Source organism: Fulvimarina fulva, assembly GCF_039652615.1.
Taxonomy (GTDB): domain Bacteria; phylum Pseudomonadota; class Alphaproteobacteria; order Rhizobiales; family Rhizobiaceae; genus Fulvimarina.
Genome location: NZ_JBDJAC010000004.1, coordinates 285,682 through 332,258 on the forward strand (window position 1 = coordinate 285,682; position 46,577 = coordinate 332,258).

Genomic DNA, 46,577 nt, shown 5'->3' on the forward strand with positions numbered 1-46,577 from the left:
CCCCTTCTCGTTCTTTGGCGCAAACGCGAATCGTTCGCGAAAACGTGTTCGCGTCAAATCTGGCGGCTGTTTAGCAAAACCCCGACATTATCGATAGCGGGCGCGAAACCGTTTGCAAAGGAACAGCGACGGAACCGTTCGACAGCAAGACGGTTTTGTGACACGCTTTAACTGTTCTGCCCGGATGGGTTCTGGCCTGCCGGGCTCCCAACGGAAGGAGATTCTGATGTCCTTGGAAAACCATATCGCGAAGCTTGAACAGCGCCACTCGGTGCTCGACAACGAGTTGGTCGCCGCGATGACGACCCAACCCTCGAAAAGCGATGCGGAAATCAAGGAAATGAAGCTCAGGAAACTTCAGTTGAAGGATCAGATCGAGCGGCTGCGCGGCGGGTTGCAGTAAGACCGCGCAAGGTCCGGGAGGAGCCGGATTACTTGAATTGAAACGAGGAAAGGCCGCGGCATCGTCCGCGGCCTTTTCCTTTGACGTCCTTTGGGCCGAAAACCGGGTTAGCTATTTCGGGACAAGAACCGTATCGACGACCTGGATGACCCCATTCGACTGATTGACGTCGGCAATCGTCACTTTCCCGGCCGTACCGGACTCATCGAAGATCCAGACATCGCCGTTCTTGATCATGGCAGTCAGCGCGTCGCCGCTCGCCGTCTCCATGTTGTACTTGCCGCCATTGCTCTCGATGTTCTGCCGAAGGTCCGCTTCGGACATCTTGCCGGGCACCACATGGGCCGTCAGAACCTTCGTCAGCTGATCCTTGTTTTCCGGCTTCAGAAGCGTATCGACCGTGCCGGCGGGCAACTTGTCGAAGGCCGCATTGACCGGCGCGAACACCGTAAACGGGCCTTCGCCGGATAGCGTCTCGACGAGACCGGCTGCTTTCACCGCGGCCACCAGCGTCGTGTGATCCTTCGAATTGACCGCATTCTCGACGAGGTTCTTATCGGCATACATGGGCGCGCCGCCGACCATCGGATTATCACCGCCTTTCATGTTCGAGGACATGGCGCCGTCTGCATTCGAGCCGCTCGACATGGCGCTGTCGCTCGAGTTTGCCATCTGGTCTCCGCCTTCGGAAGCGGAGGAAGACGAGCTATCCGAGGCCTGTTTGCCGCTGTCGTCTGCTGGCAGAAGCACGGTGTCGATGACGTGGATGACGCCGTTGGACTGCTTCACGTCGGGTATCGTCACCGTCGCGACATTCCCCTGACCGTCCTCGATCTTGACCTCGCCGTTTTCGACCTTGGCCGTGAACGTGCAACCGCCGACGGTTTTCACCGGATGGGCGCCGCCGTCGTCGCTCACCATGCCCTGAATGTCGCTCGCCATCGCGTTTGCTGCGACGACGTGGCAGGTGAGGATCTTGGCGAGTTGATCCTTGTTTTCCGGCTTCAGGAGGTTCTCGACCGTGCCGTCGGGAAGTTTGTCGAAAGCGGCATTGGTGGGGGCGAAGACGGTGAACGGGCCTTCGCTGGACAGGGTATCGACGAGACCTGCTGCCTTCACTGCGGCGACAAGGGTCGTATGGTCGGCCGAGTTGACCGCGTTTTCGATGATATTGCGGCTCGCGGGCATTTCCGCTCCGCCGACCATCGGATTGGCCTGGGCATATGCGATCGGCGCGGCGCTCAGGCTGAGCGCGGCGGCCAGAATGGCTGTCGTCATCATGAGTTTCATTATTGCCTCCCGTAAACCTCTGGGCACTCGCTTTTCGATGCCCGGTAGCGAATTTACGAAGGCGTGGTCCTCGCGGATGTGTGAAAGTCTTGTGACACCTATAACGAAACGGTGAACCGGACGATCGTCGGACAACAACGCAAGCCGATCAGACAGAAAAGCCGGTCCGTTACGTCAGAACGGCGCTGACCCCGTCATAGACAAGCTTCAGCCCGACCGGCACCAGAAGGCCATAGACGATCCGGTAGAACAGCTCCGGCTCGATCCGCTTGACCAGCCAGACGCCGAAAAGCGTCGCGACCGGGGCTAGGGGAAGAAGGACCAGCGAGGTCAGGACGTTTTCGTGGGAGAACTGGCCGAGCGCATAATAGGGGATCAGTTTCACCGCATTGGCGACGGCAAAGAAGACGACGGCCGTTCCCGCATAAACCGTCGGTGCCAGACGTAGCGGGACGACATAGACCTGAAACAGCGGGCCGCCGGCGTGGGCGACGAAGCTGCCATAGCCCGCGCCCATGCCCCAAAACCAGGCGCGGCCCCGGCTCTCCCGTGCGCGTTCGATCATATGGCGGGTGCGGAACCACCAGTTGGCGACGAACCACAGCGACAAAAGCCCGATCACGATGCGGATCGCACCGGGCGGCGCATAGGCCGAGGTGAGGTAGCCGATGGCGATTCCGATGATCGAGGCGGGCAGCAGGTGAACGAGCACGGATTTGGAGACATTGCCGCGCCAGGCATAGAGCGCGATCACGTCCATCAAGAGCAGGATGGGCAGAAGGATGCCGGCGGCAGCTGCGGGCGCGATGGCGAGCGCCATCAAAGGCACGCCGATCAGCGCCAGCGTGCCGCCGAACCCGCCTTTCGACAGTCCGATGAGAAAGACCGCTGGAATAGCGGCACAGTAGAACCAGGGATCTGTGATCATGAGGGCCGGCGGAACGAGATGGATCGATCGCCGCGCTATCACCGATCCGGCTGAAGGGCGAGGCGAGAAGAAGATGGTTCTCGCGTCAGAAGACACGAAAAATATTCAATCGGCTGCCGTAGTGCCGGGTATCTCGACACGTGCTTGCGATCCAGAGCTGAACGTAAGTGCAGAGTGAAGGGTGATGCCCGCTTTTCTTCCGGCCAAGCTTGCCATACACGGATATTTTCATGCACCGTTCCGATGTCGAAAACTGCGTAAAGTGGGTTGACGCTGATGTCTGACGAGATCGATGCGATAAGGGAACGCTATTCTACCGCTCAGACCTTTAAGTTCGGCGACAGTCGCAGCCTGTGCATGCATCTTCTGTCGTTGGTACGTTCCGGGAGGAAGACGGCAACCTGTAGCGCGCTTCGAGATATTCAAATCGGGGAACCAATGCCTGCCATTGGGCGACGGGACATTGCTTTGGATTGGGACGGGGCTCCTGCCTTGGTGATCGAGACAACTGAATTGATCCAGTGCCGATTCTCCGAGGTGACGGAGCCTATGGCTCTTGCCGAAGGCGAGAATGAAAGCCTTGACGAATGGCGCACGGGGCATCGTCGCTACCTCGAGCGCAATGGCGGGTTTTCTCCAGATATGCAAATCCTGTGGGAGCGGTTCATTCTTATTGAAAATCTGAGCTGAACAAACGCTCCCTTAGAGATGAGCAATTGCTCGCGATATTTTGAAGAATTAACGGTCCCGTTCTCCATGCGCGAGAGTGATGAAGCTCGACGCCTTTCTACACCGTCAGAAAATCGAAGATCAGCCGGGGCAGGCCAGCCGTTTCGAGGAAAGGAGGATGGCCCTGGCCCTCGACAAGATGAAGCCGGCAATCGGGATGCCGTGCGACCATTTCGTCGGCCGTCGTTCCTGTCAGAATGTCCGAATTCTCGCCCCGCAACACGAGAAGCGGTTTGTCCTTCAGGAGGTCGAACAGCTCCCAGAATTCCGGGAGCGGTTTGCCCGCTTCCAGCGCATCGAGCGTTCTCAACAGCTTCGGATCATAGTCGGAGACGAAGACACCGTCCCGCTCCACGACTGTCGCGCGCGCCTGACGCTCGAAATCGGGCCGTCCCAGCGCCGGAAAGGTCGGGCCGAACAGCGCCTCGATCGCGTCGGCGGCTTGGTCGAGGCTCTCATAGGCCTTTGCGGCCTGAAGATAGTCGCGGATGGTGATGAGGCCGTCCACCTCGATGCGCGGTCCGGCATCGTTAAAGACGACCCGGCCGATTCTGTCCGGCGCCGTCGCCGCGATCAGATGCGTTACGATGACACCACGCGACGTGCCGATGAAATCGGCCGATTTCACGCCGAGATGATCAAGACCTGCGAGGACATCCTTGGCTTCCTCTGCGGCGTTGTAAGCCTCGGCTTGGGCTGCGGCGTCGGACAGTCCGCGCCCGCGATAATCGAAAGCGATCACCGTTCTCTCCGGATCGAGATCGCGGATTGCATGGGCGAACGCGGTGAAGTCGCGGCTGTTGCGGGTCAGGCCCGGCAGACAGGCGATCGGCCGAACAGCGGTCTCCGCTCCTTCGAACACCCGCATTGCGAGGGTCAGCCTGTCCCGTTCGTAGGTGACGATCCGCCCATCGTCTGGTTTTGCGTCTTCACCGGTCATCGAATGGTCTCCCGACATTTTCAGCCTTTTCCATCGCTTTGAAAGCGATAGCTGCTTGTTTCCGGTTGTGGGTCAGCTAGGCTGCGCAAAAACACAAGAGGAAACATCATGAACGCGCCTTGGCTCCAGCATTATCAAGAGGGTGTGCCTCGCGAACTGCCGCCGCACAGCTACGAGTCCCTCGCCGATCTTCTGGACGAGGCTTTCAAGAAGCATGGCGATGTCACCGCCTACAGCCTGATGGGGTCGGAGATGAACTTCTCCGAACTCGACGAGAAGTCCCGCCATTTCGCGGCTTATCTCCAGTCGATCGGCCTGAAGAAGGGGGATCGAATCGCGTTGATGATGCCGAACGTGTTCGCCTATCCTGTCGCTGTCGCCGGCGCGCTCCGGGCGGGGCTGACCGTCGTGAACACGAACCCGCTTTATACCCCGAAGGAGTTGACGCATCAGCTGAAGGACGCCGGTGCGAGAGCGATCGTCGTTCTTGAAAATATGGCGAAGACCGTTGAGACCTGTAAGGCGCAGACGCCGCTGGAGCATGTCATCGTGACCACGATCGGCGATCTGCAATCGACCGTGAAGCGCTTCGTCACCAATCTCGTCGTCCGGAAGATCAAGAAGATGGTGCCGGACTACGATCTACCGGATGCGATTTCCTTCATAGATGCGCTGAAAAAGGGCGGGGCGGCGACATTCAAGCCGATGCCCGGAAAGATCGATGACGTCGCGGTTCTTCAGTATACCGGAGGCACGACCGGCGTTTCCAAGGGCGCGGCGCTGACCCACGGCAACATCATCTCGAACGTGCTTCAGGTCGAACTCTGGTTCAAGCCGGCGCTCACCCAGATCAAGCCCGGCGATACGGTGACCATGGTCTGTGCGCTGCCGCTCTACCACATCTTCGGATTTACCGTGAACATGATGCTGTGCATGCGCATGGGCGGCAGCAATATCTTGATACCCAACCCGCGCGATCTGCCGGCCTTGTTGAAGGCGTTGAAGGGCAAGACCTTCCATACCTTCCCGGGTGTCAATACGCTTTTCGGCGCGATCGCCCGGCACAAGGATGCCAAGTCCGTCGACTGGTCGCCGCTCCTTCTGTCCGTCGGCGGCGGCATGGCGGTTCAGAAGAAGACCGCCGAAATGTGGGAAGAGTTGACCGGCAACTCGATCTGCGAAGGCTACGGCCTGTCCGAAACCTCGCCGGTCGCATCCGCGAACCATACGTTCGGCACGAAGTATACCGGTACGGTCGGTCTTCCGTTGCCGGGAACGGAGATGGCGATCCTCTCCGAGGATGGCGAGAAGCTGCCTCAGGGCGATGAGGGCGAGATCGCGGTCAAGGGACCGCAGGTCATGGCGGGCTACTGGGAACGTCCCGACGAGACGGCGAAGGTGATGACGGCGGACGGCTTCTTCCGCACCGGCGATATCGGCGTGATGGACGAGAACGGCTGGTTCCGCATCGTCGATCGCAAGAAGGACATGATCAACGTCTCCGGTTTTAACGTCTATCCAAACGAGATCGAGGATGTCGTAGCGTCGATGCCCGGTATCGTGGAGGCTGCGGCGGTTGCAATTCCCGACGAAAACTCGGGTGAAGCGGTCAAGCTCGTCGTCGTGAGGGAAGATCCGACAATCGACGAGGAGGCGGTCAAGGCTTACTGCCGGGAAAACCTCACCGGCTACAAACGTCCGCGTGTCGTGGAATTCCGCGACGAACTGCCCAAGACCAATGTCGGCAAGGTGCTTCGGCGCGAATTGCGGGGCTGAGCGGCCCTCGGGTTTCTGGCGACGGACTTTTGAAAAGCATTGCTTTTGAAGTCCGTCGGTTGCCCAGGCGTCACGGCCGTCTCCATGAAAACCATCATCGCAACGCGAAACCAGTTTCGTTTCAAGGCTCCGTCGGTGTCGGCGGCGCGCCACAGTGGTGACCGACACTTCAAGATGTTGGGCCAGTCCACATCGGTTGCTGTCTGTCACTGGGTATGGCGAAAGGCGGGAATAGGCGGAAATATCCGGGATTTCGCGAAAGGCCCTGAGAATGCGGGGTTTTTCGAGGCACGGAGTGAAATGTTCACTGCAGGTCTTTGACACTCGATTTGGCGATACGGCCGGCTGCTGCGCCGAAAGTGAGATTGTCGAACATCTTCGGAAATCAGCTTTTAGCGTGAAGCACGAAGGGGCGCGCTAACCCATGCGCGACGACCCTTTGAGAGTTTAAAGGCGGCATCTAGAAAGCCGATCAACCGGCTCGGAGACCAGAGCTAAAACCAAACTCAAGTTGCGCCAATCTCGCATCTTGCGGCGATAAGCTCAGAAAGCCCGGAAATCTGGGAGTAGATGGCGTTCGAGTGGGGCTTTCGAGGGCATTGAAGTTGCGCCGCACCCGGCGCGGCTTCTGTCGCTGTTGTGCGAGCGCGTGTGAAACAGAATACAGCAATTCTGTTTGAAAACAGCTCTCAAGAAGGCTGTTTACGGAATGGCGATTGGTTTGGCCTTGCCTTAAGATTGTCAGAGACCATTCGGTTGAGGCAAAGGCGGGAGATATTCCATGCTGACAAGAATGTACGCACCGGCGAATATCGTTGCCGTTAGGCTCGTTGGGACCACGACCGCAAACGACATGGAAAGCGTTTCAAAACTTTTCGATACGGCTTTCCAGCACTACGACGTGGTCGGCGTTGTGGTTGATATTTCGCGGTTCCAAGGCGCTTCATTTCAGGCTTTGTTGATAGAGGACAGTTTGCGCCAAAAACTCGAAATGAAATCGCTGTCGATCGGACGCGTGGCTTTCATTGTCGATGAAGACGATACTCAGAAACTCGACGCATTGCGTGATTTTGCGACAGCTGAATCGTCTGTCCGCGTGTTCTTCTCAGATCAGGAGTTTTACGCAGTTGATTGGACTACGGGTCCTTCCGAGGAACATCATGCTGCAAACGATCTTACCGAACACCGATTAGTCTTCGATTTCCTTTTCAAGCCCGATCGCTTTCCGGTGGAAATTAGCTCGTTCGTCCAGGACTGACCCCGGCAGTTCTCTGTTCGGTTTTGAAGCAGAATTGATAATTCTGTTTCGGATTGAAGTGACGATCGAGATCGCCAGAAAACGGGTGGGTTGTTTGAAAACCACCGTCTATTTGGAGCGCTCCGTTGTCAGGAGTGTGGAGTGCTTCAATGCATCTTCTAGAAAACAAAGTTGCTATTATTACAGGGGCGAGTTCCGGCATAGGCCGAGCTACGGCCAAGTTATTTGCCAGCGAAGGGGCGCGTATCATCCTCAATGCGCGTCGGATTGAACTGCTCGACGAAGTCGCCGCCGAGATTCAAGCGGATGGCGGAGAAATCGCCGTTATCGCCGGCGATGTGGCGCAGGAGGAAACGCATCAAGCCTGCGTCGAAGCGGCGGAGGAAACATTCGGCGCCCTAGACATCGCCTTCAACAATGCTGGCACAGTTGGCGCAATGCGTCCTCTCGCCGAGCTGACATCCGAAGAGTGGGATACCGTCCTCAGGACCAATCTAACCGCAGCCTTTCTTGGTGCAAAGGCGCAGATACCGGCTCTATTGAGACGTGGCGGCGGTTCATTAGTGTTCACAAGCAGTTTCGTTGGCAGCAGCGTCGGCTTGCCAGGCATGGCTGCCTACGGCACCGCAAAAGCTGGGCTCACGAGCCTAGCAAAGGGTATCACTGCCGACTATGGCTCGAAGGGCATTCGTGCCAACGCCCTTATGCCAGGCGGTACGGCCACAGCAATGGCTGGCGATGCCGAGCAGCGCGAATGGGCGGCCAGCCTGCATGCCATGAAACGAATCGCCGATCCGGAAGAGATCGCTCGCGCTGCGCTTTTCTTGGCGAGCAACCTATCGAGCTTCGTCACGGGCTCGGCGCTGTGGGTCGACGGGGGGAATGCCGCAGTGAAACTGTAGCGAGCGAGCCAGACCATCGTTTCGCGATAATAGGCGCTGGTCTGCTTTGAGGCTCGACGCCTTCCGTAAATGCTCGAAACTGAAACAGAATACTGTGTTCCTGTTTCAGATACTCCGTGCACTGACCATAACAACATGCGTTATCGCGTGAATCGACTGCTCTCGCGTGGAGTCGCGATCCCACAGACAAGAGCTGGTTCGTAATGAAGGCCGCAGGCTCCAACCATGCGCCGAGACGGCAGGTTCGAGGCGGAGACGAGTTCGTAAATGTGTGTGGCGTTGAGATCGCGGAAAACATACGCGATCATGCGTGCGTTCACATAGTTTCCAAGCCGCTTGCCGCGCTGCGTGTCTGCTACTGCCACAAGACCGCCCCAGGCATATCGATGAAACGGGCTAAAGCGATTATGAGGCAAGTAGCCATGCGCTGCGGCGACCACAACGCCGTTTTCATCGCCGATCGCTACGGTCACGGCAGGTCCTGCACCTCCCGTCATCAGGGTGCCTGAAAAGGGCACGACGCCTGCATCACCCATGCGCGCTCGGATACGAGCCGTGTCCGAACCCACCGGATCAGTGGGCCTGCTGAGTTCCCGAAGACCTTCAGGCAGACCGCACGAGAGTACTGCCTCCGACGCGGCCAAGGCCGCTGCACGGTCGGCGAGGAAAACGTCCCATCGATCCAAACGGAAACCTTGGCCTTCTAGTCGAGAAGCGAGCATGTCTGCCTTCTCACTGGTGATGAGACGGAATCCGCATGCACCATCACGCCCAAGGAATTCTTCAATACGCTGCCATCCCAGCCGCTCGGGGTCGTCGCAGCCCATAGTACGGCCAGTCTGGCAGGCGCCCGGGGTCGCCTCGATAAAGCTGGCGCTCGCTTCCGCCTGCGCTTGAAGGCGTTGCTGGATCGGAGTGCCAAAATAACCGACCATGGGTCTCACTTTCGTGCGTGCACTTAGTGACTGAAGAGACTACGAAGTACCGCGATCTCATCGCATGTCGCAATGCGCGCCCGGGCAACCTGTTTTAAACTTGCATCTCAAACGGCCGTTTCTGTGTCAAGACCGCGCGTTTGAAGGGATGGCGAAGGCAATCGTTTCGCGAAATGTAAGCCCGTGCTTTAACCAAATGGCACAGCCCTTGGAGAAGACGATGGCAGATCCCCACAACGTCGCGCACGGCGCTCGGCTACTTGCGATCGAGACAACGCTGCGCATGCTTGTCGAACAAGCGAGTGCGTCAGAACCGGGCTTCCGTGATCGCGTAAGAAGCACGCTCGAAGAATACCTACTGGGCCTCGAACCGAACTCCGAAGTTGAACAGGATTTCGCACGTCAGGCGCGAGGCTTCACGGAGTCGATGTTGAGGCCACCGAAAAGCTCAGCGGTGAGCACGAAAGACCGCTGATAACCATACACATGTCGATGAAACAGAATTGATAATTCTGTTTCAGGTTGGGCTAGGTATGTAATCGGCTCTCGACCCAAACGAGCCGTCAGGCGGCAGGGAAGCAGACGCCCTGAAGCGATCTTGATCGTACCAGGCCCTTCTTGGAGCGCCACGCCGCTTGTACCGCCTTCCCCCCCCGCCGTCGAGAAAACACCCAACTTTTCGGGATTTCTCATGATGTAGAGCGACGAGACGCGGGCCTCGCCGGCCACTTCGAGCCAGATCCTTGCGACGATCGAACCGCCGTCCAGAAGCGCCACGGCGGGGCCCGTTGCCACGTTTTCGCGAACCCAGCGGTAGCCCTGCCACCAGCCGCGCGCCTGGCCGAGATATTGAAGCACGCGAGCGCGGCCCTGGAGCGGCTCCGGCAGCGCCGTTGCCTTCCCGCCGCCGTCCGCGACCAGTCGGATATCCTCAGCCAGAACTGTCGAGAGGGAGGCGATATCGTCCGTGAGGATCGCCTGCTGGAAGGCGTCGATGAGGGTTCGCTGGCGTTCGCGATCCACGATCTGGCGCTGGTGGCCGCTGGCGACGTTGCGAGCGGCGCGAGAAGCCAGTTGGCGGCTCGCCCCGATCGTGACGTCGAGGATCGACGCCACTTCGACGTGAGGAACGCCAAAGACCTCGTGCAGCAGAAACGCTGCCCGCTCCTTCGGCGAAGCACGCTCCAGAACCAGAAGGAAGGCGGTTTCGAGCGAGGACGAAAGTTCGTCGGGTTCACCAAGCCATTCGCTTCCCACCGGTTCCGGGAGCCAAGGCCCGACATAGTCCGTTCGCGATCGCGCGGCGGAGCGGAGGATGTCGATGGAGCGGCGGGTACAGGCCGTCATCATCCACGCGTGCGGATTGCGGACCGCAGCTCGGTCGATGGCGGCCCAGCGCAGGAACACGTCCTGCACCACGTCCTCGGCATCGGCCCGGGTGCCGAGCATCCGGTACGCCACCGCGAGCAAGGAAGACCGCACCCGTTCGAAGGTGGCAAGCCCGTCCCGATCGTCATCGCGCTCCATCATCAACCCTTGGTCCATCGAGGCTCCAGCACCATCACTTCGGGCTCATGCGTAAGAAGCGGTCGCGACTCCCGAAGATAGGCAAGATAGGCAGGCGATCGGACGAAGGCGTCCGCATCGTCCTTCGACCGGTAGACCTGGAATGCCGCCACCACATCCGCCTCGTTCGCGAAACTGTAGGTATAGGCAAGATGCCCCGGATTGCCTTCGATAGCGGGAAGCATGTGGCGTCGCCAAGCGGCTTCGAGATCGTCGCGGCACCCCGGGCGTGCTTTATGTTTCAAAAATAGCGCATACATCGGGAAAGCTCCGTTGAAAGAGAACCTGGTGTTCTCACATCAATGACGGATGAGCTGACCTGAACGTGACATACGCGCGAAATGTCCGCTCTTTTCGTTCGTGATCCCGAAGCAGACGGTCGGCACTCCACCAGACCCTGTCATTCGAACTCTCGTTTTTGGAACACTTTCATAGTATTCTGTTTCACACGCGCTCGTACAACAGCGACAGAAGCCGCGCCGGGTGCGGCGCAACTTCAATGCCCTCGAAAGCCCCACTCGAACGCCATTTACTCCCAGATTTCCAGGCTTTCTCAGCCTATCGCCGCAAGATGCGAGAATGGCGCAACTTGAGTTTGGTCCGGGCCCGCCATTCAACACGACTAGACATCGGTCGCAAGGCTGGCCTTTAATTCGTCAAAGCCTTCGCTCCGGGGCTTACTGCGCCTCCGCAGCGCCAGCATAAAATGCGATTTCGAAAACGCTACATCGCGAGCGCGCATTGCCAAGGAGCAGCGCTCTTTCGCCAAACCGAGTGTCAAATCGTTTGACGACTTCGCCCGTCCGATCAATCCCCAAACCCTTTATCTTTCGGCGTTTCCACGAAATCCCGGATATTTCCGCCTATTCCCGCCTTTCGCCATACCCAGTGACAGACAGCACTTGGCAGATCTTGCCGGCATTAATCGCAGCACCCTCTATGGCTGGCTTAAAGGTCGAGACCCTCGCAGCAATGACCTTGCGCGATTGGTTGAAGCGACTGGATGCGATACCGCATGGCTTCTCGGTTTGAGTTCCGATCAGCACCCGAAAACCGAGGTTAAAACACGAGAAAAGATAACAGGTCCAACCAACACCTTAGTTGCTGTTCCGCGCTTCGTCATCCAAGCTGCGGCGGGAGGAGGAGCGGTCCCCGCGCTTCAGGAGCCAAATGACAGCTTCTATGTCGCTCGGGATTGGCTCTATCGGTTCGTTCCGCCGAACGTTCAGATCTCGATGATCGAGGTCGTCGGCGACTCGATGGACCCGACGATCCGCGACGGCGACGTTCTTTTGATAAGGCACGATCGAAACACGCTGCAGGCGACGATCGGCAACGTCATCGTCCTTACGCTGGACGATCTGCTCTACGTGAAGCGCCTCCAGGGCAGCGACCAGGGCGATATGCTTCTGACGTCTGACAACGAGTTCTACACGCCGATCCGGATCCCGCGTCGGGAATGGGATGAACGCGTCCGCATCCACGGCCTCGCCTTCTGGCACGGCGGCCCGATCCGCAAGCGCTGAACTTGAAAATTGAGCGACGCGCTTTCGGCCACCGAAACCGCTCCACCGCCAGTCCGGTCAATCAATCGCAGTAGAGCAGCCAGCTTGGGCCGAGAGTTGGCAGTCGGCTTCTTGGCGTCGCAGGATGATAGCGGCCGTTCAGCGCTCGACCAATCAAGGACCTTTTTGGGAACGACATGTGTTGCTTGAATCGGATGTTTGACGGATGAATGCACGTGCAGCCCTAACCGCCAGCTTAGCCAGTCACTGGTTCCAATCGTTGCGGCCAAGTCCGCCACGACCGATACGACGAATGGCGTCGATACTCCTTGCTCCCTATCTTCTTGTAACAGACGAGAGCAGGATCCAAGCGGCCGAAAGTTGACCGTGGACTGAGAAGGCATGACGTATCGGTGCCGTCAGCGAATGGGTCCCGGAAACGTCCTCTGGCGAGTCTGTTCGACCGCTCGCAGCCTAGCCGACCTTCTTTGCGCGGGCCCAATTCCCTGCTTTTCCGGATTCGAACCCGCAAAACCTTTCGAAGTCGCGTGCGGTCATAGGGCGACCATATAGGTAACCCTGACCCCACCCACATCCCTGCTCGGTCAGCACGGCGTGCTGCTCGGGCGTCTCGATGCCTTCTGCAACCGTCGTCATCCCCAGACCCTCAGCCATCTGGATCATCGCTCGGGTAATTGACATGTCCCGATCCGTGACGTCGGGCCCACTGATGAAGGAACGGTCGATTTTAATCTTCGAGACCGGATACTTGCGCAGCATGCTGAGCGAGGCGAAACCCGTGCCGAAGTCGTCGAAGGAGAGGGAAACCCCGAGGGTTCTCAGACGCTCGAGCTGGGAGAGAATACGCTCGTCGTTTTTCAGGATGGTGGTCTCGGTGATCTCGATCTCAAGGCCATCCGGGGCAAGGCCCGCCGCCTTCAAGGCATGCTCGACATGCCGGATGAGATCTCCGGACTTGAACTGGATCGGGAATAGATTGACGGCGACACGAAAGTCGGACCGGCTCGTCGAGCGCCAGTAAGCAGCCTGACGGCATGCGGTCTCGAGAATCCAGGTCCCGACCGCGATGGCGGTGGCGTCGCTTTCCAGCAACGGAAGGAACGCTCCTGGGGCAAGCAGCCCCCGTTCGGGATGGTTCCAACGCAGGAGCGCCTCCGCACCTTTTATCGAGCCGTCCGCAAGCACAACCTGCGGCTGATAATAGAGCTCGTAGGCATCCGTCGTCCAAGCCCGAGCGAGTTCCTGACGAGCCAGGCCCCTTTCGGCAACCTTGTGACGAAGATCCGGGGTGAACAGCCGTGTGCGTCCGCGTCCGTCTCGCTTGGCCCGGTAGAGCGCGAGATCCGCATTTGCGACCAGCACCCCGGCATCGGCTCCGTCATGTCCAGTGCAAGCAATTCCGACACTGGCGCTGATGGTGACGAGGGCACCGGATGCGGGGATCGCAACTTCGATTGCGTCGATCAACGTCTCGCCCTGCCAATGGGCGTCCATCGGATTGGCGATGTCTTCCATGATGACCACGAACTCGTCTCCGCCCATGCGAGCGCAGAATCCGAACTGACCAGTGCATTCCTGGATGCGACGTGCGACCTCGACCAGAACTGCGTCCCCAACCGGATGGCCGAGCGTGTCGTTGACGTCCTTGAAGCCATCGAGGTCGATCAGAAGAAGGTTCGCGCGACGTCCTGCGGCGAGAATTTCGTCCAGTCGCTCGTTGAAAGCTCCTCGGTTCGCGAGCCCGGTCAATGGATCCGTCAAGGCAGCTTCCAGGAGCCGCGCCTCGGTTTCGACGCGCTCGCTCATGTCGCGCATGATGGCTCCGAACCTGTGCTCGCCGCGCTCCATCCATTGCGAGAGCGAAAGTTCGATGGGGAACTCGCTACCATCCCTCCGACAGGCCGTGACCTTTGCCGACTGACCGATGAGTTTCGCCGCGCCTCCAGCAGCGACCCGCCTGAAGCCTTCGCTATGTGCGGACCGCATCGCCGGCGGCACGATAAGGGTCAAGCATTGCCCGAGCACCTCGCTCGAAGAGTATCCGAACAGGCGTTCCGCACCGGCGTTCCACGCGACGATCTCGTTGCTTGCGTTCGCGATGACGATGGCGTCGGGCGAGGTTGTCGCGATACTTTCGAACCGTTGTGAAGCCTCGACATCGGCGAGGCGCGCTGCTTCGACCCGATCGCCGACGTGACGCGCCAGCCCCGAAAGCAATCGGGTTTCGACGCGCTCGACCTTCGTCGCAGCTGGACGATAGACCGTGATCGAGCCGATCGATGTCCCATCCGGGTCGCAAACGCTCTCCAGGAGTACGTTATGTCTCTCCGCCTCCGTTGGATCGACAACCGAGCTTGCGACTCGAACGTCGACGATTAAGCAGGTCGGCATGTCGCCAGCGGTATGAAGGGAAATTCCGCCGTCCGCATGGTCGATGCGCACACGCACGGCGTCGGCTTCGAAGACTTCGCGTGTAAAACGGGCAACCCGATCAAGGTCGTCGGCAAGACTGCGAGGGACGGCGGTCGACCGACGAGACGGGGCTGCGGTATTCATGGAAGCATCCCTCATGCGGCGGACCTGCGCTGGTGGAAAGTCTTTGTACGATATAAACATTACTGCAAAGCTTCAGGCTGAAGGGGCGCGGTAACGCTCCGTGGTCACGCGTGGTGCTGGCCGGCGCGGGACGCGCCGTCGGCAAGGCGGTTCCGGGGCGGTGGGAAAACCAGAGCTTTGAGCGCCTATCGGAAAGTAAGGATGCCACTGCCCTATCTACTACGCTTACCGATCGGCCGAAGCGGGTTGCGGTCCTTGGCCGCTTGCCAGCCAAGGCGTTTCAACGTGACCTGAATATCATTACCACAGGTTATATTTGAAGCCGAAAACCATCTGTAATCAGAATGTTAAGTTTGATTCAACATTGTGCGAGAGCTTCAATTCCAAGCTCCGCGACGAGCTGCTGAACGGTGAGATCTTCTACTCACTCGCCGAGGCTAAGATCGTGATCGAAAGCTGGCGCCACCACTACAACACGGCACGTCCGCATTCATCGCTCGGAAACTTGACGCCGAGCGCCTTCGCCGCCTTACTCAAACCAGCCCGGAGGATCGCGTGAGATCTGGACCAAAGAAAGGGGCAGGTCCCGCCCGAAAATGCACTAAGACTCACACCGGACCACCCGGAAGGGGCAGGCCATTGGGGCGCTCAAAATCGGCCGTTTCCGGACGGGCGCGTTAGGGTGCGGTCGTCTCGACGTTCCGGCCTTTCACAATCCTCTTTCGCTGGGTCAGCAAGGCGCAAGAGATTTCTGGAAGCTTCGTCAGCAGGCCACCTTCCGTTTTCCAACCTGGAACGGCCGAAGCCGAAGGCGGAGCGGCGAAGGGTAACACCGCGCCCCTAGTCGCGCTGTAGGTGGTCCCGAGCCTGTGGGAAACGAAGCTCCGCAAAGCAAACGTCGCAGTGAACGTTTCTTCACCACGAGCAAACGTGGCGGGTCGCACGTGAACCATTCGTCATGAACGGTTGAGGTAGTGAAACCACCGTCACTACTGGAGGCTTCCCATGAAAGCGGTCGAGATCTTTTCGGGGGCGGGCGGATTCTCGCTCGGCCTCCGCCAGGCAGGAATAGGTCTAGCCGCAGCGTATGACTTCGACCCGGCCGCGATCGCAGTGCACGATGCCAACTTCGCTCATCGGCTCGATAAGCTCAACGGACGTCAGAGGAGCAGGGTAGCTAATCTTGGAACGGCCGACAACGGACGACCAGACTACGGCGATCTCCTTCGCTTCGCACCCCAGATCGCCGCCTTCGCCCCGGATCTGATCGTTGGCGGCCCTCCATGTCAGCCTTGGTCACCCGCGAACAAAACGAAAGGTGTTCCAAAGGGAGAAGCCTCCCCGGACGCGGCGCTGACCGAAGCTTTCTCCATCATTGTCACTCACGCCCGCCCGCGGTTCTTCGTCATGGAGAACGTCCCGCGCATTCGTTGTTTCGATATATATCGCAGGATCACGAACGTCTTTCGGCACAACGGCTATGGCCTCACGGAAGCGGTAATTAACGCGTCGTGGTACGGCGTCGCGCAGACCCGAAAACGTCTTTTCCTTATTGGTTGCCTGGACGAAGAGGACGGTTGGCTGCTCGATCATATCGAAGCAGCGAAGCATTCCCGTCAAACGACAGTTGCTGACGTCCTGGGTCCCGACTTCGGGAAGGTCTTCTTCCGTCGCGGACATGACGACGGAGAACGGCGCTCGATCTGGCTGTCAGAGGAACCTAGCCCAACCCTCACTTCGACGTCACGCCGAACCGCAGGTGCTAAAGGATACGAGCTCCGCAAAGCCGACGTCGAGACCATCGAGCGATTGCCTGAATGCGACCGAGCCGAGGTAGGCCGCCTGTTCTGGCTGACCCCCGGAGGTAAGTCGAGCGTCGGAACCCGGGAGGTGGATCGTCCGGCACCTACAATTCTCCACGGCAGCCTTTCTGCGCCTGTTCCGAGCTACAAGCCGAAGAAAGGCGACGTAGTCGACCCTTCTGTCCTTCCGATCCCGACGTTCGAGCAGGCTTCTCTCATCGGTGGGTTCCCACCGGAATGGGATTGGTCTGCGGGTGGATCAAACACGGCGCGCATGCAGATGCTCGCGAACGCCGTCGCGCCGCCTGTCGGTCGCATGATCGCGACCTGCATCAAGTCCTACGCGGCAGGGGAGATACCGCCAAAGAAGGTGCGCCTAGAGAAGGCCTATCGAAAATGGCTGTTGAGGAAGAACCATCTGACTGTCGACCGCGTAAACCAGATTATGACTGACACACGAGCGGTCATGCGCCTGTTGGGACGGCGAACGTTCGAAGACCTCGATCATGCTCTCGTCCGCCTCGCGAAGATCCCCGCTTTCACTCTCTACGGTGCGTCCCGCCAGTCGAACCTCCGGAAAGCCATCCGCTATTGGGTATTGCACGAGGAGTACCGTCAGGAGGTTGCGCGAGAAGGGCGTATCAGGAAATACGGTGCGGATATCAATCCGCGCGAACTGCGCGGATTCGATTAAAGCGCCTTAGGGCCGTTGATGTTGCCCCCTTGGCTTGATCCAGGTTGAAGTTCGTTCTGGCCGATCGACAAGGACCAGAACATGAAGCGCAGCCGTTTCTCCGAAAAGCGAAACCCAATACCGCGTCGTTCACTCGGCCAGATCGTTCGGACTCGCGCGCCGGCTTCGGCATCCTTCACCGCGGCAGCGGAGTAAAGCGACCTGCTAACAGGTCTAAGATGTTCGGCTCCGGGCATGACGGAGCCGAACCATCTCGGGTCATACACACAATTGACGACGAGTGAACTGACGCCGCGAGGCCGTCCTCGTTTTCCAGCCCGGAGGGTCGGAGCGAAGCGGAGCAGGGTGGAGGCGTGCCGCGCCAATCATAGCGCCGTAGGGGCGCCTTCACCCTGTGCGTCAACGTGGGCGGGTGTCCCATCCGGGTCGAAGTTCTCTCCAGGAATGTTCAATCCGGCTCCGCTTCTGCCCAAGGCAGAGTTTACGCTGCCCGCGCAGGAACGTACTCGCTTCGTCCGGAACAGATCGGTTACGTCGACGACCCCCGGCCGCGTTTGGACTTTGAAGACGTCCGCGATCGAAGTTCAGCGAGGTTTGGGACATTCCGGAAACGAGGCGTCGGTCGAGGAAGCTTCAATTTAGGCAGCGGCTTCGACGGATCGCTGAGATATGGGGAGAAATTGATGCCGCGGGGAAGCGTCGCCTGTTCGATCGCTTCGATTTCATCGGACGTCAGAACACGGAACCCATAGCGAGCCCCAACCGTCGACGGCGCGTGTCCGCATTGCATGTCTGCCGTCCGGTCGCCGACCTGCGGACGAAGCCAGGCCTTCGCATTGTGCCGCAGAGAATGGAAGACGCCCTTCTGGCGTTCCGCAATACCAAGGCGCCGCATCCAATGTCCCATCCGCTTCTGCGCCGTAGCGCCCGGATCCTTCGACACGTGGAAATCGGGGAAGAGGTACCCGTCGACGGTCTGTGCCCACGGTACGAAACCAAGATCATGAAGGATCGGGTGAACGGCGACCAGGCGGGACGAGGTCGCCGTCTTCAGGGGCCGGGCCGTTCGACGCCGCCTTCCTGCACAGTTGTTCGAAGGTCGATGATCAGCTTGCCGTTGATGGTTCGAACGTCTCGACCTTGAGTGTAAACGAGCTCAGAGATCCGCATTCCCGTGAGAAGGCCAAGGAGGGGAAGCCAACGCATATGTGGATCGGCATAGGTGGCGGCATCAGCGAGCCAGACGTTCAGTGCCTCGGCAGATAACCCCTCGCGCGCCACTGCTGGAGATGCTGCTCGCGGCGGCGTCACCTTGACGGATCCTAGATCTCGGACGCCGGGAACGGTCGCAGCGACGGCCCGCCAAGTCGGCAGAAAGTCCGAAACGTATCCCTTCACCGCTGAAGAGGAGAGACGAGCTCGGCGTTGATCGTCAGGCAGCTTATCATTCAACTCAGCGGCCTTCCGGGCCGACAATCCGGCGAAGATTTTGATTTTGTGTCGGTTCGACGGAACGCGTGCGAGTACGTTCGCAAACTCCTGCACGTCAGCGGGGACGTAGGCCCGTAGTGGTTTGTCCCCTACGATCTCGATAAACGCGGCGAGTGCCTGCTGGACGCGCTCTCCATATCGACTGGCGGAGTCGCCTCCCTGATCGAGGGCATCGCGACGGGCCTGAACGATCGGCGCCGCAGTGATGCTCAATAAGCAATCCAGTGTGGGGCCGATCTGAGGTGAGGGCGGTTCAGATACTGACGGCTTGACGTCGTTCGCGATCTCGCGACGTTCGGCAGAATGAAGGTCTGAAAGCATCTCCCGGAACGTGGCACGTTCAGAGGCCCACGTGGCGTCGTCCCGATCGAGAACAGTGCCGAGTGTTTCAAGGCGGGCCCGAATCGAATTGAGAGCGCTCTTGCGAGCGCCGAGCGCTGCGGTCTTGGTCCGGAGATGGGCCGCGAGTTCCTGTGAGCCGGGGTCGTCGAACTCCGACTCATACAGAGCGTCCGAATAGGCAGCCAATTCATTCAAAGACGTCGAGCGTGTCTCCCGATCCAGGGCACGAAGCTCCGACGCCAGAGCGGCGAGGCTTTTATCGAGAGTTGGTCGGGTCATCTGAGGATCCAGCATCAACGCATGGCAATGGCCTGCGAGGATAGCTGCTCGGCGTTTAGCTTCCGTTGATCGGACCGGGCCGATCCGGGCGCGCAACGGTGTGTGACCGAAGGATTTGCGAGTATCGGAAGGGATTCGAAGTTGGAACGTGAAGCCGTTTGGTCGTCGCCAGAGATACATGCACCGCATCCTGTGTACGCGGAGGTGTACGTCAGGCGAGGGCCCAGTAAAATCCCGTTTTAGAACAACGTCTTAGGCAGATGGTGGGCCCGGAGGGACTCGAACCCCCAACCAAGCGGTTATGAGCCGCCGGCTCTAACCAATTGAGCTACAGGCCCGGACGTGCAACCGCCTAACCCAAACCCGGGCGGGCGACAAGCACCAAAAGCGTCAGCGGGTGCCCGTCTTCTTCAAATAGCTTGCCGGGGCGGTGTTCGGCAGTGGGACGGCAGCAGCGATCACCGATGCCTGGGACGCGTTTTTCGCTTCCCGGCTTTTTGCGACCGACTTCTGGTACGCGCCCCACCATTCAAGCCACCACACAAGCGCGAACTGCAGCGCAAGTCCCGCCAGAAGCAGGCTGGTGTCGAAGACAAACTCCTGCTCGCGTCCAAACTTTATCACCTGGCAAATGAGCGACAGAATCGTTCCGCAGGCGAAGACCGGCAGGGAATGACGGCCCATCGCCGCGACGATATTGGTGCGGTCGATCTTGGCGAAGGGAGAGTGGCTTACCGCATTCGCAAAGACATAGGCGAGCGCGATCACATGAAGAACTCTCGGCACTGCTGCGAAGGTCTTGTCGAGACTGGCGATCGCTGGGGGCAACACTGGGTCAAGCCCGTAAATCAGGAACCACAGACCATACCGTGTCGTGACGAAGGCAAAGAGCAGATAGGCAAGAGCAAGGCCGAGAAGCCACGGTTTGTAGGGGACCGACGGCTTGCCGTCGACCTTGCGCAATCCCCCATAAAGGCCGGCCGCGAAAATCACTTGCCAGGCAATGGGATTGAAGAACCAGCCTCCGGGGTTCGGGAAGGCGGGAATATTCAGATAAAACGCCCAGGACGAAGCCCAGACGGCGATGGCCGTACCCAGCATCAATTCCCGGCTGATGGAGGCGAGCCAGAGATGGATCGGCACCATCAGCAGCAGCACGATATACATCGGCAGGATATTTACATAGCCGAATTGGTGCCCGAGGCTCGCCAGGCCGAAAAAGGCTTCCAGCGGCTCGCTCGACAACGCGCCGAGATTCATCCGCCGCATGAGCTCGCCTTCGCCGAACGCCATCGCAGCCCAGGCGAAAAGACCGATGGTGAGCATGGTCAGCGTCATCTGAACGAGGAATAGCGTTCCCGCCCGGCGAAAGGCTTTCACCGTGGCAAACAGCCTTTGCCCCGCCAGAAAGGGACGACCGTAGGCGAAGGCCGCGGCGAAACCGGCCAAAAACACGAAAAGCTCCGCGGCGTCCGAAAAGCCGAAATTACGAGAGGTGTATCGCTCCCAGAAGTTCCCCGGCACATGATTGACGAAAATCATGATCAGAGCGATGCCGCGCCAGAAGTCGACGCGGTTGTCTCGCGAGGTGGCAGGCTTGGGGGCGACGATCGTCATGGCTTGTTCGATGCAGCAGGTGAAGAGGTGTGGGTGGAGGAACCATCTTCGCTAGCGGCTTCGATCACGGCTTTTTTCGGAGCAGCCGGCTTCTCAGCATCAGATAATGCCTGCCTCCAGCGATCGGCGGAGAGGATCACTGGATGGGGCTCGATCTCGAACGGTGTGCGGAAGAGACCGAGCCGATTCGTCAGATCGCCGAGAACCGGACTTGCGGTGAAGGAGATCAGGAACGGCGCGATGATCAACGGCAGGGCGATCGGCAATGTCCATAAAAGGATTTCTGGCGCATAATAAAAGGCCGCGTAGAGCACAGCCGCGCCAGCGGCGACCATCCACCAACTGGCGGCAAACGCTGTCTTCAGCGGCACGCCCTGGTCTTCGCGATCGGTCGCTGGCCAGCCGGAATCGGCGCCAATCAGAATCTCGCCGATTGCTTTCGATTGCATCATCATGGTGATCGGCGCGAGGAGGGAGGTCAGCACCAGTTCGGCGGTGGCGCTTGCCACCACGTGGATCGTCCCGCCGAACGATTTGCCTCGTCGCGAAAATGCGGATGCGAAGGTGATCAGCGTCTTCGGCAGCAGCAGCAGGACGACAATGCCGAACAGAAGGAGCAGGGCCTTCTGTGTTTCGGGCTTCGGGAAGACCGGAAACAGCGAATCGGCCGGAAAATAATTGGGCTCGGGGGCGACGATGGGATCGATGAGGCTGACGATCAGGAACATCAGCCAGATGGGAGAAGCAAGATAGGCCATGATGCCGGCCGAGAGCTGCACGCGGTTCCATGTCTTGATCCCACGCGCCAACAAAAGGCGTGAATGCTGGAGATTGCCCTGGCACCAGCGGCGATCCCGCTTGGCATATTCGATGACATTGGCCGGCGCTTCCTCGAACGAACCAGGCAGGTCGGGATCGACACGCACGATAAGACCGGCGCGCGCGAGAAGCGCGGCCTCAACATAGTCGTGGCTCAGGATCTGACCGCCAAGGGGCGGTTTGCCCGGAAGGGGAGGTAGCCCGCAATGAGCCGCGAAAGCCCGTATCCGGATCATCGCGTTATGGCCCCAGAACGGTCCTTCACGGCCCTGGAGGGAAGCAAGACCACGCGAAAAGATCGGCGAGAAGATCGCCGCCGAGAACTGAAGGGCCCGCCCGAAAACCGTCCGCCGATTGATGATCAGCGGCTGGGACTGCAGCAGCGCAAGATCGGGCTCGTCGTCCATGCGCGCGACCATTTCGAGAATTGTCTCCGGCGCCATCAGGCTGTCGGCGTCGAGCACGAGCATATAGGCATAGGCGCCGCCATGGGTCGTGACGAAATCGGCAATATTGCCCGCCTTGCGTCCGGTATTCTTTTCGCGGTGGCGATAGAACAACCTGCCGGCCAGCTTCATTTTACGAAGCAGGAACCGGAAGGCTTGTTCCTCAGCTGCGACGCATTCGGATTTGGTCGAGTCGCTCAAGATGTAGAAGTGGAACGAGTCGAGCCGCCCGGCCTGACGAAGACCCTCTGCCATAGCAGCGACGCGCGCGCAGACCGACGGAGCGTCTTCGTTATAGACCGGAACGAGAATCGCGGTTTCGGAACTCGGCTGATAGCGCCCGCGGAGCTTGCCTTGGCCCACTTTCAGAGACGAGACCATGCCGAAGCACGCGGTCATGAAACCCCAGGCAAGCCAACTACAGCAGATCAGCAGCAGGGCCGTCTGCAGGATATGGAAATTGGTCGTACCGTTGGCCGTGATGACCGTGAAGAAGAGAAACGCTGCAACAAGGGACAGGAGCGCCGCGCTGACACAGAATGCCGTACGGAAAAATGCGATCAAGTGGTTATCCACTCCCGGCTATAGGTAAGCCCAAACTATGGCCCGTCCTGAATGTCCCTTCAAAACGCTTTGCCTGAGCGCTCTTACCCATTGGGAGGGGACTCAAGCAAGTTTGTAGTCGATGAAATGCGTCGTAAAACCCAGCAGCCGCAAAGGCTGCTTTCCGTGACTGGCGCAAACCGCATCGACAGGCAGCGCTTCCTGGTCGGCAACCGTCCGAAAGCGGAACAAAGCCGCCCGTTTCAGGCGGGTCGCTTGTCGCCCGGTATCAGGCGCGCAAAAAGACCTGAAAACCAGGCTTGAAAACGGCCCGTTCCGAAGTCCTGCTCGGGCATGGGAAGTTTCGAAACCGGTGCCGGCAGTTCCACGGTTTCGATGATGTCGATCGCCCACGTCTGACCATTCCGGGCGTCAAGGATCACCTTGTCGACAGGTTGATTCAGATCGCTTTCCGTAAGACGCTTTCCGATCGCGCGATGAAGGTCGATCGTGTCGTTGGAATACGAACCCAGGACGGCGTCGACGATCGAAATCGGACACTCGTCCTTGTTCCAGGATAAGACACTCACGTTTCTCTGGTCCATTGATAAATCCATGTCTCGCTTATACTGCGCCGCAACATGGTGAGTCTAACGCGAAGTTCCACAGGTCGTTCCTCGACCCGTTCAAGTTCCAGTGATACGCGCCAGCCGCCGTCCGGAAGCCGGACAACGGCACTGTTTAACAGTCGTCCCGCCGAAGTCACTTCTATTTCCGGTTCGACCTTGGCGTTATCAGGCAGGTCAGCCGCGGGCCCGCCCTCGAAGTTGACGACCATACGGCGTGTCGTCTGCTCCTGGTCGGTATCGGCGGCATTGCCGCCAATGCCCGACAGGGTCGAGGAAACGCGGGCCCTGTCCTGCGGCGGTTCGACATCGAGGCCCCATCGCATCCGATAGGAAAACTCCATGGAGGAACCGGCTTCGGCGCGCTCTTCCGGGATCCAGAAGGCGACGATGTTATCGTTCGTCTCGGTGGCTGTCGGAATCTCGATGAGTTCCACCGTCCCTGAACCCCACTTGCCGATCGGTTCGATCAGAAGGGAGGGACGGAGTTCGTATCGTGCCTCTGTATCCTGATAGCTCTCGAAGGATCGATCGCGCTGCAGCAGTCCGTAGCTCTTCGGATTCGTTTCTCCGATAAAGGACAGCGCCAGTTCCTCTGGGTTTTGAAGTGGTCGCCAGAACTGTTCGCCATTCTCCCGTTCGATGAAAAGACCATCGCTGTCGTGAACCTCGGGGCGGAAATCGTCGTGATCCGCTCGATCGTTTTCGCCAAAGGTGTACATCGAGGTCAGCGGAGCGATGCCGAGGCGCGCGACCGTCTCTCTGAAATACAGTCTTTGTCGGCACGTCATTACTGTCTGAGGACCGGGCGTGATGACGAATTCGTATGCGCCGGCAACGCTTGGGCTATCGAGCTCCGCCATCAACCGAATCGAATGCTCGCCAGGCTTGGGGGCATCGATGTAGAACGCAGTGAACCGCGGAAATTCCTCGGGCTGCTCGGATGTCGCCGTATTGATGGCGAGGCCGCGCGCCGAAAGGCCATAGCGCGTTCCCATGCCGAGGGCCCGAAAATAGCTGGCGCCCAGAAAGGTGACGAGTTCGTCGAAATAGTCCGGCCGCTCCAGCGGCGCGTGGATCCGGAAGCCGGCAACGCCGGGGAAGTTCAGATCGTCGAAGTCAGCCGGGTTCAGCGGCGGACGATATTCGAAGTCGTCCGCGCGGAAAATATGCGGCTGGTAATGCCCGTCGCGACCGATGGAGACTGTGGCGGTATCCTTGAAAACCCAACCTGGGTAAAACGCCTGAAGATGGAAATCGACAGGTTCGGCCCGCCAGAGCGCATGGTCCGGGCGGTAAGCGATGGCCCGATGTTGGTCGTAGCTGAGATCCTGAACGATTTGCGGCAGCGAGGGCGCGGGTTCGGAGTGGGGCTGCTTGGCCTTTTCCGCCATTCTCTCGCTGAGCTTGTCGAAGGTCAGAGCCTCTGTTGCCGCCTGATCCGCCTGCTTTCCGGCGGGTTCGGTAGCGTCGCCGTTGCCCGCCGCGAAGCTCGACGAGAACGGAAACAACATGGCGGCAAATCCACCGCCCAACGCTCGGCGGCGGTTTATATGAAATGGTCGGGGCACGTCGGCTTGAAGATCCCTGATTGAGCTTTGCCTCCAAGATAGTCGGCGCGAAGCGCTGCGAAAAGTGGATGGCGGCCAAAAGGGACCGCATAATTTGCAATCCTTGCCTAATTAATTTGCAAGCCTCGATAGACTTATTTGCCGCCTACAGATCAGCGCAGCCGCCGCAGGCGCTGGGCCAGAAGAGCTTCGATCTTGCTCAGCGATTCACCAAGAACGACTCGCTCTTCGTCGTCGAGGGCGCCGATCAGATCCACATCGAGCTTGCGCCAAACCTCGTAGACCTTGCCGCGTGCCTGCTCGCCCTTCGGTGTGAGCTGGACCATGGTGCGCCGCAGATCCACCTTGTGCGCGCCGCGCTCGACAAGGCCCTTTTCGATGAGCCGGTCGAGCATCTTCGAAATGGTCGAAGGGCGTACGCTCAGGTCATTGGCGAGAACGGATACGCTGACGGGCTCGTTCGGCAGCAAACGGACGAGCAATTGATCCTGACCGGGATGCAGGTCAATGTCGGAAAGCAGAAGCGCGATGAAGGCGCGCGTCGACTTCGCGATAGCGAGCAGCGAGGTGACCGTTTCGGCCTCCGATGTCCGCTCGCCTCTGGTCGCGATGGGTGGGTCTATGTTCATGTCCATGGTCTCAACCTTCGCGCAATTTGGCTGGGTACACATTAAAGTAGATTATATTCCTCAAACGATTTTTCGTTTCCGGGGATCCGGGACAAACGCACGCCCAGCTGTAAATCAGGGAGAGAACGCATGGCCGACATTCGGGTGATCTGCGCGATTGGGCAGATCGGGCAGCTTGGCCTTGACGGCGGCATGCCTTGGGAAGGAAGCAGCGATCGCGCCTATATAGAGGACGTCGAACGCTTCTTCGAGATTACACGCGGCCACGTCCTGATCTGCGGTCCCAAAACGGTCGCGTCCTTTCCTGATTTCGCCCATGAGGATCGCACGATCGTCACGATCCGTTCGTCCGATGATCCGGAAGAAGTATTGTCTCGTTTCAGCGAGCGCGTCGTCTACGTCGGCGGTGGACCTGCGGTGTGGGATGCCTATGCCAGATATGTGAGGCACTGGGATATCAACAGGTTACCCTATGACGGCGAGGCGGATACCTGGTTCGATCCGGCCTGGTTGCTTGCAGGCGGTAGCTCTTCCGTCAGCCGTTGAGATTTGGGATCTCGGCACCGAGATCACGCGGATCGGCACCACAGTCCTGTCTGATCGTGGCGCAGGTGTATTCCATCGAAGATCTGACGAACGATGCCTGCTGGCGGCTGATCGGCGAGGCTCCGGGCAATGAGGCCGGAGCGATCAGCCGAAGCGAGTTGGTCAACAGAAACCGACCGCTTCGGGGGGCGTCCCAGGGGATCGGGGCGACGCTGATCTTTTCTGAGAAGGCTTCCGCGCTCTCGATGAGAAATCTGCGCATCACACCGTCCAGAACACCTGATGTGAGTGGCGGCGTCACGATATTGTGTTCTCCCATGAGGAAGATATTCGCCAGAGCCGAGCAGGCGATTTCGCCTTTCGCGTTCAAAAACAAGGGTTCGTCTGCGCCGGCTTCTTTTGCGCGGTGGGTTTCGAGAATCGCGTCGAGATAGGACAGTGTCTTCAGCCGGGAGGTCGGCGAGGTTTCATTTCGGCGCGTTTCGGCAATGGCGAGCGTCATCGGCCTGAACATCAGCTGCGGCACGAGCGGCGCTGCCGAGCCGAGCAGCGTCGGCTTGGGGGCTGCGGGGAGGGCAAGCCCACGGGCTCCCGTTCCGCGCGTGACGGTGAGCCTGACCGAGCCGTTGACGATTTCTCCGGCAAGCGCGGACTGCGCCGCCTCCAGGCTTTCGCGTGCGACGGGCAGGAAGAGCGCCGCACAGGTTGCCGCCAGCCGGTCGAGATGATCGTTCGCCCGAAACACCCGTCCGCCAATGGCCAGCGCCGTATCAAAGCATCCGTCGGCGAGCGTGAAGCCCCGGTCTGTGGGATCGATCCCGGCATCTTCTAACGGCACGAGCCTGTCGCCGAACCAGACCGCGCCGCTCATGTGCGCCTCCGAGCGAAGGCCGTGGCGCGGACGAGGAAGTTGGAAAAGATCGTCGTTCCTTCCTCCGTCAGAATGGATTCCGGATGGAACTGGACGCCAAATGTCGGATGGACGCGATGGGTCAGGGCCATGATTTCACCGTCAGGGGAGCGTGCGTCGACCGTCAGATGCTCGAGCATTGCCGGGGTCTCTTCCACGATTAGCGAGTGATAGCGCCCCACCCTGGTTTCGGCGGCGAGGCCCTCGAAGAGGTTTGCACCGTCGTGCAGCATCGCCGAGGCCCGTCCGTGCATCGGCCGCAATGCCCGTGTGATATGGCCCTCGAACACGTCGCCGATCACCTGATGGCCGAGACAGACGCCGAGAATCGGCACCTTACCCGAAAGCGTGCGCACGAGATCGCATGAAATGCCGGCTTCCTTCGGAGAGCACGGCCCCGGCGAAACGACGATCGCGTCTGCTCCGAGAGCTTCCACCTCGGCAAGGCTCACCTTGTCGTTGCGGTGCACCACTGTCTCCGCGCCGAGCCGTTCCAGGTACCGCCCGACGTTGAAGACGAAGCTGTCATAGTTGTCGAGAACGAGAACCTTCATGCCTCGCCCTCGAAGGCCGCGAAGACGCGGGTCGCCTTGGTGAAGGTCTCTTCGTATTCGGCCTTCGGGTCGGAAAGCACCGTGATGCCGCCGCCTGCTGCCAGACGGGCCTTGCCGTCCTCGAAGGTCACCGTGCGGATGGCGATGTTGAGGTCCATCGTGCCATCGAAGCCGATATAGCCGATCGAGCCGCAATAGGGCCCGCGCCGGCTTGTCTCGATTTCGGTGATGATGTCCATCGCGCGGATCTTCGGGGCCCCCGTGATCGAGCCTCCGGGAAAGGTCGCGCCGATGAGCTCCGCCGGCCCGAGATCGGCCTCCAGCTGTCCCGTCACCACCGAGACGAGATGATGGACGGCGGCATAGGTTTCGAGCCCGCAGAGAACCGGGACTTCGACGGAATCCGCTTCGCAGACCCGCGAAAGGTCGTTGCGCATCAGGTCGACGATCATGACGTTCTCGGCCCGGTCCTTTTCCGAGGAAAGCAGGTGGGCCGAAAGCGCCGCATCTTCCAGTTCGTCGTTCGAGCGCTTCGCCGTACCCTTGATCGGCCGCGTCTCTACACGGCCTTTCGGCGTCAGGCTGAGAAACCGCTCGGGCGAAGAACTCGCGACCACGATGTCCCCGCAATCGAGGAAAGCGCCGAACGGGGCGGCATTGGTCTGGCGGAGCCGTGCGTAAAGGGCCAGCGAATCGAAGCCAGCGGGCAGTTCGCTGGTGAAGGTCTGGGCGATGTTGGCCTGGAAGATGTCGCCGGCGAGAACATATTCGCGTGTCTTCTCGATCGCCGCTTCATATTCCTTTGCGAAGAAGTTCGACCGCCAGTCGAAGCCGGGCACAAGCGGTGGCAGGTCGGGGAGCGGCGCGTCAAGGGCGGCCAGCATATCATCCCGCCGCAATTCAGCGTGCCTCCGCTGGTCGTCGCCTTTCGCCGGCTGCCCATTCGAAAAGCAATAGGCTCTCTTCGTCGCGTGATCGAACGCGAGAACCACGTCGTAGAGCGGAAAGACCATGGTCGGCCTGGATGTTTCGAAATCCGGCGGCGACTGAAGAGTTTCGAGATGATGAGCGAACTCATAGGCGATGAAGCCCATCGCACCGCCCTGGAACGGTGGATATCCTTCAAGGGTCGGCATCGCGAGACGCGCCAGCACGCCTTTGAGGGCCTGAAGTGGCGCGGCATCGATCCGCTCGCCGGAAAGGGCAGGGCCTTCCGCATCGACGGTGAAGACGGCGAAAGGGCGCGCGGCGACGAACGAGTATCGGCCCAGCGTCTCGTGCGCCATCGCACTGTCGAGGAAGGAGAGCCCGCCGAAGGCATGGAGCTTGCGCGCCGCTTCGAACGGATCCTGCCAGTCAATTTCGGTCACGAGAGGCAGCGATGTTTCCATAGCTTCGCAGATGCCCCTTCGGATCGATTTCGTCAAACGCGGCGCTCGCGCCACCACCTGCTCACGGTGCGGTGACCCGGGCGATGGATCGCATCCGCCACCTGAAGAGTTCACGATTGTGTGCCAGAGTAAACCGCTCTTCCGTCATCTTGCATCGCAGGACCTGACCCGATCATGACAATCTTCTCGTTGAAATCCTATCGAAGCAGGTCACCTCTGTTTCTCGCGCCGATTGGCCTGCTCATGCTCGCGGGCTGCAACACGGCGACGCCCTATCCGATCGCAAATCCGATTCATGGGGCTCGCGTTTCCGCCAATCCTTACCAGCCCGGAACGCCCGAATTCTGCCGGCAATATGCGCGCCAGACTGCCGCCAATGAATACGAAAACCGGGTGGACCGGAGCGAAGACAGCTACGGTGCTCGGGCATTGACCGAGATCGATGCCCGCCGCGATGGCGCCCGCGCCTATGAGCGATGCCTCAGACGGCGTTGATCATCAGGCGCAATAAGAGTCGAACAGGAACTTTATATGATCGACGAGACCGACCGCAAACATCTGACCCGATGCGTCGACCTTGCGCGGCAGGCTGTTGAGGAAGGGCATAAGCCGTTCGGATCTGTCCTCGTTGCCGGCGATGGCACGGTGCTGAAGGAAGACTACAATCGCACCGGCTCGGGCGATGCCACCGCCCATCCTGAATTCGCGCTCGCCCATTGGGCCGGCCTCCATATAGAGCCTTCGGAGCGCGCCAAAGCGACAGTCTACACCTCCGGCGAGCACTGTCCCATGTGCGCCACTGCCCACGGGATCGTCGGTCTCGGGCGCATCGTCTATGCAAGTTCAACCGAACAGCTTCTTTCCTGGCTCGGCGAGCTTGGTGTCGACGGCTTTCCGTTCAAGGCAATGCCGGTGAGCGAGATCCTGCCCGGTCACGCGGTTTCTGGCCCCGACGAAACCTTCGCCGATGACATTCGCGCGCTCCATGCCCGTGTTCATCGACGCTGATTACGGAAGCCATGTATTCCGCCGATCTTGCATTTCCTGCCGATTTCGAAGGCTGGCGCAGTGCCGCCCGTGCCGCGTTTTCGAACCGCGTTCGACCGGAGGATCTGACATTTACTGTGGACGGTGAGGGGGCAGGGCTCTTCTCAGACCCCCTGCCGCCCTTCGATCCGAGTGGTCCTCAACCGACCGTGCCCAAAGCTTTTCTCGACTATGCGCGCAAACTCATCTGCCACGCGCACGAAGATCGCTTCGTTTTCGCTTATCGATTGCTATGGCGCCTCCAGGCCGAAAAACGGCTTCTCGAGATTGCATCGGATGCCGATGTGATCCGCGCGAGCGAGATGGAAAAAGCGGTCCGGCGCGATGCCCACAAGATGAAGGCCTTCTTGCGCTTTCGCGAGGTCGAGGGCGAGGAGGGCAAAAAGCACTACGTCGCCTGGTTCGAGCCGTTCCATCATATCGTCGAGGCAACCGCGCCCTTCTTCGTCCGGCGCTTCACCGGCATGACCTGGACCATCCTGACGCCGGAGCGTACGGCTCACTGGGACTGCACCGATCTATCCTACCTGCCGGGTGCAAGTCGCGACATGGCGCCTTCCGGCGACGACATGGAGAACCTCTGGCTCACCTACTACGCCTCGATCTTCAATCCGGCGCGTCTGAAGGTAAAAGCCATGCAGGCCGAAATGCCAAAGAAATACTGGGCGAACATGCCGGAAACGGCGCTGGTCAAGCCGCTCGTGGCAGGCGCCGAAGCGGCGCAGCGCCGCATGATCGAAACCGCCCCGACGCTTCCGAGTTTTCGCCATGAGAAGATGAGTGAACGCCGGGAGCTGGAGATGGGACGTGAACGCGCGGACGAGCCGATGTTCGATCTGAGCGGGGAGGCCCCATCGCGGGGGTCGAACCTGCCCAAGTCGATCGAGGATGCACGCAGGGCCGCGGCGAGTTGTCAGGCCTGCCCCCTATGGGAGCCGGCGACGCAAACGGTCTTCGGCAAGGGGCCGCAGAATGCACCAGTCATCTTTGTTGGAGAACAGCCCGGTGACCAGGAGGATATCGCGGGCGAGCCTTTCGTGGGACCCGCCGGCAAGGTGTTCGACGAGGCCCTTCTTGCCGCGGGTGTCGATCGCAGCCAAGCCTATGTCACGAACGCGGTCAAGCACTTCAAGTTCACGCCACGAGGCAAAAGGCGGATTCACGCCAAGCCCAATTCGGGAGAGATCAAGGCCTGCCGCTGGTGGCTCGATATCGAACGAGAGCTCGTGAAGCCGAAGCTGATTGTCGCGCTCGGTGCGACGGCTGCCCATGCAGTTTTGGGCAAGACGATTACGATCCGTGATACGCGCTCAAGACTGATCGATCTGACCGAGACGACGCGTTTCCTTGTTACGGTGCATCCCTCCTATATCCTTCGCCTTCCGGATGCGGCCGCACAGGAGCGAGAACGCGAGGCCTTCCAGGCGGATATGGGACTGGTGTTGAAGACGGTTCCGGAGCTGGCTCTTCCAGAGTAACTACCCGCCGTTCGAACATCCCAAGCGCCGTTTTCCCGTCAGGCTGTTGTCTGGAGAAGCGTTGCGTTCTCAATTTGTGAGGGGATCCGGTTTCGCTGGAAATGGTTCAAGGTTTCCGAGGCAATCTCCGAGGCGGGAACCGGACGCCCGAAGTAGTAGCCCTGAATCTGATCGCAGCCGCAATCGCGCAGCATGTCGACCTGCTCCGCCAGTTCCACGCCTTCCGTCACGACCTTCATGGACATGTGATGGCACATGGAAACGATCGTGCGCACGAGGCTATCGACCTTCTTCTCACCATGCGCCATCGCGAACATGAAGCTCTGGTCGATCTTGAGCTTGTCGAACGGGAAGCGCCAAAGATAGCTGAGGGAGGAATAGCCTGTCCCAAAATCGTCCATGGCGATAGAAATACCAAGCTCTTTCAGGCGCTTAAGCTGCTCCAAAACGTCATTGGACCGATCGAGAACGAGGGACTCGACCACTTCGAGCTCGAGCTGCTTGCCTTCGATACCCGCTGCGCGAAGCGCGTCTGTCACGATCGAGACGAGATCACCATCGGCAAACTGCACGGTTGAGAGGTTGACCGAAACGAAACACTCCCGAGGCCAATGCGCAGCCTGACGTGTTGCTTCCTGAATCACCCAGGTTCCGATCCGCTTGATGTAGCCGCGTGCCTCGGCGATCGGCACGAATTCGGTGGGCGAGATCGGATTCCCTTCAGTATCGCGCAGGCGGATCAGCGCTTCGAAGCCGAGAACCTGGTGCGTGGTGCCGCAGACGAGCGGCTGATAGTGAAGTTCGAACCCGTCATTTTCGACCGCGTGGCGAACCTGGGCCTCGATGATCCGGCGACGGTGGTTGTCCTCATCCATCCAGGCCTCGAAAAACACAAGATCATCGACCTTTGATGACTTGTGCCGGAAATGGGCGAGCTCGGCGTGCTTGACGAGTTCGGTATGGCTCCGGCCGTCCGTCGGAACCATTGCGCATCCGATCGAAATGGACGGCTCGATACGCTGGCCGCATTGTTCGATCGGTTCCCCCAAGGCATTGGAGAGACGGCGCGCAAAGGCTCGGACGTCGTTGGTGCTCGTAACGCGACGTTTCAGAATGGCGAAGTCGTCTGGTCCGATCCGTGAGACGATATCGTCCTTATGACAGATGAAGCGAATGCGCTTGGCCAGAACCCTGAGAATTTCATCGCCGTTTGCCTGCCCCAATCGGGCATTGATTTCGCCAAGCTCATCAAGGTCGATGTAGATATAGGCCATGCGCTCGCGCGTTGCGCGTGCGGTGACCATGAGTCGGTCGGTCTCTTCCTGCATGTGGCGACGGTTGAGAAGCTGTGTCAGCCCGTCGTGAGTGGCGAGAAATTCAATGCGCGCGTCCGCCTCGGCTATTTTCCGGCGACGGATGAGATAGGCCGCGAAAGGCACGCCGGTCGCGATCAGCAGGATCAGCGCGGTCAACGAAAAGGCCTTGTAGAGCGTGCCTTCGTAAAGTCCGCTGTCTGCGGTCAGGTCGGCCTGAACCGACAGGAAGCCAATGCGCTCGCCGTCCCGAAACAGCGGTTTGATCACCGACGGCTGTTCGCCATCATGGACGATGACCCGCCACTGACCTTTGCGGGCAATCGTGCTTTCGGCCAGACTATCGCCGTTGGACATGCCTCCCGGCCTGTCCCGCATCAACCATCCATAGCGTTCCGAGCGGGACTGATAGATTTCCCGGCCATCACGGTCGAACAGGGAGAAGCGTTCAATTCCAGAAAGGTTCGCCACTTTGCGGACCGTCGCTTCGGTATCCGGTGTGCGGCTGATGCCAGTTGTGAAAGCGGCGAGGGTGCCAGGCTCGGTCAAAAGGAATTCTGAGAAATTATCGGCTCGGCCCGATATCTCGGTTTCGACGATGTCGCGTACGGCGAAGGAGCCCACGAAGAGGACGCTGATGACGACGAAGGCCGCAATGGCAAGTCCTCCGGCAAAGACAGCAGCATTTTGTCTTATCGTGTTAAGCACGGCTTGCCCGCTTGCTATTCGACCAGCATCGACAACTAGCGGCAAGAAGTAAACAAATCGAAGCCAGAGCGCCGAAAAAGGTCGGTCAACGGTCTTTGAGCGATGAGCGAAGGCGCTTGCTTTTCGCTATACGAAACTTCTCGACCCCAGGCGAGCAATCTGACCGAATTCGCCCCACTCGCGGACCGTGCGACGTTTAGCGCGTTAGTAAGACGGACAAATAATCGCGAGGCGCTGAGTCAATCTAGACTTTGGCAAAAATTAGGCCATTATGCGTCAGTAAAGCGGCGGCAAGTCGGTTCAAAAACGAATGGCTGGAGGCCTTCAATGAAACATTTAGCTGTCTGTCTCGCGTTTGCGCTGGGTATTCTGACATTCGGTCTGACGAACGGTGCGGAAGCCCGGCTAATTGCGAAGATTGATCTCTCTTCACAGCGCATGACGGTCATCAACAACGGTAAGGTTCTTTATAACTGGCCGGTTTCCACGGCAAGGAAGGGATATCGCACCCCGACCGGGACCTGGCGCCCGAAGCGCATCCACCGGATGTGGCACTCCCGCAAATACGACATGAGCCCAATGCCCTATTCGGTGTTTTACAACGGGGGTTACGCCATTCACGGCACCGGCGCGATCTCGCGGCTCGGGCGTCCGGCCTCCCATGGCTGCGTGCGCCTGCATCCGGCCAATGCCAAAGCCTTCTACAACCTGGTTCGCCGCCACGGCATGGGAAACACCCGCGTCGTCGTTCAGCGCTAATCGGGCGAGGATCGGACCCTCATCCGAGTTCATATGGAGGCCGTCGGATACCGTATTCGGCGGCCTCATGTTTTCTATCACGGCCAATCCGCACTGGGCGTTTCCCGCGCATCCTGGCCACCCGTTTAATGTCCCGTTAGGCATGATCGGCTAGCTTGACCCGGCATCAAGCGATGGCGGGCCATGCAAGACACACTTTATCCTTACCGCCCGACGGGGCTTCCGCTGGAAGAGCGCGCGCTTGCGACGGGCCGGACGCTGCTTGCCATTGCCCTGATGACCGCGCTCGTCATGACGCTGATGCCGTTTCCCGCGAGCTACGACACATTCGAGATCGTCGACGGAAATCCGGTCAACAAATACGGCTACAGCGTGCTTGCGGCGCTGGCGCTCGTCGCCCACTTCGTTTTCGCGGATCGGCGCGTTGCGATGACGCTGCTGCGCCCGGCCTGGCTGATCCTCGCCGCCTGGCTGGTGCTTGCCTCCGCCAATTCGATCGCGCCGGATCTCGCCTTCCGCGCCGCGCTGTTCACGATCGCGGCGATGATCGCGGCGACGGGCGCGCTCTCGCTTCCGGCCGATGCGGCTGCGTTCCGGCTCAGCCTCACGGTGATGGCGCTCGTGGTGCTCGGCCTTTGCTATTTCGGCGTCGTCGCGATGCCGCAATACGCGATTCATCAGGGCTTCGAGGTCGAGAGCGAGCATTCGGGCCTGTGGCGCGGCATCTACAGCCACAAGAACGTTGCGGGGCAGGTGATGGCCCCGCTGTTCTTCGTCGGGCTTTATCTCTGGCGCGCCGGACATGCGAAGATCGGTGTCCTGATTGCGGCGCTCGCCTTCTTCTTCGCCTACAAGACCGGCTCGAAGACGACGCTGGCGCTGATGCCGGCCGTGATGCTGCTGGTCCTTTCCGGCCGTATCCTCGGCGGGCGCTTCCTGCCGGTTCTCTTCGTCTTCGGCGCGGTGACGGTGGTCGCCCTCATGACCCTCGGCACGGTCCTCAACGATACGCTCGACTCGATCCTCCAGCTCGTCCTGCCCGGCACGACGTTCACTGGACGAACCGATCTCTGGCGCTTCACGCTGGACCTCATGGGCCCGCAGCAATGGATCGGCCACGGCGTCGGCACCTTTTGGTCGACGCCGATCGTGATGACGGCCGAGACGCCCTTCGAGCTCAACTGGGACCCGCGCGGCATCGTGAACGCCCATAACGGCTATCTGGATGTCGCGATCACCATCGGCTGGCCAGGCCTCGTCATGGCGATATTCGTTCTCTTCGTCCTGCCGCTGGTGGACTACGTGAAGTGCCGGCCAACCCGCGAGAACAATCTCGCGGCCGATCTCTTCCTGATGATCCTCACCTTCATGCTGCTCAACGCGTTCCTGGAATCCTTCTTCTTCGCACGCGGGAATCCGAGCTGGATGCTGACCTGGATCGCGGTGGTGGGCTTGCGGCTCACCGCGCGCCACCCGATGAAACCGGCCCGCTGACACGAAAAAGCCGCCCTCGACGGGGCGGCTTCGCTCGACGGCAGTACATCCGTGCTCGCCGAGGATAGCCCCATCATAATCATGAGACTTGCGCGAAAGTGGATGGCGCATCGCGCGACCATGACCGCAAGTAACGCAGACGTTACTGGTTTCCTGACGTCAATTAAGGGAAGCTTATCAAAAACTCGGAGGGAAACAAGAATGGACAGGCAAGCAATCTCTTCTTTTCCGGCAAACACGAAGCGGGCGCTTCGGCTTTCGAGCCTCGAACATTCGCGCGAACGCCAAGCCGATCATCTCGCGATCACCTTAGGTTTCGTCATGGCGAACGGCGTTCTCTTCTGCGTATTTCTGTCGATCTGACGCCATGATGCCGGATCGGACGGTGGCATCTTTCGCCGTCTCGCCGGCCCGGTCGCCAAGGCCGAACCGCTTTGCAGCCCGCGCCATCACCTGCCGTTCCAGCGCCTGAAAATTGTTGCGTGCCCGAAAAACCTGTGGCGTGCTCTGGCGGGCCAGCATGAGGCGAAGGGCGTGGGCGACATCCGGCGGAAGCTGTTGAAGGCAGGGCAGGCCCGTGAGGCCCCAGCTTGTGGCGGTGCGGCTTGTCTCGCCGGCGCGGGCGCCATAGCGGCACTGGAAAGCCCGGCGGCATTCGGGCCGCTTGCAGTGGTGGAAAAGGGTCTGCGCCATTTCCGACAGGTGCTGGTCGAGACTGCCTGGATCAAGCGGCAAAGCGCGGCGGATTTCCGTCCCCGCCTTGATCTTGTCGCTCGTGCGCCGTCGCTTCGGGGGATGGATCGTGCGGCCTTCCGCCTGAAGAAGCCGCAGGATGTGGCGAAAATGCTGGTAGGCGATGCGGCTGCCCTCTTCGAGCTCGGCTTTTGTCGGCGGCAGGTCTTCCTCTGGGGCCGCGATGGGGGCCGGATGCTTCGCCATGGGTCCGTCTCCTTTTCATGGGGGCCCGGCAACGGGACCTCGTGACCGGACGCGGGTTCGCGTTCCCGCGCTCGTTGGAGCCGGGGTATGCGGTTCGTTGTTAAAAGACACTGCCACGATGGGCGGCAGCGGAGCGCCGGAGGCAAACCCTCCGAGTATGCAATTCTATCCGGTTCGCCTCCGGCGCACCGCACGGGGTTTATCGTGCACCGCTTCACCAAATTTCCTGCCGTACCCGCTCCGCCGGTCCCACCGTCCGCGCCTGTCTCCCGAGTGATCGGGCCTTGGCACGCGCAGGTATCGACGGCTCAGGGCGTAGCCCGAACCTTTGATGGCTGCCGGCGCTTCACGCTGGCCTTGTCGGCCAAACGTTCAAGCGGGCCAATCCGCACCCGTGCCGTAGTACACGAGGGGCCGGCGGAGCCGCGGGACGTCCGGAGCGTGAGGGCCTCCGGAAAAAGCCCCCGCACTGCAGACACCGCCCGCACCCCCGAACGATCCCGGCGATCGTCCTTGCCATTCGGTGGCGCGGTGAGGGGATGATAGGAGAGGGTCCTTGGGACGGGGATAAATTTGGCAGGTTAGCGCCCCTAGCGGTCGTTCACATGATCATCTTCTTAACCTGAAAGCGGACATTTAGTTTGAACAGCTGATCTCTGCGACATCGATAGTTGTGCAATCATTTAGTCAATGCTGCGGGGATAGAACACTGCCTGTCGTAACGGTTTGTAACCGAAGCACATTTATCTTCGCCAACCGTCTCAGAAGGTTCTCAGTGATGGACGGCAAATCTTCATGGAAACAATCGTCACCTGCCTCACGGTAGGCCATGACCGAACGCTGTTATGGGCGGCAGCCGGTATTTGCCTGATCGGTGTTTACGCATCTTTCTCCATCGCTACACACGCTGCGCGGGCGGAAGGTCAGGCGAAACGCAACTGGGCACTTTTGAGTATCATTTCGGCCGGATGCACCGCATGGGCAACGCACATGGTGGCGCTCCTTGCCTATCGACCGGGTATGCCGTCCGCCTTCGAGCCAGTCTTAATGTCCATCTCGCTTCTCGTCGGAATTGCTGGCATCGGCCTAAGCATGCGTCTCGCTCTCGGCAGTCGCGACCGCATGATGAGAGTCTGCTCTGGCGCGTTCCTCGGGCTCAGCATCACCGCCCTTCATTACTTGGGACAAGCATCCTACTTCGTCACAGGCCATGTCGGATGGAATTCCATTTTCGTAATCGCTTCGATTGGCTTTAGCATACCGATCTTTGTCGCGGCGATCGTCTTTGCGGGCGAGCGTAACAGGAAGCTCCGTGGGTTGGCTCCGGTACTCCTTCTCATTGCGATCGCCGTTTTGCACGTCACCGGTATGGCGGCCGTTGAGCTCGTATACGATCCCCGGCTTTCTCTTCCGGCTCTCGCTTTGGACCCTGCGGTCGTGGCCCCGATCGTGGCCGCCATCTGCATGGGCCTCATCGTTCTCGCGGTTATGGGGCTCCGGTTTTCGCTCGCAGCACATGCGCGGACGCGTCGCGACCAAAAACGCCTGAGTGAACTCGCAAATTTGGCCGTGGAAGGTTTGGCCATCTGCGATAATGGCATCATTACAAGCGCGAATGAGAGCCTGCAGCGCCTCACGGGATGGAACCGAGAGCAACTGCGCTCGCGGCAAATCACATCGCTCCTGCCGACGCTGGAACTTCCGTCGATGACCGATCAGCAGGAATACGATGCAGATTTGCTTTGTCAAAATGCCGTTGCCATTCCGGTTCGCGTGCTTTGCCGCGACGTCAAGGTCGGTTCGAAGAACCAGACGGTTGTCGCTATTCGCGACCAGAGCGAACGCCTGAAGAGTGAGGCGACGATCCGGCGTCTCGCCTACACTGACGCTTTGACTGGGCTGACGAACCGAGCGCGTTTCAATGATCTTTTATCGCGCCGGATGACCCCCAAGCTCATAGCGGACAAGCCATTCGCGCTTCTCGCTCTTGATCTCGACCGGTTCAAATGGGTCAACGACACCATGGGTCATGGCATCGGGGATCAGCTGTTGTGCCAGATCGCCAACCGACTTCGTAAGTGCATCCAAGCCGATGATGCAGTGGCAAGGCTAGGCGGTGATGAGTTTATGGTTCTGGTCGATGGCAACGCAGAGATTGCGAAGAAACATGCCGCGGCAATACTTGAAAGCCTGACCCATCCATACACGATCAAGGGTCAGGTCATTGAGATTGGATCGAGCATTGGCATTGCGCTGTCCGGTAATGATGGCGAGGGGCCTGAGGAGCTCTGCCGCAGCGCCGATCTGGCCCTCTATCGAGCAAAGAACGACGGCGGTGGCCAATTCTGTTGCTTCGAGCCGATCATGCATCTTGAGGCTGTTGGCCGTCGTCAGCTTGAAATGGACCTTCGGCGCGCACTTCATAACGACGAATTCGAGGTGCACTACCAACCGCAGACGAATGCGGCCTCAGGCGCTTTCGAGGGCGCTGAAGCACTCGTGCGATGGCGCCACCCTGAACGCGGACTAGTCTCGCCCGCAACCTTCATTCCCATGGCTGAGGACGTTGGTCTAATAGGCGTGATCGGCGAACGCGTGCTTCAGCTCGCTTGTCGTGAGGCCGCGACCTGGAGCGGCGATCTGTCAATCGCCGTCAATCTGTCCGCGGTGCAGCTTGCCGACCCTAAGCTCGTCGTCCTAGTCGAGCGTGTTCTCAGCGAGACCAAGCTTTCGGCGCATCGTCTTGAACTCGAAGTCACTGAAACGGCCCTACTTCGCGACAATGCGCGGACATATGACAACCTGCGTGGACTCAAGGCCTTGGGCGTTCGGATTTCGCTCGACGACTTCGGGACTGGCTACTCCTCGCTCAGCCATTTGCGTCGGTTCGCTTTCGATAAGATCAAGATCGATCAGTCCTTCGTGCGTTCCATTCCGAGTGATCAAGACAGCGTCGCCATCGTCCAGGCAATTGTCATGCTGGCTGGCAAGCTAAAGATGTCAGTCACGATCGAAGGTGTCGAGGATGCCATCCAGCATCAATTCGCCATCACGGAGGGGTGCAACCAGATCCAGGGCTACTTCATCAGCCGCCCGGTTCCGGAGTTGGAGATCCGGTCCCTGCTTGCCAGCAAAGGTGTCCAGGACCGGCAGAACGCAGACGAGCGCGTTCTCATTGCAGCAAAAGCGTAAGCTCCCAGACCAAGGCGAAGACACTGATGACGTGAACGGGCGATCCCCAACTCGTCACGGAGAACGGGAAAGGCAGCTAGAAGACGAGACAACGCTTGTTCCTGAACAAGAAGCTGCGTTGCCAACCAGAACTCGTCGCGATCCGGCCCATAATAGCCGTGAGATCGTCCCCCTATCATTCCCGCCGCAATTCGCTTATATGCCGCCGCGTGCGGGTTCGGCGCTGCCGTGGCTCGCAACACTCAAGGCCGTCGCTGGACGACATCCCGGCGACCGGCGTCCCGAGCTCAAGATCCTCATCATGAACGATCGTTGAGACCCCATCATTTCCGGGCCCATTCGGCTTGGCGTTTCGCTTTAAGATGCGGACGCGGGCAGGGCTTCGGATGCACAAACAGAAAGGCATAACCGATGTCGATCACCGCCGAACGCAAGGCAGAGCTCCTGAAGGAATTCGCGACCAAAGAGAACGACACCGGCTCGCCGGAAGTTCAGGTTGCGCTTCTCACCGAGCGGATCACCAATCTGACCGAGCATTTCAAGGGCCATCACAAGGACAACCACTCCCGTCGTGGTCTCCTGAAGATGGTGTCCCAGCGCCGCCGCCTTCTCGACTATGTGAAGGGCAAGGATCAGCAGCGCTACCAGACGCTGATCGAGCGCCTCGGCATCCGCCGCTAAGATCTGACGCTTTTGGTGCTCGCGGGATGCGGACGGGAAACCGCTTTGCGCTTTTCCTTCAATCCTGCGAGGGCCATACGACAGTTCCGGCGGGCCGACCTTCTAAGTTGCGCCCGCCGGTTTCACATTCGCCGGATGATCGGTTATAAGGTCTCCCGGCGGGTCAAACCGCTGAATTTTGATGTCATGGGGCAGGATCATAAAAGGCTTGGGGAACAAGCCTTTCATCGTCTTGCCCGTGGATCAAGGTTCGCACCCGATGTGCGATCCGTTCCGATCAACGCGCCGAGCGACGGCCTGCTGACGTTATGCAGGCCGCGGCGCTGAAAAGGTGAAGGGGAGGTCAAACTCCCCCGGATCGCCTGATGATAAAAGGCAAAGACATGTTCAATTCCCACAAGGTGGAAATCGACTGGGCCGGCCGCAGGCTGACCCTCGAAACCGGCAAGATCGCCCGGCAGGCCGATGGCGCGGTTCTCGCGACCTACGGCGAAACGGTCGTGATGGCGACGGTCGTCTCGGAAAAGCAGCCCAAGGCCGGCTTCGACTTCTTCCCGCTGACCGTGAACTACCAGGAAAAGACCTTCGCGGCGGGCAAGATCCCCGGTGGCTTCTTCAAGCGCGAGGGACGCCCGAGCGAAAAGGAGACGCTGACCTCGCGTCTCATCGACCGGCCGATCCGTCCGCTGTTCGCCGAAGGCTACAAGAACGACACGCAGGTGGTGCTCACGGTTCTGCAGCATGACCTGGAAAACGATCCGGACGTCGTCGCGATGGTTGCGGCCTCGGCCGCGCTGACGCTTTCGGGCGTTCCCTTCATGGGCCCGATCGGCGGCGCGCGCGTCGGCTATATCAACGGCGAGTACAAGGTGAACCCGAATGTGGACGAGATGCCGGAATCGGCGCTCGACCTCGTCGTCGCGGGCACCAAGGACGCCGTGCTCATGGTTGAATCGGAAGCGCACGAGCTTTCGGAAGACGTGATGCTGGGCGCCGTGATGGAAGGCCATCGCTCGTTCCAGCCGGTGATCGACGCGATCATCAAGCTTGCCGAAGTTGCCGCCAAGGAGCCGCGCGAGCACAACGCGCCGGATCACTCGGAACTCGAAGGCGAGATGCTGAAGCTCGCCGAGGACGATCTCAGGGCCGCCTACAAGATCACCGACAAGCAGGAGCGCACCAACGCCGTTTCCGCCGCCAAGGAAAAGGTGGTCGCCCACTTCCTGCCGGAAGGCGAGGAAGAGCCGAAGTTCACCAAGGAAGAGGTGAACGCGGTCTTCAAGAGCCTGCAGGCCAAGATCGTTCGCTGGAACATCCTCGACACGCAGTCGCGCATCGACGGGCGTTCGCTGGATACGGTCCGCAAGATCGTCTCGGAAGTCGGCATCCTGCCGCGCACCCACGGCTCGGCGCTATTCACGCGCGGCGAGACCCAGGCGCTGGTGGTCGCGACCCTCGGCACGGGCGAAGACGAGCAGTTCGTCGACGCGCTGACGGGCACCTACAAGGAGCGCTTCCTGCTCCATTACAACTTCCCGCCCTATTCGGTGGGTGAGACGGGCCGCATGGGTTCGCCCGGACGCCGCGAAATCGGCCACGGCAAGCTCGCATGGCGCGCGATCCGTCCGGTTCTGCCGGCACCGGAGCAGTTCCCCTACACGCTGCGCGCGGTCTCCGAGATCACCGAGTCGAACGGTTCGTCGTCGATGGCGACGGTCTGCGGCACCTCGCTGGCCTTCATGGATGCCGGCGTGCCGCTGAAGCGTCCGGTGGCGGGTATCGCCATGGGCCTTATCAAGGAAGGCGATCGCTACGCCGTGTTGTCGGACATTCTCGGTGACGAGGATCATCTCGGCGACATGGACTTCAAGGTGGCCGGCACGGAAGAGGGTATCACCTCGCTCCAGATGGACATCAAGATCCAGGGCATCACCGAAGAGATCATGAAGGTGGCGCTCGATCAGGCGAAGGGCGGCCGCGTTCATATCCTCGGCGAGATGAACTCGGCGCTCGGCGAGGCACGCTCCGAGCTCGGCGAGTTCGCGCCGCGCATCGAGGTCATGCAGATCCCGACCGACAAGATCCGCGACGTGATCGGCTCCGGCGGCAAGGTCATCCGTGAGATCGTGGAAAAGACCGGCGCGAAGATCAACATCGACGACGAGGGCACGATCAAGATCGCGTCGTCCTCCGGCAAGGAGATCGAGGCGGCCCGCAAGTGGATCCACTCGATCGTCGCCGAGCCGGAAGTCGGCGAGGTCTACGAGGGCACGGTCGTGAAGACGGTGGAGTTCGGCGCATTCGTCAACTTCTTCGGCTCGCGCGATGGTCTCGTGCATATCTCGCAGCTCGGCGAGGGCCGCGTCGCGAAGACGACGGACGTCGTCAAGGAAGGCGACAAGGTCTGGGTCAAGCTCATGGGCTTCGACGAGCGTGGCAAGGTTCGCCTGTCCATGAAGGTCGTCGACCAAGAGTCGGGCGAAGAGATCAAGAAGAGCAAGGACGAAGACGCGGCTTAAGCTGCGGCCTTCTTTCGCTGACATTTGAAAGCGCGTCGGGGGAAACCCCGGCGCGTTTTTTTGTGTCAGATATTGCGGTTGTGAATTTTTGTGATATTTGTGATATCTCAAGCGCCGGAGATCACGATGTCATGGTTTGACGACTATCTGACGAAATTGGCCGACGAGCTCGGCAATGCCGGCCTTCGTCTTCTAAAGGCGATCGGAGAAGCGGGAAATGTGACGGCTCCGACTACCGGCGGCGTCAACATTTCGAAGGCTGAGCTTCTTGGGCGCCTCGAGCGAACCGAGGGAGCTCGGCCGAAGGACGCTACGCTTCGCCAGCGACTGAAGCTGATTAATGAGGCCGGCACGGCGCTCGCCAACAAGAATGGTCGCGCAGAGCGAGACCTCTCATTGCGATCGGCTGGATCGCATATCGTCATGACCTTTAGCGAAGCAGCGGTCGAAGAGGGTGGCAAGGCCGCTCAGTTAGCTGCAAGAGCGGCGTCCCAGCGCTCGACGCAAGCAGACACTGAACTTCCGTCCGATAAGCTTCAAGAACCGCGCAGCTATCCTGCGAGCGTGTCGGTCTTTCTCTCCCATGCGTGGGAAAGTGAAGACGTCGAGAGCACGGTCGATGCGTTCCGAGCAGAGTTGCAGCGTCTCCTCGACTCGCCACCGGCAAAATGGACAGATCTTCCGCGCATCAAAATCTGGTTCGATCGCGATAAGATTCATTCCCGTTCTGAGGATTTCGACGCACAAACCGTGCCGGAAGCGGAGGCCAGCACCGCCGCGATCTTCCTGCGCAGCGACAAGTGGTATCGAAGCGCCGCATGTAAGGCTGAAGCGGATTGCTTCAGAGACGGCGCTGGCGCCATCGATTTCGCGCGGGTCGTGCAAATCCAGCTGACGGGCAAGGTCGGCGATGCGACTCGTGAATTCGTCAAAGCGCCTTGCCATCCCAAACTGAAGACGTCACACGAAAATCTTTACGAGCTTTGGGCCCGCGGCAACGGACCAGACCGCCGCGCTTTCTGCGAGACGATCCGCGATGAGATCCTCGAGATCGTATCGAAAAATCTCAATGTGCCGCCAAATGGCGGTGGCGAGGGTCCCGCTCAGCGACCTTCCCGCAAGAACCCATTCTCCGACGTCAAGACTCGCGAGCGCGTCGCTGGCGTACACTACCATGACGAAGCAGTCCGCTCAGGCGTCGTGGAGGAGCCATTCGCGGGCTTGCGCGAAGGCGATGGCGAGAGCGAGAAACTGCTTCCGATTCTCCTGAATTGGGCGCGAAGCGAAGATGCAGAGACACGGGTTTTCGCCCTTCTCGGATCGTTCGGGTCGGGAAAAACGACGACAAGCCAACTGTTTGCCCAACGCTTGCTATCTGAGGGCGGCGAGGCTTTCCCGGTATATCTGGATTTTCGCAGGCTTGTGGACGTCTACGCATCAGGTGGCGATCTGCCACTGACTGAGATTATTCGCCGGAGCCTGAACGAGCAGGCGGCTGGCGAAATCGACGGCAAAGAACTTCTCGCATACATCCGTCAGGAGCATTGTGTCGTTATTCTCGATGGCCTCGACGAGGTCGGGACGCGCATCGGCGTGGAGAAGGCTGCGAAACTCTACCGTCAGTTCCTTGAGATCGTGCCGCGCGAAGTCTGGAATGCGGATCGTGACCAGGATGGTCCGAATTGGGCGCGCAGCCGGACCCGGCTTATGGTCACCTGCCGGACGCATTTCTTCCGCGATCATATGGAAGAGTCATCGGCGATCAGCGGCTACGATCGCTCGGACAGCATGCCGCGCCGCGCCGGTCGCTCATTCGCGACGACACGATACATGGCGCCGTTCACCCCAGCACAGATCGAAAGCTACTTCCTCAAGACACTCGGCGAAACGGACGGTCGTCGAGCCTATGCTTCGGTTGCACGAACTCGAGATCTGGCAGGGCTGGCGCAGAAGCCGATCATGGCGCGCTATATCGCGGAAATCGCTCCCGATCTCGAAGTAGCACAGGCGAGTGGAACGCCGATCAACGTCGCGACGGTCTATCGCACCATGTTCCGCCGGACACTGGAGCGGGACCGAGAGAAGAATCTCCTGCTCAGTGCGCGAGACAGGCAGAAGCTGCTCGTCAGCCTTGCGCTTCATCTCTGGCGCAAGCGATCGCCTTCGCTTTCGATCGACGAACTCGAGGATTGGTTCGATCAAGAAGTCAGTTCGATCGAAGGTCTTCAGTCAATTCTCAGAGCGGGGAGCGCAGTAACCCGAAATCTTCTTCAGACGGAGCTTCGCAATGCCAGCCTTCTGGTACGAGCAGGGGAGCAGGATTTTCGTTTCGTCCACACCTCGTTCCAAGAGTTCTTTCTTGCTGAAGCGATCTGGATCAAGCTGCGAGATGGTTCGCTTGGCGCAGAGGTAGATTTTTCAGCTCCGAGTTTGGAGACGGCAGAGTTTCTCTTCGATATCGTGGAGACCGAGGGTGAAGAACATGTGCTGAGCTCTTCGGTCGACGAAGGACTGAAATCTGATTGGTCACCGTCGATCCGCCAGTTTCTGGTCAATCTTGTCCAGCAGCTTTGGTCGCGAGACCAGCGTTATAAGTGGCCGGCGGGAGCCAATCTCTCGCATCTTGATTTTCGCAAGACACAAAGTGGGGGTGGCCCTTCTGTACTTGAGAGGGTCGACTATTCCGGTTCGAATCTGCTCGGCGCACATGTGCGAAATGTGACGTTTAAGAAATGCGACTTCTCAAATTCCGTTCTCTCACAGATCTGCTTCGAGGACGTGCGCTTCGTTAATTGTACAGGCAAGCCGATCGGACTGACGTCGGCACGGTTCTTCAATACGCATGCAGATGAGGCGAGCCGCGCAACCGTGTTGAAGCGAGACGGCTTACATTTCTCGATCAGCACACAAGGCAATGACCTTGGAGTTACACCGCTCAGGATCAGCCTGAGATCTTCGCCATTGTCGAGCGCCGTTTTCTCGCCTGACGGGCAGCTGATCCTCACCGGCGGCAGTGATGGAACCGCGCGCCTTTGGGATGCGGGGACGGGTTCTGAGGTGCGCCGCTTCGAGGGACATTGGAGGGGTGTCCAAAGCGCCGTTTTCTCGCCTGACGGGCAGCTGATCCTCACCGGCGGCAGTGATGGAACCGCGCGCCTTTGGGATGTGGGGACGGGTTCTGAGGTGCGCCGCTTCGAGGGACATGGGAGGGGTGTCCAAAGCGCCGTTTTCTCGCCTGACGGGCAGCTGATCCTCACCGGCGGCAGTGATGGAACCGCGCGCCTTTGGGATGCGGGGACGGGTTCTGAGGTGCGCCGCTTCGAAGGACATGGAGAGTGGGTCAGAAGCGCCGTTTTCTCGCCTGACGGGCCGCTGATC

General features: G+C 59.7%; 35 protein-coding genes, 1 tRNA gene and 2 pseudogenes. 18 read left to right on the plus strand and 20 right to left on the minus strand.

Features of this window, described 5'->3' with window-relative positions:
* Positions 1 to 226 precede the first annotated feature (226 nt).
* Positions 227 to 403 (plus strand): YdcH family protein, encoded by a 177-nt coding sequence (locus ABDX79_RS08380; RefSeq protein ID WP_346219819.1) that lies wholly within the window; start codon positions 227 to 229, stop codon positions 401 to 403.
* A 111-nt stretch (positions 404 to 514) separates the two neighbouring features.
* Here the strand turns inward: ABDX79_RS08380 and ABDX79_RS08385 are convergent, their stop codons facing one another.
* The 3 genes and pseudogenes from ABDX79_RS08385 to ABDX79_RS08395 all read right to left on the minus strand — a co-directional run bounded on the left by ABDX79_RS08385 (position 515) and on the right by ABDX79_RS08395 (position 2,621).
* Positions 515 to 1,051, minus strand: coding sequence for a fasciclin domain-containing protein (locus ABDX79_RS08385; RefSeq protein WP_463671138.1), 537 nt, complete (start codon positions 1,049 to 1,051; stop codon positions 515 to 517).
* A gap of 90 nt (positions 1,052 to 1,141) precedes the next feature.
* A pseudogene (locus tag ABDX79_RS08390) lies at positions 1,142 to 1,693 on the minus strand (fasciclin domain-containing protein); the annotation flags it as partial.
* A gap of 169 nt (positions 1,694 to 1,862) precedes the next feature.
* Positions 1,863 to 2,621: a sulfite exporter TauE/SafE family protein gene (locus ABDX79_RS08395; RefSeq protein WP_346219820.1), complete on the minus strand. Its 759-nt coding sequence runs from the start codon at positions 2,619 to 2,621 to the stop codon at positions 1,863 to 1,865.
* A gap of 276 nt (positions 2,622 to 2,897) precedes the next feature.
* Here ABDX79_RS08395 and ABDX79_RS08400 point away from each other — a divergent pair, with 276 nt between their 5' ends.
* Positions 2,898 to 3,311, plus strand: a complete 414-nt coding sequence (locus tag ABDX79_RS08400; RefSeq protein ID WP_346219821.1) for an ASCH domain-containing protein — start codon at positions 2,898 to 2,900, stop codon at positions 3,309 to 3,311.
* A 97-nt stretch (positions 3,312 to 3,408) separates the two neighbouring features.
* On the opposite strand, the gene ABDX79_RS08405 is transcribed toward ABDX79_RS08400, so the two are convergent.
* Positions 3,409 to 4,290, minus strand: coding sequence for an alpha/beta fold hydrolase (locus tag ABDX79_RS08405; RefSeq protein ID WP_346219822.1), 882 nt, complete (start codon positions 4,288 to 4,290; stop codon positions 3,409 to 3,411).
* Between the two features lie 108 nt (positions 4,291 to 4,398).
* On the opposite strand from ABDX79_RS08405, the gene ABDX79_RS08410 reads away from it, so the two are divergent.
* From ABDX79_RS08410 to ABDX79_RS08420, 3 genes are all read left to right on the plus strand, one after another.
* The gene (locus ABDX79_RS08410; RefSeq protein WP_346219823.1) at positions 4,399 to 6,066 is read left to right on the plus strand and encodes an AMP-binding protein; all 1,668 of its coding nucleotides are present in this window, start codon (positions 4,399 to 4,401) and stop codon (positions 6,064 to 6,066) included.
* A 781-nt stretch (positions 6,067 to 6,847) separates the two neighbouring features.
* A complete protein-coding gene (locus ABDX79_RS08415) occupies positions 6,848 to 7,324 on the plus strand; it encodes an STAS/SEC14 domain-containing protein (protein WP_346219824.1) in 477 nt (158 codons plus the stop codon).
* A gap of 149 nt (positions 7,325 to 7,473) precedes the next feature.
* Entirely contained in the window at positions 7,474 to 8,226 is a 753-nt protein-coding gene (locus ABDX79_RS08420; RefSeq protein WP_346219825.1) for an SDR family oxidoreductase, read from the plus strand.
* A gap of 140 nt (positions 8,227 to 8,366) precedes the next feature.
* On the opposite strand, the gene ABDX79_RS08425 is transcribed toward ABDX79_RS08420, so the two are convergent.
* The 3 genes from ABDX79_RS08425 to ABDX79_RS08435 form a co-directional block, all read right to left on the minus strand.
* A complete protein-coding gene (locus ABDX79_RS08425) occupies positions 8,367 to 9,161 on the minus strand; it encodes a GNAT family N-acetyltransferase (RefSeq protein WP_346219826.1) in 795 nt (264 codons plus the stop codon).
* A 402-nt stretch (positions 9,162 to 9,563) separates the two neighbouring features.
* Entirely contained in the window at positions 9,564 to 10,706 is a 1,143-nt protein-coding gene (locus tag ABDX79_RS08430; protein ID WP_346219827.1) for a sigma-70 family RNA polymerase sigma factor, read from the minus strand.
* Positions 10,691 to 10,987, minus strand: a complete 297-nt coding sequence (locus tag ABDX79_RS08435; protein ID WP_346219828.1) for a putative quinol monooxygenase — start codon at positions 10,985 to 10,987, stop codon at positions 10,691 to 10,693. Before ABDX79_RS08435 ends, ABDX79_RS08430 begins: the two co-directional genes overlap by 16 nt.
* A 642-nt stretch (positions 10,988 to 11,629) precedes the next feature.
* Between ABDX79_RS08435 and ABDX79_RS08440 the strand changes: the two genes are divergently transcribed.
* On the plus strand, positions 11,630 to 12,253 hold the full coding sequence (locus ABDX79_RS08440) for a LexA family transcriptional regulator (RefSeq protein ID WP_463671137.1): 624 nt from the start codon (positions 11,630 to 11,632) through the stop codon (positions 12,251 to 12,253).
* Between the two features lie 453 nt (positions 12,254 to 12,706).
* Here the strand turns inward: ABDX79_RS08440 and ABDX79_RS08445 are convergent, their stop codons facing one another.
* The gene (locus ABDX79_RS08445; protein WP_346219829.1) at positions 12,707 to 14,809 is read right to left on the minus strand and encodes a putative bifunctional diguanylate cyclase/phosphodiesterase; all 2,103 of its coding nucleotides are present in this window, start codon (positions 14,807 to 14,809) and stop codon (positions 12,707 to 12,709) included.
* Between the two features lie 364 nt (positions 14,810 to 15,173).
* Between ABDX79_RS08445 and ABDX79_RS08450 the strand changes: the two are divergent.
* Both ABDX79_RS08450 and ABDX79_RS08455 read left to right on the plus strand, forming a co-directional pair.
* Positions 15,174 to 15,368, plus strand: a pseudogene (locus tag ABDX79_RS08450) (integrase core domain-containing protein); the annotation flags it as partial.
* 446 nt (positions 15,369 to 15,814) lie between these two features.
* Positions 15,815 to 17,305: a DNA cytosine methyltransferase gene (locus ABDX79_RS08455; RefSeq protein ID WP_346219830.1), complete on the plus strand. Its 1,491-nt coding sequence runs from the start codon at positions 15,815 to 15,817 to the stop codon at positions 17,303 to 17,305.
* Between the two features lie 1,050 nt (positions 17,306 to 18,355).
* Here the strand turns inward: ABDX79_RS08455 and ABDX79_RS08460 are convergent.
* From ABDX79_RS08460 to ABDX79_RS08490, 7 genes are all read right to left on the minus strand, one after another.
* Positions 18,356 to 19,597: a site-specific integrase gene (locus tag ABDX79_RS08460; RefSeq protein WP_346219831.1), complete on the minus strand. Its 1,242-nt coding sequence runs from the start codon at positions 19,595 to 19,597 to the stop codon at positions 18,356 to 18,358.
* Positions 19,598 to 19,678: 81 nt separating this feature from the next.
* Positions 19,679 to 19,755 (minus strand) — tRNA-Ile (locus ABDX79_RS08465).
* Positions 19,756 to 19,807: 52 nt separating this feature from the next.
* Positions 19,808 to 21,034, minus strand: coding sequence for an OpgC family protein (locus ABDX79_RS08470; protein ID WP_346219832.1), 1,227 nt, complete (start codon positions 21,032 to 21,034; stop codon positions 19,808 to 19,810).
* Positions 21,031 to 22,863, minus strand: a complete 1,833-nt coding sequence (mdoH, locus tag ABDX79_RS08475) for a glucans biosynthesis glucosyltransferase MdoH (protein WP_346219833.1) — start codon at positions 22,861 to 22,863, stop codon at positions 21,031 to 21,033. The genes ABDX79_RS08470 and mdoH overlap by 4 nt, the downstream gene beginning before the upstream one ends.
* Positions 22,864 to 23,105: 242 nt before the next feature.
* Positions 23,106 to 23,432 (minus strand): hypothetical protein, encoded by a 327-nt coding sequence (locus tag ABDX79_RS08480; protein WP_346219834.1) that lies wholly within the window; start codon positions 23,430 to 23,432, stop codon positions 23,106 to 23,108.
* Entirely contained in the window at positions 23,429 to 24,982 is a 1,554-nt protein-coding gene (locus tag ABDX79_RS08485; protein WP_346219835.1) for an OpgD/OpgG family glucan biosynthesis protein, read from the minus strand. The genes ABDX79_RS08480 and ABDX79_RS08485 overlap by 4 nt, the downstream gene beginning before the upstream one ends.
* Before the next feature lie 209 nt (positions 24,983 to 25,191).
* Complete coding sequence (locus ABDX79_RS08490; RefSeq protein ID WP_346219836.1) at positions 25,192 to 25,674, minus strand: MarR family winged helix-turn-helix transcriptional regulator; 483 nt, start codon at positions 25,672 to 25,674, stop codon at positions 25,192 to 25,194.
* Positions 25,675 to 25,797: 123 nt separating this feature from the next.
* Between ABDX79_RS08490 and ABDX79_RS08495 the strand changes: the two genes are divergently transcribed.
* On the plus strand, positions 25,798 to 26,214 hold the full coding sequence (locus ABDX79_RS08495; RefSeq protein WP_346219837.1) for a dihydrofolate reductase: 417 nt from the start codon (positions 25,798 to 25,800) through the stop codon (positions 26,212 to 26,214).
* On the opposite strand, the gene ABDX79_RS08500 is transcribed toward ABDX79_RS08495, so the two are convergent.
* From ABDX79_RS08500 to pabB, 3 genes are read right to left on the minus strand one after another with little or no spacing between them, the layout of a single operon-like run.
* Entirely contained in the window at positions 26,204 to 27,085 is an 882-nt protein-coding gene (locus tag ABDX79_RS08500) for an aminotransferase class IV (protein WP_346219838.1), read from the minus strand. The two genes, ABDX79_RS08495 and ABDX79_RS08500, sit on opposite strands and share 11 nt — an antisense overlap.
* The gene (locus ABDX79_RS08505) at positions 27,082 to 27,678 is read right to left on the minus strand and encodes an anthranilate synthase component II (RefSeq protein ID WP_346219839.1); all 597 of its coding nucleotides are present in this window, start codon (positions 27,676 to 27,678) and stop codon (positions 27,082 to 27,084) included. Before ABDX79_RS08505 ends, ABDX79_RS08500 begins: the two co-directional genes overlap by 4 nt.
* Complete coding sequence (pabB, locus tag ABDX79_RS08510; RefSeq protein ID WP_346219840.1) at positions 27,675 to 29,048, minus strand: aminodeoxychorismate synthase component I; 1,374 nt, start codon at positions 29,046 to 29,048, stop codon at positions 27,675 to 27,677. The genes ABDX79_RS08505 and pabB overlap by 4 nt, the downstream gene beginning before the upstream one ends.
* Before the next feature lie 195 nt (positions 29,049 to 29,243).
* Between pabB and ABDX79_RS08515 the strand changes: the two genes are divergently transcribed.
* The 3 genes from ABDX79_RS08515 to ABDX79_RS08525 are packed head-to-tail and all read left to right on the plus strand — an operon-like array spanning position 29,244 to position 31,594.
* Complete coding sequence (locus ABDX79_RS08515; protein ID WP_346219841.1) at positions 29,244 to 29,564, plus strand: hypothetical protein; 321 nt, start codon at positions 29,244 to 29,246, stop codon at positions 29,562 to 29,564.
* Positions 29,565 to 29,600: 36 nt separating this feature from the next.
* Positions 29,601 to 30,077, plus strand: coding sequence for a nucleoside deaminase (locus ABDX79_RS08520; protein WP_346219842.1), 477 nt, complete (start codon positions 29,601 to 29,603; stop codon positions 30,075 to 30,077).
* Positions 30,078 to 30,088: 11 nt separating this feature from the next.
* On the plus strand, positions 30,089 to 31,594 hold the full coding sequence (locus tag ABDX79_RS08525) for a UdgX family uracil-DNA binding protein (protein ID WP_346219843.1): 1,506 nt from the start codon (positions 30,089 to 30,091) through the stop codon (positions 31,592 to 31,594).
* Between the two features lie 38 nt (positions 31,595 to 31,632).
* Here ABDX79_RS08525 and ABDX79_RS08530 read toward each other — a convergent pair whose 3' ends face one another.
* Positions 31,633 to 33,615, minus strand: a complete 1,983-nt coding sequence (locus ABDX79_RS08530; RefSeq protein ID WP_346219844.1) for a putative bifunctional diguanylate cyclase/phosphodiesterase — start codon at positions 33,613 to 33,615, stop codon at positions 31,633 to 31,635.
* 327 nt (positions 33,616 to 33,942) lie between these two features.
* Between ABDX79_RS08530 and ABDX79_RS08535 the strand changes: the two genes are divergently transcribed.
* Positions 33,943 to 34,374 carry a L,D-transpeptidase gene (locus ABDX79_RS08535; protein ID WP_346219845.1) on the plus strand — a complete coding sequence of 144 codons (432 nt, stop codon included), beginning with the start codon at positions 33,943 to 33,945 and terminating at the stop codon, positions 34,372 to 34,374.
* A gap of 183 nt (positions 34,375 to 34,557) precedes the next feature.
* Positions 34,558 to 35,868 (plus strand): O-antigen ligase family protein, encoded by a 1,311-nt coding sequence (locus ABDX79_RS08540; protein ID WP_346219846.1) that lies wholly within the window; start codon positions 34,558 to 34,560, stop codon positions 35,866 to 35,868.
* A 309-nt stretch (positions 35,869 to 36,177) separates the two neighbouring features.
* On the opposite strand, the gene ABDX79_RS08545 is transcribed toward ABDX79_RS08540, so the two are convergent.
* Positions 36,178 to 36,807, minus strand: coding sequence for a hypothetical protein (locus ABDX79_RS08545; RefSeq protein WP_346219847.1), 630 nt, complete (start codon positions 36,805 to 36,807; stop codon positions 36,178 to 36,180).
* A 795-nt stretch (positions 36,808 to 37,602) separates the two neighbouring features.
* Between ABDX79_RS08545 and ABDX79_RS08550 the strand changes: the two genes are divergently transcribed.
* The 4 genes from ABDX79_RS08550 to ABDX79_RS08565 form a co-directional block, all read left to right on the plus strand.
* Entirely contained in the window at positions 37,603 to 39,999 is a 2,397-nt protein-coding gene (locus ABDX79_RS08550) for a bifunctional diguanylate cyclase/phosphodiesterase (RefSeq protein WP_346219848.1), read from the plus strand.
* 411 nt (positions 40,000 to 40,410) lie between these two features.
* On the plus strand, positions 40,411 to 40,680 hold the full coding sequence (rpsO, locus tag ABDX79_RS08555) for a 30S ribosomal protein S15 (RefSeq protein WP_346219849.1): 270 nt from the start codon (positions 40,411 to 40,413) through the stop codon (positions 40,678 to 40,680).
* A gap of 383 nt (positions 40,681 to 41,063) precedes the next feature.
* Positions 41,064 to 43,199: a polyribonucleotide nucleotidyltransferase gene (gene pnp, locus ABDX79_RS08560; RefSeq protein WP_346219850.1), complete on the plus strand. Its 2,136-nt coding sequence runs from the start codon at positions 41,064 to 41,066 to the stop codon at positions 43,197 to 43,199.
* Positions 43,200 to 43,622: 423 nt separating this feature from the next.
* A partial coding sequence (locus ABDX79_RS08565; protein ID WP_346219851.1) for an NACHT and WD40 repeat domain-containing protein occupies positions 43,623 to 46,577 on the plus strand: 2,955 nt, incomplete at its 3' end.

Bases quoted from the DNA above. Each gene is read 5' to 3' on its own strand.
- ABDX79_RS08380 (WP_346219819.1), top strand. From the start codon at position 227: ATGTCCTTGGAAAACCATATCGCGAAGCTTGAACAGCGCCACTCGGTG.
- ABDX79_RS08495 (WP_346219837.1), top strand. From the start codon at position 25,798: ATGGCCGACATTCGGGTGATCTGCGCGATTGGGCAGATCGGGCAGCTT.
- ABDX79_RS08460 (WP_346219831.1), bottom strand. From the start codon at position 19,597: ATGTATCTCTGGCGACGACCAAACGGCTTCACGTTCCAACTTCGAATC.
- ABDX79_RS08385 (WP_463671138.1), bottom strand. From the start codon at position 1,051: ATGTCGAGCGGCTCGAATGCAGACGGCGCCATGTCCTCGAACATGAAA.
- ABDX79_RS08405 (WP_346219822.1), bottom strand. From the start codon at position 4,290: ATGACCGGTGAAGACGCAAAACCAGACGATGGGCGGATCGTCACCTAC.
- ABDX79_RS08520 (WP_346219842.1), top strand. From the start codon at position 29,601: ATGATCGACGAGACCGACCGCAAACATCTGACCCGATGCGTCGACCTT.
- ABDX79_RS08415 (WP_346219824.1), top strand. From the start codon at position 6,848: ATGCTGACAAGAATGTACGCACCGGCGAATATCGTTGCCGTTAGGCTC.
- ABDX79_RS08485 (WP_346219835.1), bottom strand. From the start codon at position 24,982: ATGTTGTTTCCGTTCTCGTCGAGCTTCGCGGCGGGCAACGGCGACGCT.
- ABDX79_RS08545 (WP_346219847.1), bottom strand. From the start codon at position 36,807: ATGGCGAAGCATCCGGCCCCCATCGCGGCCCCAGAGGAAGACCTGCCG.
- ABDX79_RS08540 (WP_346219846.1), top strand. From the start codon at position 34,558: ATGCAAGACACACTTTATCCTTACCGCCCGACGGGGCTTCCGCTGGAA.
- ABDX79_RS08490 (WP_346219836.1), bottom strand. From the start codon at position 25,674: ATGGACATGAACATAGACCCACCCATCGCGACCAGAGGCGAGCGGACA.
- ABDX79_RS08505 (WP_346219839.1), bottom strand. From the start codon at position 27,678: ATGAAGGTTCTCGTTCTCGACAACTATGACAGCTTCGTCTTCAACGTC.
- ABDX79_RS08500 (WP_346219838.1), bottom strand. From the start codon at position 27,085: ATGAGCGGCGCGGTCTGGTTCGGCGACAGGCTCGTGCCGTTAGAAGAT.
- ABDX79_RS08445 (WP_346219829.1), bottom strand. From the start codon at position 14,809: ATGAATACCGCAGCCCCGTCTCGTCGGTCGACCGCCGTCCCTCGCAGT.
- ABDX79_RS08515 (WP_346219841.1), top strand. From the start codon at position 29,244: ATGACAATCTTCTCGTTGAAATCCTATCGAAGCAGGTCACCTCTGTTT.
- pnp (WP_346219850.1), top strand. From the start codon at position 41,064: ATGTTCAATTCCCACAAGGTGGAAATCGACTGGGCCGGCCGCAGGCTG.
- ABDX79_RS08525 (WP_346219843.1), top strand. From the start codon at position 30,089: ATGTATTCCGCCGATCTTGCATTTCCTGCCGATTTCGAAGGCTGGCGC.
- ABDX79_RS08435 (WP_346219828.1), bottom strand. From the start codon at position 10,987: ATGTATGCGCTATTTTTGAAACATAAAGCACGCCCGGGGTGCCGCGAC.
- ABDX79_RS08455 (WP_346219830.1), top strand. From the start codon at position 15,815: ATGAAAGCGGTCGAGATCTTTTCGGGGGCGGGCGGATTCTCGCTCGGC.
- ABDX79_RS08420 (WP_346219825.1), top strand. From the start codon at position 7,474: ATGCATCTTCTAGAAAACAAAGTTGCTATTATTACAGGGGCGAGTTCC.
- ABDX79_RS08470 (WP_346219832.1), bottom strand. From the start codon at position 21,034: ATGACGATCGTCGCCCCCAAGCCTGCCACCTCGCGAGACAACCGCGTC.
- ABDX79_RS08430 (WP_346219827.1), bottom strand. From the start codon at position 10,706: ATGGACCAAGGGTTGATGATGGAGCGCGATGACGATCGGGACGGGCTT.
- rpsO (WP_346219849.1), top strand. From the start codon at position 40,411: ATGTCGATCACCGCCGAACGCAAGGCAGAGCTCCTGAAGGAATTCGCG.
- ABDX79_RS08550 (WP_346219848.1), top strand. From the start codon at position 37,603: ATGGAAACAATCGTCACCTGCCTCACGGTAGGCCATGACCGAACGCTG.
- ABDX79_RS08395 (WP_346219820.1), bottom strand. From the start codon at position 2,621: ATGATCACAGATCCCTGGTTCTACTGTGCCGCTATTCCAGCGGTCTTT.
- ABDX79_RS08535 (WP_346219845.1), top strand. From the start codon at position 33,943: ATGAAACATTTAGCTGTCTGTCTCGCGTTTGCGCTGGGTATTCTGACA.
- ABDX79_RS08410 (WP_346219823.1), top strand. From the start codon at position 4,399: ATGAACGCGCCTTGGCTCCAGCATTATCAAGAGGGTGTGCCTCGCGAA.
- ABDX79_RS08400 (WP_346219821.1), top strand. From the start codon at position 2,898: ATGTCTGACGAGATCGATGCGATAAGGGAACGCTATTCTACCGCTCAG.
- ABDX79_RS08425 (WP_346219826.1), bottom strand. From the start codon at position 9,161: ATGGTCGGTTATTTTGGCACTCCGATCCAGCAACGCCTTCAAGCGCAG.